Annotated in this window: 60 protein-coding genes and 1 tRNA gene (1 of these 61 cut by a window edge); 41 read left to right on the top strand and 20 right to left on the bottom strand. The window is 68.6% G+C overall.

From position 1 onward, the window contains the following. Positions 1-17, top strand: partial view of a phosphopentomutase gene (locus tag JL108_RS00305; RefSeq protein ID WP_205196394.1) — the final stretch only. It extends 1,237 nt beyond the left edge of the window; the window shows 17 of its 1,254 coding nt (coding positions 1,238-1,254); its start codon lies off the left edge, out of view; its stop codon occupies positions 15-17. Then, positions 14-1,039 (top strand): SIS domain-containing protein, encoded by a 1,026-nt coding sequence (locus tag JL108_RS00300; RefSeq protein WP_205196393.1) that lies wholly within the window; start codon positions 14-16, stop codon positions 1,037-1,039. The genes JL108_RS00305 and JL108_RS00300 overlap by 4 nt, the downstream gene beginning before the upstream one ends. A 3-nt stretch (positions 1,040-1,042) precedes the next feature. Here JL108_RS00300 and JL108_RS00295 read toward each other — a convergent pair whose 3' ends face one another. Further along, on the bottom strand, positions 1,043-2,449 hold the full coding sequence (locus JL108_RS00295) for an NAD-dependent malic enzyme (protein ID WP_205196475.1): 1,407 nt from the start codon (positions 2,447-2,449) through the stop codon (positions 1,043-1,045). Between the two features lie 141 nt (positions 2,450-2,590). Between JL108_RS00295 and JL108_RS00290 the strand changes: the two genes are divergently transcribed. Then, a complete protein-coding gene (locus tag JL108_RS00290; RefSeq protein ID WP_205196392.1) occupies positions 2,591-3,118 on the top strand; it encodes a GNAT family N-acetyltransferase in 528 nt (175 codons plus the stop codon). Here JL108_RS00290 and JL108_RS00285 read toward each other — a convergent pair. Continuing rightward, positions 3,091-3,393 carry an antibiotic biosynthesis monooxygenase gene (locus JL108_RS00285; RefSeq protein WP_205196391.1) on the bottom strand — a complete coding sequence of 101 codons (303 nt, stop codon included), beginning with the start codon at positions 3,391-3,393 and terminating at the stop codon, positions 3,091-3,093. The genes JL108_RS00290 and JL108_RS00285 overlap by 28 nt on opposite strands. A gap of 150 nt (positions 3,394-3,543) precedes the next feature. On the opposite strand from JL108_RS00285, the gene sigJ reads away from it, so the two are divergent. Further along, positions 3,544-4,467 (top strand): RNA polymerase sigma factor SigJ, encoded by a 924-nt coding sequence (gene sigJ / locus JL108_RS00280; RefSeq protein ID WP_205196390.1) that lies wholly within the window; start codon positions 3,544-3,546, stop codon positions 4,465-4,467. Between the two features lie 43 nt (positions 4,468-4,510). On the opposite strand, the gene ppdK is transcribed toward sigJ, so the two are convergent. The 3 genes from ppdK to JL108_RS00265 are packed head-to-tail and all read right to left on the bottom strand — an operon-like array spanning position 4,511 to position 9,171. Continuing rightward, positions 4,511-7,159 (bottom strand): pyruvate, phosphate dikinase, encoded by a 2,649-nt coding sequence (ppdK, locus tag JL108_RS00275; RefSeq protein ID WP_205196389.1) that lies wholly within the window; start codon positions 7,157-7,159, stop codon positions 4,511-4,513. Positions 7,160-7,168: 9 nt separating this feature from the next. After that, positions 7,169-8,197 carry an Ldh family oxidoreductase gene (locus JL108_RS00270; protein WP_205196388.1) on the bottom strand — a complete coding sequence of 343 codons (1,029 nt, stop codon included), beginning with the start codon at positions 8,195-8,197 and terminating at the stop codon, positions 7,169-7,171. Continuing rightward, entirely contained in the window at positions 8,194-9,171 is a 978-nt protein-coding gene (locus JL108_RS00265; RefSeq protein ID WP_205196387.1) for an NAD(P)-dependent oxidoreductase, read from the bottom strand. Before JL108_RS00265 ends, JL108_RS00270 begins: the two co-directional genes overlap by 4 nt. Before the next feature lie 226 nt (positions 9,172-9,397). On the opposite strand from JL108_RS00265, the gene JL108_RS00260 reads away from it, so the two are divergent. Then, positions 9,398-10,132: a FadR/GntR family transcriptional regulator gene (locus JL108_RS00260; protein ID WP_205196386.1), complete on the top strand. Its 735-nt coding sequence runs from the start codon at positions 9,398-9,400 to the stop codon at positions 10,130-10,132. Positions 10,133-10,214: 82 nt separating this feature from the next. Here the strand turns inward: JL108_RS00260 and JL108_RS00255 are convergent, their stop codons facing one another. Together JL108_RS00255 and JL108_RS00250 are read right to left on the bottom strand one after the other, a co-directional pair. Continuing rightward, positions 10,215-11,375 carry a UxaA family hydrolase gene (locus JL108_RS00255; protein WP_205196385.1) on the bottom strand — a complete coding sequence of 387 codons (1,161 nt, stop codon included), beginning with the start codon at positions 11,373-11,375 and terminating at the stop codon, positions 10,215-10,217. Then, the gene (locus tag JL108_RS00250) at positions 11,354-11,656 is read right to left on the bottom strand and encodes a UxaA family hydrolase (RefSeq protein WP_205196384.1); all 303 of its coding nucleotides are present in this window, start codon (positions 11,654-11,656) and stop codon (positions 11,354-11,356) included. Before JL108_RS00250 ends, JL108_RS00255 begins: the two co-directional genes overlap by 22 nt. A gap of 108 nt (positions 11,657-11,764) precedes the next feature. Between JL108_RS00250 and JL108_RS00245 the strand changes: the two genes are divergently transcribed. The 11 genes from JL108_RS00245 to JL108_RS00195 all read left to right on the top strand — a co-directional run bounded on the left by JL108_RS00245 (position 11,765) and on the right by JL108_RS00195 (position 22,087). Next, complete coding sequence (locus tag JL108_RS00245; RefSeq protein WP_205196383.1) at positions 11,765-12,514, top strand: sulfite exporter TauE/SafE family protein; 750 nt, start codon at positions 11,765-11,767, stop codon at positions 12,512-12,514. Between the two features lie 184 nt (positions 12,515-12,698). Next, a complete protein-coding gene (locus JL108_RS00240) occupies positions 12,699-13,448 on the top strand; it encodes an ABC transporter ATP-binding protein (RefSeq protein WP_205196382.1) in 750 nt (249 codons plus the stop codon). A gap of 7 nt (positions 13,449-13,455) precedes the next feature. Further along, on the top strand, positions 13,456-14,307 hold the full coding sequence (locus tag JL108_RS00235) for an ABC transporter permease (RefSeq protein ID WP_205196381.1): 852 nt from the start codon (positions 13,456-13,458) through the stop codon (positions 14,305-14,307). Between the two features lie 23 nt (positions 14,308-14,330). Further along, positions 14,331-15,344 carry an ABC transporter substrate-binding protein gene (locus JL108_RS00230; RefSeq protein WP_205196380.1) on the top strand — a complete coding sequence of 338 codons (1,014 nt, stop codon included), beginning with the start codon at positions 14,331-14,333 and terminating at the stop codon, positions 15,342-15,344. Beyond that, complete coding sequence (gene argH, locus JL108_RS00225; protein ID WP_205196379.1) at positions 15,344-16,852, top strand: argininosuccinate lyase; 1,509 nt, start codon at positions 15,344-15,346, stop codon at positions 16,850-16,852. Before JL108_RS00230 ends, argH begins: the two co-directional genes overlap by 1 nt. A gap of 23 nt (positions 16,853-16,875) precedes the next feature. Beyond that, positions 16,876-17,592 (top strand): succinate dehydrogenase/fumarate reductase iron-sulfur subunit, encoded by a 717-nt coding sequence (locus JL108_RS00220; protein ID WP_205196378.1) that lies wholly within the window; start codon positions 16,876-16,878, stop codon positions 17,590-17,592. Beyond that, positions 17,589-19,313: an FAD-binding protein gene (locus JL108_RS00215; protein WP_205196377.1), complete on the top strand. Its 1,725-nt coding sequence runs from the start codon at positions 17,589-17,591 to the stop codon at positions 19,311-19,313. The genes JL108_RS00220 and JL108_RS00215 overlap by 4 nt, the downstream gene beginning before the upstream one ends. Continuing rightward, the gene (sdhC, locus tag JL108_RS00210; RefSeq protein WP_205196376.1) at positions 19,310-19,810 is read left to right on the top strand and encodes a succinate dehydrogenase, cytochrome b556 subunit; all 501 of its coding nucleotides are present in this window, start codon (positions 19,310-19,312) and stop codon (positions 19,808-19,810) included. The genes JL108_RS00215 and sdhC overlap by 4 nt, the downstream gene beginning before the upstream one ends. Beyond that, entirely contained in the window at positions 19,807-20,175 is a 369-nt protein-coding gene (locus JL108_RS00205) for a hypothetical protein (RefSeq protein ID WP_205196375.1), read from the top strand. The genes sdhC and JL108_RS00205 overlap by 4 nt, the downstream gene beginning before the upstream one ends. A gap of 191 nt (positions 20,176-20,366) precedes the next feature. Further along, positions 20,367-20,843: an Rrf2 family transcriptional regulator gene (locus JL108_RS00200; RefSeq protein ID WP_205196374.1), complete on the top strand. Its 477-nt coding sequence runs from the start codon at positions 20,367-20,369 to the stop codon at positions 20,841-20,843. Positions 20,844-20,902: 59 nt separating this feature from the next. Further along, complete coding sequence (locus JL108_RS00195) at positions 20,903-22,087, top strand: MFS transporter (RefSeq protein ID WP_205196373.1); 1,185 nt, start codon at positions 20,903-20,905, stop codon at positions 22,085-22,087. 191 nt (positions 22,088-22,278) lie between these two features. Here JL108_RS00195 and JL108_RS00190 read toward each other — a convergent pair whose 3' ends face one another. Further along, entirely contained in the window at positions 22,279-23,067 is a 789-nt protein-coding gene (locus tag JL108_RS00190; RefSeq protein WP_205196372.1) for a DeoR/GlpR family DNA-binding transcription regulator, read from the bottom strand. Positions 23,068-23,097: 30 nt separating this feature from the next. On the opposite strand from JL108_RS00190, the gene JL108_RS00185 reads away from it, so the two are divergent. Further along, positions 23,098-24,261, top strand: coding sequence for an MFS transporter (locus tag JL108_RS00185; protein WP_205196371.1), 1,164 nt, complete (start codon positions 23,098-23,100; stop codon positions 24,259-24,261). Here the strand turns inward: JL108_RS00185 and JL108_RS00180 are convergent. Beyond that, positions 24,254-24,847, bottom strand: coding sequence for a TetR/AcrR family transcriptional regulator (locus JL108_RS00180; RefSeq protein WP_205196370.1), 594 nt, complete (start codon positions 24,845-24,847; stop codon positions 24,254-24,256). The two genes, JL108_RS00185 and JL108_RS00180, sit on opposite strands and share 8 nt — an antisense overlap. Positions 24,848-24,930: 83 nt before the next feature. On the opposite strand from JL108_RS00180, the gene JL108_RS00175 reads away from it, so the two are divergent. The 5 genes from JL108_RS00175 to JL108_RS00155 all read left to right on the top strand — a co-directional run bounded on the left by JL108_RS00175 (position 24,931) and on the right by JL108_RS00155 (position 28,840). Further along, positions 24,931-26,103, top strand: coding sequence for an MFS transporter (locus tag JL108_RS00175; RefSeq protein ID WP_205196369.1), 1,173 nt, complete (start codon positions 24,931-24,933; stop codon positions 26,101-26,103). Between the two features lie 39 nt (positions 26,104-26,142). Further along, positions 26,143-26,218 (top strand) — tRNA-Glu (locus tag JL108_RS00170). A gap of 117 nt (positions 26,219-26,335) precedes the next feature. Next, on the top strand, positions 26,336-27,769 hold the full coding sequence (locus JL108_RS00165) for a DNA-3-methyladenine glycosylase 2 family protein (RefSeq protein ID WP_205196368.1): 1,434 nt from the start codon (positions 26,336-26,338) through the stop codon (positions 27,767-27,769). Beyond that, positions 27,766-28,227, top strand: coding sequence for a methylated-DNA--[protein]-cysteine S-methyltransferase (locus tag JL108_RS00160; protein ID WP_143914338.1), 462 nt, complete (start codon positions 27,766-27,768; stop codon positions 28,225-28,227). The genes JL108_RS00165 and JL108_RS00160 overlap by 4 nt, the downstream gene beginning before the upstream one ends. A 211-nt stretch (positions 28,228-28,438) precedes the next feature. Next, positions 28,439-28,840 carry a hypothetical protein gene (locus JL108_RS00155; RefSeq protein WP_143914339.1) on the top strand — a complete coding sequence of 134 codons (402 nt, stop codon included), beginning with the start codon at positions 28,439-28,441 and terminating at the stop codon, positions 28,838-28,840. Between the two features lie 10 nt (positions 28,841-28,850). Here the strand turns inward: JL108_RS00155 and JL108_RS00150 are convergent, their stop codons facing one another. After that, complete coding sequence (locus JL108_RS00150) at positions 28,851-29,561, bottom strand: IclR family transcriptional regulator (protein ID WP_087624348.1); 711 nt, start codon at positions 29,559-29,561, stop codon at positions 28,851-28,853. Between the two features lie 58 nt (positions 29,562-29,619). Here JL108_RS00150 and leuC point away from each other — a divergent pair, with 58 nt between their 5' ends. The 6 genes from leuC (at position 29,620) to JL108_RS00120 (ending at position 34,093) form a co-directional block, all read left to right on the top strand. Next, the gene (leuC, locus tag JL108_RS00145; RefSeq protein WP_143914340.1) at positions 29,620-31,032 is read left to right on the top strand and encodes a 3-isopropylmalate dehydratase large subunit; all 1,413 of its coding nucleotides are present in this window, start codon (positions 29,620-29,622) and stop codon (positions 31,030-31,032) included. Between the two features lie 2 nt (positions 31,033-31,034). Next, entirely contained in the window at positions 31,035-31,634 is a 600-nt protein-coding gene (gene leuD, locus JL108_RS00140) for a 3-isopropylmalate dehydratase small subunit (protein WP_205196367.1), read from the top strand. Between the two features lie 203 nt (positions 31,635-31,837). Beyond that, positions 31,838-32,158, top strand: a complete 321-nt coding sequence (locus JL108_RS00135) for a hypothetical protein (protein ID WP_143914342.1) — start codon at positions 31,838-31,840, stop codon at positions 32,156-32,158. Between the two features lie 35 nt (positions 32,159-32,193). Next, entirely contained in the window at positions 32,194-32,931 is a 738-nt protein-coding gene (locus tag JL108_RS00130; RefSeq protein WP_205196366.1) for a 1-acyl-sn-glycerol-3-phosphate acyltransferase, read from the top strand. After that, positions 32,931-33,932 (top strand): NAD(P)H-dependent glycerol-3-phosphate dehydrogenase, encoded by a 1,002-nt coding sequence (locus tag JL108_RS00125; protein ID WP_205196365.1) that lies wholly within the window; start codon positions 32,931-32,933, stop codon positions 33,930-33,932. The genes JL108_RS00130 and JL108_RS00125 overlap by 1 nt, the downstream gene beginning before the upstream one ends. Next, positions 33,929-34,093: a hypothetical protein gene (locus JL108_RS00120; RefSeq protein WP_205196364.1), complete on the top strand. Its 165-nt coding sequence runs from the start codon at positions 33,929-33,931 to the stop codon at positions 34,091-34,093. The genes JL108_RS00125 and JL108_RS00120 overlap by 4 nt, the downstream gene beginning before the upstream one ends. Before the next feature lie 6 nt (positions 34,094-34,099). Here JL108_RS00120 and JL108_RS00115 read toward each other — a convergent pair whose 3' ends face one another. After that, positions 34,100-35,143 carry a PLP-dependent aspartate aminotransferase family protein gene (locus tag JL108_RS00115; protein WP_205196363.1) on the bottom strand — a complete coding sequence of 348 codons (1,044 nt, stop codon included), beginning with the start codon at positions 35,141-35,143 and terminating at the stop codon, positions 34,100-34,102. Between the two features lie 36 nt (positions 35,144-35,179). On the opposite strand from JL108_RS00115, the gene JL108_RS00110 reads away from it, so the two are divergent. Then, complete coding sequence (locus JL108_RS00110) at positions 35,180-36,247, top strand: D-alanine--D-alanine ligase family protein (RefSeq protein WP_143914346.1); 1,068 nt, start codon at positions 35,180-35,182, stop codon at positions 36,245-36,247. A 7-nt stretch (positions 36,248-36,254) separates the two neighbouring features. On the opposite strand, the gene JL108_RS00105 is transcribed toward JL108_RS00110, so the two are convergent. Next, a complete protein-coding gene (locus JL108_RS00105; protein ID WP_143914347.1) occupies positions 36,255-36,491 on the bottom strand; it encodes an Lrp/AsnC ligand binding domain-containing protein in 237 nt (78 codons plus the stop codon). Between the two features lie 82 nt (positions 36,492-36,573). Between JL108_RS00105 and JL108_RS00100 the strand changes: the two genes are divergently transcribed. Beyond that, entirely contained in the window at positions 36,574-37,524 is a 951-nt protein-coding gene (locus JL108_RS00100; RefSeq protein WP_205196362.1) for a thiamine-phosphate kinase, read from the top strand. 93 nt (positions 37,525-37,617) lie between these two features. Here the strand turns inward: JL108_RS00100 and JL108_RS00095 are convergent, their stop codons facing one another. The 7 genes from JL108_RS00095 to JL108_RS00065 all read right to left on the bottom strand — a co-directional run bounded on the left by JL108_RS00095 (position 37,618) and on the right by JL108_RS00065 (position 43,987). Continuing rightward, positions 37,618-38,103 carry a DUF2505 domain-containing protein gene (locus tag JL108_RS00095; RefSeq protein ID WP_143914349.1) on the bottom strand — a complete coding sequence of 162 codons (486 nt, stop codon included), beginning with the start codon at positions 38,101-38,103 and terminating at the stop codon, positions 37,618-37,620. Further along, entirely contained in the window at positions 38,100-38,879 is a 780-nt protein-coding gene (locus tag JL108_RS00090; RefSeq protein ID WP_205196361.1) for a PspA/IM30 family protein, read from the bottom strand. The genes JL108_RS00095 and JL108_RS00090 overlap by 4 nt, the downstream gene beginning before the upstream one ends. Positions 38,880-38,980: 101 nt before the next feature. Next, entirely contained in the window at positions 38,981-40,351 is a 1,371-nt protein-coding gene (locus JL108_RS00085; protein WP_205196360.1) for a TRAP transporter large permease, read from the bottom strand. A gap of 28 nt (positions 40,352-40,379) precedes the next feature. After that, positions 40,380-40,955: a TRAP transporter small permease gene (locus tag JL108_RS00080; protein ID WP_205196359.1), complete on the bottom strand. Its 576-nt coding sequence runs from the start codon at positions 40,953-40,955 to the stop codon at positions 40,380-40,382. Next, positions 40,952-41,986, bottom strand: a complete 1,035-nt coding sequence (dctP, locus tag JL108_RS00075) for a TRAP transporter substrate-binding protein DctP (protein WP_205196358.1) — start codon at positions 41,984-41,986, stop codon at positions 40,952-40,954. The genes JL108_RS00080 and dctP overlap by 4 nt, the downstream gene beginning before the upstream one ends. Positions 41,987-42,014: 28 nt before the next feature. Beyond that, positions 42,015-42,764 (bottom strand): enoyl-CoA hydratase/isomerase family protein, encoded by a 750-nt coding sequence (locus JL108_RS00070; RefSeq protein WP_205196357.1) that lies wholly within the window; start codon positions 42,762-42,764, stop codon positions 42,015-42,017. Then, positions 42,761-43,987: a CaiB/BaiF CoA-transferase family protein gene (locus tag JL108_RS00065; RefSeq protein ID WP_205196356.1), complete on the bottom strand. Its 1,227-nt coding sequence runs from the start codon at positions 43,985-43,987 to the stop codon at positions 42,761-42,763. Before JL108_RS00065 ends, JL108_RS00070 begins: the two co-directional genes overlap by 4 nt. A gap of 69 nt (positions 43,988-44,056) precedes the next feature. On the opposite strand from JL108_RS00065, the gene JL108_RS00060 reads away from it, so the two are divergent. Further along, positions 44,057-45,985, top strand: a complete 1,929-nt coding sequence (locus JL108_RS00060; RefSeq protein WP_205196355.1) for a helix-turn-helix domain-containing protein — start codon at positions 44,057-44,059, stop codon at positions 45,983-45,985. 208 nt (positions 45,986-46,193) lie between these two features. Here JL108_RS00060 and JL108_RS00055 read toward each other — a convergent pair whose 3' ends face one another. After that, positions 46,194-47,549 carry an SLC13 family permease gene (locus tag JL108_RS00055; protein WP_205196354.1) on the bottom strand — a complete coding sequence of 452 codons (1,356 nt, stop codon included), beginning with the start codon at positions 47,547-47,549 and terminating at the stop codon, positions 46,194-46,196. A 129-nt stretch (positions 47,550-47,678) separates the two neighbouring features. Between JL108_RS00055 and JL108_RS00050 the strand changes: the two genes are divergently transcribed. From JL108_RS00050 to prfB, 10 genes are all read left to right on the top strand, one after another. Next, complete coding sequence (locus JL108_RS00050; RefSeq protein ID WP_205196353.1) at positions 47,679-48,296, top strand: FadR/GntR family transcriptional regulator; 618 nt, start codon at positions 47,679-47,681, stop codon at positions 48,294-48,296. Between the two features lie 106 nt (positions 48,297-48,402). Further along, the gene (locus tag JL108_RS00045) at positions 48,403-49,170 is read left to right on the top strand and encodes a sulfite exporter TauE/SafE family protein (protein WP_205196352.1); all 768 of its coding nucleotides are present in this window, start codon (positions 48,403-48,405) and stop codon (positions 49,168-49,170) included. Positions 49,171-49,310: 140 nt separating this feature from the next. Continuing rightward, positions 49,311-50,474 (top strand): ATPase, T2SS/T4P/T4SS family, encoded by a 1,164-nt coding sequence (locus JL108_RS00040; RefSeq protein ID WP_307837140.1) that lies wholly within the window; start codon positions 49,311-49,313, stop codon positions 50,472-50,474. After that, complete coding sequence (locus tag JL108_RS00035) at positions 50,462-51,274, top strand: type II secretion system F family protein (protein WP_205196351.1); 813 nt, start codon at positions 50,462-50,464, stop codon at positions 51,272-51,274. Before JL108_RS00040 ends, JL108_RS00035 begins: the two co-directional genes overlap by 13 nt. Further along, positions 51,271-52,170, top strand: a complete 900-nt coding sequence (locus JL108_RS00030; RefSeq protein ID WP_205196350.1) for a type II secretion system F family protein — start codon at positions 51,271-51,273, stop codon at positions 52,168-52,170. The genes JL108_RS00035 and JL108_RS00030 overlap by 4 nt, the downstream gene beginning before the upstream one ends. A gap of 17 nt (positions 52,171-52,187) precedes the next feature. After that, positions 52,188-52,355, top strand: coding sequence for a hypothetical protein (locus tag JL108_RS00025; RefSeq protein WP_205196349.1), 168 nt, complete (start codon positions 52,188-52,190; stop codon positions 52,353-52,355). After that, a complete protein-coding gene (locus tag JL108_RS00020; protein ID WP_205196348.1) occupies positions 52,352-52,729 on the top strand; it encodes a TadE/TadG family type IV pilus assembly protein in 378 nt (125 codons plus the stop codon). The genes JL108_RS00025 and JL108_RS00020 overlap by 4 nt, the downstream gene beginning before the upstream one ends. Then, entirely contained in the window at positions 52,726-53,142 is a 417-nt protein-coding gene (locus JL108_RS00015) for a hypothetical protein (protein ID WP_143914358.1), read from the top strand. Before JL108_RS00020 ends, JL108_RS00015 begins: the two co-directional genes overlap by 4 nt. Beyond that, entirely contained in the window at positions 53,139-53,546 is a 408-nt protein-coding gene (locus JL108_RS00010; protein ID WP_205196347.1) for a pilus assembly protein TadG-related protein, read from the top strand. The genes JL108_RS00015 and JL108_RS00010 overlap by 4 nt, the downstream gene beginning before the upstream one ends. A gap of 103 nt (positions 53,547-53,649) precedes the next feature. Beyond that, a partial coding sequence (prfB, locus tag JL108_RS00005) for a peptide chain release factor 2 (protein ID WP_240190445.1) occupies positions 53,650-54,679 on the top strand: 1,030 nt, incomplete at its 3' end.

The raw sequence follows: 54,679 nt of genomic DNA, 5'->3' as shown, positions 1-54,679 counted from the left end.
AGGAGACCCCCAGATGACCGAGCTTGGCCGTCAGATGAGCCAGGAGATGGACGAACAGCCGGCTGCGCTCGCGCGGATCGCGGACCGCTTCGAGGCGATCGTGGAGGAGCTGCTGCGCCATGGCGCCGAGTCCCGGCGGGGGCTGGCCGTGCTCGCGCGAGGCTCGAGCGACAACGCCGCGCGGGTGGCCTCCTACGCGGCCCAGGCGCGCAGCGGCACGCCGGTCAGCCTGCTGACGCCGAGTGTGTACACGGCTTACGGGCAGTCGCCGGCCGCCTACGCGTCGTGGCTCGTCCTGGCGCTGTCGCAGTCCGGGCGCACACCCGAGATCGTCGACCTGGCCGCCTCCTGCCGTGAGGCGGGGGCGCTGGTCGTCGGCGTGACCAATGACGGCGACTCGCCCTTGGCGGCGGTCAGCGACGTGCCGGTCGTGCTCGGCGTAGGGGAGGAGAAGGCGGTGCCGGCCACCAAGACGGTGACCGCGCAGATGCTCGCCGGACTCGCTGTCGCCACTGCGCTCGGCGGCCCACGGATCAGCGGCGGCGAGCTCGCCGCCTTGGGGGATCAGGCTCGCGAGGTGCTCGACGACGGGGAGTCGATGCAGGCTCTCGGCGGCGAGCTCGCCGCCTTCGGGGCGATGGCACTGGTGGGCCGCGGCTTCTGTGATGCCGCCGCGTTCGAGTCCGCGCTCAAGCTCCAGGAGACCGCGGGTGTCGCCGCGCACGGATTCTCGACCGCGGACTTCCGGCACGGCCCGGTCCACCTCGCCCATGCGGGCGTCCCCGTCATCGGATTCGCCGGTGACGGTCCGGCCGATGACGACACACGCGATCTGATCGGCGCTCTGCGAGCTGATGGCCGGTTGGCCCGGCTCATCGGGTCCGGAGACGCCGACGCCGGCCTTCCGGCCACCAACCCCGAGCTCACGACGATCCTCGCGACCATCCGCGGACAGCAGCTGGCACTCGCGATATCGCGAGCCCGGGGTATCGATCCCGACCAGCCGGAGGGTCTCTCGAAGGTCACACCGACGGTGTGAGCCTCAGCTCGACGATTCGCGCAGCTGCTCGCGGGCGACCCGCTCCACCGATTCGGCGACCCGATGGTGGACCTCGGGATGGAACACGCTGGGCACGATGTAGTCGGCGTTGAGTTCCTCGTCCTCGACGCAGGCCGCGATGGCCTCGGCAGCCGCGATGAGGACCGGCACGTCGATGTCGTGCGCGTGAGCGTCCAGGAGACCGCGGAAGATGCCCGGGAATGCGAGGACGTTGTTGATCTGGTTCGGGTAGTCCGAACGGCCGGTGGCCACGACCGTGGCGTGCTCGCGGGCGAGCGAGGGGTCGATCTCCGGGTCGGGATTGGCCAGCGCGAAGACCACCGCGCCGTCGGCCATCTTGGCGACATCGGCGGCACCGATCAGGCCGGGAGCGGAGACCCCGATGAACACATCGGCTCCCGGGAGCGCGTCGCGCAGGGTGCCGGACAGGCCCTCGGGATTGGTGTTCTCGCCGATCCACTTCAGCGTCGGGTCGGTATCGCCGCGGTCGGTCGAGACGACACCGTCGATGTCGCAGACGACCACATTGCGCAGACCGGCGCCGAGCAGCAGCCGCAGGATCGCGGTTCCGGCGGCGCCCGCGCCGACGAGTACGACGCGCACCTCGTCGAGGGACTTCTCCACGACGCGCAGCGCATTGCGCAGCGCCGCGAGCACGACGATCGCGGTGCCGTGCTGGTCGTCGTGGAAGACGGGGATGTCGAGCCGCTCGCGGAGACGCTTCTCTATCTCGAAGCAGCGAGGCGCGGAGATGTCCTCCAGATTGATGCCGGCGAATCCGGGGGCGACGGCCGCGACGGTCTCCACGATCGCGTCGACATCCTGCGTGTCGAGGCACAGCGGCCACGCGTCGATGGCACCGAAGGTCTTGAACAGCGCCGCCTTGCCCTCCATCACCGGCAGTGCCGCATGAGGACCGATGTTGCCGAGACCCAGGACCGCCGAGCCGTCGCTGACGACCGCGACGCTGTTGCGCTTCACGGTCAGGCGGCGCGCGTCCTCGCGGTCGGCGGCGATCGCCTGGCAGATGCGCGCGACGCCGGGCGTGTAGACCATCGAGAGGTCGTCGCGGTTGCGCAGCGGGTGCTTCGAGGCGGTCTCGATGACGCCACCGAGGTGCATGAGGAAGGTACGGTCCGAGACCTTCTTGACGTCGACATCCGGGATGTCGCGCAACGCGTCGACGATGCGGTCGGCGTGCGCGGTGTCGCCCGCGGCGATCGTGAGGTCGATGCGCAGGGCGTCGGAGCGCGACGCGGCGACGTCGAGCGCGGTGACGATGCCGCCTGCCGACTCCACCGTCGTGGTGAGGTGACCGACGGCTGTTCCGCCGGGCGGCACCTCGAGGCGCACCGTGATCGAGTGGGAGATATTGGGGGACGGGTTCATGCCGATCGCGCTGTCCGTCGTCGAGTGACTCACCCGCCTTTTTTACGCGATGGAGACGGTTACCCGCGAGTCGGACACGCGGGTCCGTCGTCGTCCCATGGCGTTGGGCAGTAGGTGCGGCGACTCGCTGTTATCGTCGCGATGGTGGAGGTGCGCGAGTTCCGGCAGAGTGATTGGCCGATAGTCTGGGCCATCATTCATGATGTCGTGTCCGCCGCCGACACGTTCCCCTACGATCCGGCGATGAGCGAGCGGCAGGCACGCGAGACGTGGCTCTTCTCACCTCCTGGTCTCACCGTCGTCGCGGTCGACGCGGACCGGGTCGTCGGTACAGCGGCGCTCGGTCCCAACCGGCCGGGACCCGGTTCCCACATCTCCACGGGGAGCTTCATGGTCGCCGCGGAGAGCAGGAACCGTGGTGTCGGCCGGGCGTTGGGGGAGTACGCGTTGGCGTGGGCTCGGCGTGAGGGCTACGCCGCGATGCAGTTCAACGCGGTGGTCGAGACCAATACGGCGGCGATCCGTCTGTACGAGCGACTCGGTTTCGTCACCCTGTGCACGGTGCCGGGAGCCTTCGAACACCCGTCGCGCGGTCGGGTCGGATTGAACCTGATGCTCTGCGATCTGTCCTCGGCGCCGGTTCAGTCGATCTCGGCGACGACGGAGTAGACGCCGGGGCTCGGTGTTCCGAGGGTCGCCGTGCGCTCGGCGTATCTCGCTGCCGCCGGATCGGCCTGTGTCGCCCGGGCGGACTCGGCGTTCTCCCAGCGGGCGATGTTGACTACGCGGCTCCGGTCGGCGCTCGCCAGGATCGTGAGGGAGAGGAAACCCGGCCGGTGGGAGACGACCTTCTCGGCGCCCTCGGTCAGCAGGTCGACCACCTCCTGCTGTTTCGACGGATCGACGTCGATGATGTTGATGAACGTGATGGGGTCGTCGGACATGAGGTGCCTTCCTCTCGGTGCGGTGGACGGACGATCGTCCGCCTACGACCTGGACGACGCAGCCCGACGGATCGTGAGGCGGGACGCCGGACCTCACGATCCATCGGGCTGCGTCGTCTTGAATAGGAGAGGACGTCACGAGGAGGGGCCATGACGCACCAGAGCCGGACCGGCCGGGGCGGGCAGTCTGAGCCGGTCGAACGCGAGGTGCTGTTGGGCCTCGCCTACCGGCTGCTCGGCTCGGTCGCCGATGCGGAGGACGCGGTGCAGGAGGCCTACGTCCGCTGGTACCGCCTCGACCACCGGGATCGTCGGCAGGTCGCGTCACCGCGCGCATGGCTCCTCACGACGGTCGGCCGCATCGGACTCGACATGCTCCGCAGCGCCCGCGTCCGTCGGGAACGGTATGTGGGGGAGTGGCTCCCCGAGCCCGTGCCGACACCGGGACGGTGGACCAGTCACGCCGAGGGCGATCCCCTCGATCCCGCCGACCGGATGACGATGGACGAGTCGGTGTCGATGGCGCTCCTGATCGTGCTGGAGTCGATGACCCCGGCCGAACGGGTGGCCTTCGTCCTCCACGACGTGTTCAGGTGCACCTTCCCCGAGGTCGCGGCAGTCGTCGGTCGCAGCCCGGAGGCGTGCCGGCAGCTCGCCTCGTCCGCCCGTCGTCGGCTGCGGCAGGCGCGTGCCCGACCGGTGAGCCGCTCCGAGCACACCGCCGCCGTCCGCTCCTTCGCTCGTGCCTGGCGGGCGGGCGATCTCGCCGGCCTCGTCAGTGCGCTCGATCCGTCGGCGACGGCGGTCACCGACGGAGGCGGCATCGTCTCCGCCTCCGTTGCTCCGCTTCGGGGTGCCGAGGAGGTCGCGCGGTTCTTCCTCGGCGTCGCCGGGAGACAGCCGGACCTCACGATCGTCGAGGACCTGGTCAACGGCGAGGCGGGGCTCGTGGCGACCGGAGTGGGCCGCGTCCTCGCCGTGATCACCTTCACTGTGGGCGATGGGAGGATCCAACGGGTCCACGCGGTCCGCAATCCCGACAAGCTCACGGCCTGGAACGAGATCGTGACCTAGGTGAACGATGCATTGTGGTCGCCATGGCCGCCGTAACGCATCATCATGGGTCCATCAACACGGCACGGGCGGCCTCGAGGCGCGCGACCGGGATCCGATAGGGCGAGCAGGAGACGTAGTCGAGCCCGATCTCGTCGAAGAACCGCACCGACGCCGGGTCTCCACCGTGCTCGCCGCAGACGCCGAGGTGGAGGGCGGCATTGGCGGATCGCCCTCGCTCGAGCCCGGCGCGCACCAGCGCTCCGACCCCTTCGACGTCGATGGTCTCGAACGGCGATATCGGGAGGATTCCCCGGTCGAGATAGGTGGGGAGGAACGAGGCCTCGACATCGTCGCGGGAGAATCCCCAGGTCAGCTGGGTGAGATCGTTCGTGCCGAAAGAGAAGAAGTCGGCGAATCGAGCGATGTCCTCGGCGGTCAGGGCGGCGCGCGGTACCTCGATCATGGTGCCGATCCGGTAGCCGACGGCGATCCCGTGTTCGCTCGCGACGTCCTCGGCGACGGTTTCGATCTCCTCACGTATGACTCGGAGCTCGGCGGCCGTCGACACCAGCGGCACCATGATCTCCGGCCGGGGGTCCCCGCCGGCGCGCAGCCGCTCCACACCGGCCTCGAACACGGCACGTGCCTGCATGCGGACGAGGCCGGGGATGGTGAAACCGAGCCGGACGCCGCGCAGGCCCAGCATCGGGTTCTGCTCACGCAACCGGTCGAGAGCGGCCGACAGACGCTGCTTCCGTCGCGGGTCGGGCTCCTCGGCAAGATCATCGGCTTCGGGAAGGAACTCGTGCAGCGGCGGGTCGATGAGCCGGATCGTCACCGGCAGGCCGTCCATCGCTGCCAGGATGGCCGTGAAATCCTCCCGCTGGAGGGAGAGCAGCGCGTCGAGCGCCGCCCGTTGACCGTCTGCGTCCTCGGCGACGATCAGGTCCTCGATGAGCCGTCGCCGGGGCCCGAGGAACATGTGCTCCGTTCGGCAGAGACCGATCCCCTCGGCGCCGAGACGGCGTGCGTTCGTCGCGTCCTCGGCGGTGTCGGCGTTCGCGCGGACCGACAGCCGTCGGACGGCATCGGCGTGGGCCGTCAGGCGTCGAACCGCCCCGACGAGCTCATCCCCGCTCTCGGCCCGCCCGCCACCGAGGGCGCGCATGACCACCGAATCGGTCACCGGCACGTGGCCGCTGAACACCTCGCCGGTGGTGCCGTCGATGGAGAGAGGCTCGTGTTCGCGCACGATCGTGCCGTCGGGCAAGGTCATTCGCCGGCCGGTGATGTCGATGTCGAGCTCGTCGGCACCGCACACGCAGACCCGCCCCATGCCCCGCGCCACCACGGCGGCGTGGGAGGTCTTGCCGCCACGACTGGTCAACACACCTCGTGCGACGCTCATGCCGGGCAGATCGTCGGGAGTGGTCTCGCGGCGGACCAGGATCACCGCGCGTCCCTCCGCCGCCAGCTTCGTCGCCGTCGCCGAGTCGAACACGACCTCGCCCGACGCGGCCCCCGGTGAGGCTCCGACGCCGCGGGCGATCCTCTGGCGTGGGGAGGAGGCGTCGAACTGCGGGAACATCAGTTGCGCGAGCTGACTTCCGGTGACCCGCCGCAGGGCTTCGTCGAGGTCGATGACACCCTCATCGACCATCTGGTCGGCGATCCGGAACGCGGCCTCGGCGGTGCGCTTCCCGACACGGGTCTGGAGCATCCACAGCTTGCCGTCGTCGATCGTGAACTCGATATCGCACAGGTCGCGGTAGTGCTTCTCCAGCCGCTCCATGATGCCCATGAGCTCGTCGTGGGAGGCCGGGTCGATGTGCGCGAGATCCGCCAGCGAGACCGTGTTGCGGATGCCCGCGACGACATCCTCACCCTGGGCGTTCTGCAAGTAGTCGCCGTAGGCGCCGCGACGGCCGGTCGCGGGGTCCCGCGTGAAGGCGACGCCCGAGCCGGAGGAGGGACCGCGATTGCCGAAGACCATCGCCTGGACGGTCACCGCGGTGCCGAGATCGTCGGGGATCCCCTCCTGTCGCCGGTACAGGATCGCGCGCTCGGTGTTCCAGGAGTCGAAGACCGCCCGCAGGGAGAGGGCGAGCTGCTCGCGCGGGTCCTGCGGGAAATCCCTTCCGGACTTCGCGCTGATGATCCGCTGATAGGTGTCGATCAGCTGCCGCAGGTCGGCGGCGTCGAGCTGGATGTCCTCGGTGACACCGCGCTCGTGCTTGAGCCCGTCGAGCGCTTCGACGAAGGCGGAGTCGACGAGGCCGAGAACGGTAGTGCCGAACATATGGAGCAGGCGGCGATAGGAGTCTGCTGCGAACCGCTCGTCGCCGCTCGCCCGCGCTAGCCCGGCCACCGATCGGTCGTTCAGCCCCACATTGAGCACTGTCTCCATCATGCCCGGCATCGACTGCGATGCTCCTGAACGGACGGAGACCAGGAGCGGATCACGAGGGTCGCCGAGGCGGCGTCCCATGGCCGCTTCGAGTGAACTGAGGTGGTCGCCGACCTCCTCAGCGAGTCCGTCCGGTTCGTGTCCTCGGTCGAGATAGGCCACGCAGGCATCGGTCGTGATCGTGAACCCCGGCGGAACGGGCAGACCGAGCTTCGTCATCTCGGCGAGATTGGCCCCCTTGCCGCCCAGTCGGTCACGCTGGGTCATATCGCCGTCGGCGAAGTCGTGGACGTACCGGGTCATCGTGCTCCTCTAGGCCTGGCTGTGGTCGGGTCGGCCGCGCCGGGCGAGGAGCTCGTCCCAGAGCGCGTCGTCGAGCGGCACCTCATCGGTGTCGGCGATGGCGGCGAGTTGAGTCCGCCGGGAGCCGGGCACTCGCCCGCCCGCGTTCGCGGTGCGTTCGGCGAGGTCCGCGAGCCGGGACATGGCCCCCGCAGGATCGCCGTTGCCGTCGGTTCTGGCGGGGTCGAGGGCGATGACCAGATGCGCGATGCGCTGGGGATCCCCTCGGCGATCGGCGGCGAAGAAGTCCGGCACGTCCGCCGACAGCAGCGGTCCGACGAGGCCGGCCGTCAGCGCCTCGACCATGAAGGCGAGGGCGAAGCCCTTCGCGCCTCCCAACGGCGACAGCATGCCCGACAGCGCGACCTGCGGGTCATTGGTCGGTTCCCCCTCGGCGTCGAGAGCCCAGCCGTCCGGCAACGGGGTATCGGTCTGCGCGTGGGCGGCGATCTTGCCGCGCGCCACGGTGCTCAGCGCGAGATCGACGACCGTCGTCCCCTCGGGGAGGGGAAAGCCGGCAGCGATCGGCGAGGTCGACAGCAGTCGCTCGGCTCCTCCCCAAGGGGGCAGGACCGCCGGCCCGCACGAGAACACCAGCCCGGCGAGACCCTGACGGGCGATCTCCGCCGCGTAGACGCCGAGAGCGCCGCAGTGGCCGGAGTTGGCGACCGCCACTCCGGCGATGCCGTAGCGTCGCGTGCGGTCGATCGCCGCGGACGTCGCCTCGGCGAGCTGCCAGTGGCCCAGGCCGCCCTGACCGTCCAGGGTGAGCAACGGCCCGGTGTCGGTGACGGTCCGCAGATCGACGTCGACGGGGTGGCCGCCGGCGGCGATCCGGTCGAGATAGACCGGCAGCCGCAACAGGCCGTGCGAGCCCAGCCCCCAGGCCTCGGCGACGGTGAGGACGTGAGCGGTGGCCTCGGCTCGTGCGGGGGATAGCCCGGCCCGGCCGAGAAGCTCGGTGGTGAGGCTGCGAGCCTCGGCGACGGTGACGTTCATCGGATGGCCTCCTGCGGCGTGTCGGCCCGGCCCACGTGACAGCGTGCCGGCCGCCCGGACAAGGTGGCGGCGATGTCCGAGCAGAGCAGGTTCATGATCCGGTCCTGGGACTGGCCGGTGATCCCTGCGATGTGCGGGGTCAGGACGAGGTTGCCGAGGTCGTGGAGCGGATCGGGTGTCGGTGGTGGCTCCTGTGCGCGAACATCGAGGCCGGCGCCGAGGATGTCGCCGTTCGAGAGTGCCGCGGCCAATGCGGCCTCGTCGACGACCTCGCCACGACCGACGTTCACGAGGATCGCTTCCGATTTCATCGCGGCGAGGAGCGTGGCGTCGACAAGGCCGATGGTGTCGGCGGTGGCGGGGAGATGGACGCTGAGCACGTCGGCGGCCGCCACGACCTCGTTCAGCGGTGCCAGCCGGACACCGATCTCGGTCAGCTCGGGATCATCGGGGGTGACGTAGGGGTCGAAGGCCACGATGTCCATGCCGAGACCGCGGGCGAGGCGGGCCGTGGCGCGGGCGGTGGCGCCCGCCGACAGCAGCCCCCAGGTCCCGCCGGCCAACTCACGACCCGAGAGGCGGTTCCACCGGCCTTCGCGGACCTCGCGGTCCAGGGGCACGGTGTGGCGCGCCACCGTCAGCGCCAGTCCCAGAGCATGCTCGGCGACGCTCGTCGCATTCGCGCCCAAGGCGGCGACGACGACGATACCGAGTTCGTCGGCAGCAACGAGGTCGATGTTGTCGAGACCGACGCCGGCGCGAGCGATGAGCTTGAGCTCTGGCGACTGCCTCATCAACTCCGCCGTCAGCTGAGTCCTGTTGCGGATGACCACAACGGAGCTGGCGCGCATCAGTTCCGCGAGACGATCTGGCTCGGACCAGGCATCCGGTTCGCGCACCACGGTGTGACGCGCGCTGAGGTCGTCGAAGGCAGGACCCCAGACGTCCTCGACGACGGTGACGGTGTCGTTCATCGGCTGCTCTCCTCTGGGTGGGTGGGGCTGGGGGACGAGATACGAACGATATTTGGTAAGACCTCTGTCCAAGCTAGGGTAGCGGTTGTCACCTGTCAACGAGGGGGCGAGTCCCAGGGAAAGCTGGATCGCCTCGTCGTGGAGGGGAGGAAAGCGAGGGAGATTCGGCGCCTGCCCTGTGCCAGATCATCAGTGGTCTTACCAGCTGAGATGGCATACTGGCGGTATGGCCACCGCTTCAGAGACGAACACTCCGTGGAATCGCCTGGGTGAGTCGTCCCTCACCGCGCGCATCAAGGATGAGATCGTTCGCTGGATCGAGGCCGAAGGGCTGGCGCCGGGGGACCGGCTGCCCGCGGAACGACAGATGGCCCAGAACCTGGGGGTGAGCCGCCCCTCGCTCCGAGAGGCGGTCCGTACCCTCCAGAGCGAAGGGCGTCTGGTGGTGCGTCACGGTCAGGGCGTCTTCGTCGCGGAGCCGCGGTCCGCCGCGGAGCTGCGTCGGTCCCTGCTCGAAGCCACGCACAGCAGCGAGGAGCTCTTCGCCATGCGCGAGGTCCTTGAAGTCCCCGCCGCGCGCTGGGCGGCGGAGGGGCAGAATCTGGCCGCGCTGCAGAGGGTCGAACGCGCCCATGACCTCCTGCTCGAAGCGTCGCAGGGCTCGCCCCCTGATTTCGAGGAGCTCCAGCGTCTGGATATGGACTTCCATCTGAAGATCGTCCAGGCATCCGGCAACCGGTTCCTGGAGCAGACCCAGGGCGTCCTGAACAGCATGCTGGCTGAGGGGATGCAGACCACCTTGACGGTGCCCGGTCGACTGGAGAGGTCTCGGGAGGACCATCGACGGATCCTCGATGCGATCTTGTCCGGTGACGGTGCCGCGGCTGCCCGCGCCGCGAGGCGTCACGTGCGCGGTGCGGCGACCGCCGCTCGTACGCTCGGTGCTCCCGGCACGGGCTGAGGGGCGGCGTCCGACCGTGACGAGGCCGGCGCCGGAGACCATGGTCTCCGGCCCCGGCCCCGTCAGATCGCGGTACGTGTCGTCAGGCGCTGCGGTACAGCTTCGTGAGCGTGAACTCGCGATGCCCGAGGGACTCCGCCGCGGTGACCCGGCCGTTGATGGTGCGTTCGACCAGCTCGATGAGCTGTTCGCCGGCTTCATCGAGAGACTGCCCGGTGGTGAGCAGTGGTGAGCAGTCGACATCGATGTGATCGTGCATGCTCTCGGCCGTCTTCGGGTTGGCGGTGATCTTGACCACCGGCTGGACGGGGTTGCCGATGACATTGCCCTGGCCTGTCGGGAACAGGTTCACCACGCCGCCACCGGCGGCCATCAGGGTCACGCACTCCGCTGCGGCGGACGACGTGTCCATGAAGTGCAGGCCCTGTCGAGTGGGTGCCTCGGCGGGCGCCAGGGCGCCGACCACCGGTTTCGATCCCGTCTTGACGATATTGCCGAGGGCCTTCTCCTCGATCGTCGACAGGCCGCCGGCGATGTTCCCCTGCGTGGGCTGTGATCCCAGCAGGTTGGCACCGGTCGACTCGATCATGTCGATGTAGCCGTCGTAGAACTCTTGGAAGCGAGCCCGCACGGTGTCGTCGATGCACCGCTCGGCGATCAGATGCTCGCCACCGGTGAGCTCGCTGGTCTCGCCGAAGATGACCGTGCCGCCGGCATCGACCCAGCGGTCGATGAGATAGGCGGTGGCGCGACAGGAGCCCAGGCCGGTCGTGGTGTCGGACTCGCCGTCCTTGGTGGTGATGAGGATCTCCGAACGGTCGACCGGCTCGCGTTGGAGCTCCGTGGCCGTCTGCAGGTACTTCTGCGCGACGCGAGAGGCCTGCTCGACGACCTTGAGATCGCCGAATCCCTCGATCGAGAATCCCTCGACCTGCTTGCCGCTCTTGGCAATGCCCTCGACGACGCGATTGGTCCAGTTCGGCTCGATGCCGATGACGACGACCGCCGCGACATTCGGGTTCGTGCCGATGCCGATCAGGGTCCGGAAGGTCAGCTCCAGGTCCTCGCCGAACTGCAGTCGTCCGAAGGCGTGGGGGAGGGCCAGGGTGCCCGGGACGTGTGCGGCGACACATTCGGCCGCGGCATTCGACAAGTCGTCGACGGGAAGGATCGCGACGTGATTGCGCACGCCGACGGCGCCGTTCTCTCGCCGGAAGCCGGTCAGGCCACGCTGTTCTGCCATCGTGCGCTCCTCACATTGTGGGTGTGGACGTAGTCGCCCTGGGTGATGTCGGTGCTGGCCGTTCCGATCGGCAGCGTGTACTCGATGACCTGGTCGCCGGATGAGATGTCCTGCAGTGCCACTTTGTGACCGAGCGGGATGTTCGACGCCACGGTCACCGCACTGGTCGGAGTGCCGTCCAGGTATCCGACCACGGCATCACCCGGCTCGACATCGCAGACAGCGACGGCGACCGCGTCACCGTCGCAGTGCGCCAGGAAGTGTGGATTCTCGCGTGCCACGTTGAATGTCCTCCTAACAGGTCAGTGGTCTGACCTTGCGCGGCTCACGTTACCACAGGCATCGCCCATGTGGTCAGAGGTAAGACCGCTGGACGTTACAGTGGGCGGATGGTCATCGGTGGCGCGGCAGTCGTCCTCTGTGCGGCGTTTCTCGGCGGTGTCGTCGGCTTCGCCTACGCTCTGGTCGCCTTGCCCCTGCTCCTGCTGGTGGGTCTGCCGCTCGAACAGGTGGTTGTGGTGAACCTGGTGATCGCGCTGCTCACCCGGATCTTCGTTCTCGCCGTGCGATGGCGAGACGTCAGTTGGCCCAGGTCGGCACGGATGGTGCTCGGGGCGCTCCCCGGCACGGCGGCAGGGCTCTGGCTGGTCGACGACGTCCCTGAAAGGGACCTGCAGCTGGCGTCCGGAACGCTCGTGCTCCTCGTCGTGGTGGGATTGATCGCGCGTGACCGGCATTCCGCGGCCGCTGAGTCGATGTCCGGACGAAGGGCTCGGCCGCTGGAATGGATCGCCGGCGTCCTCGGGGGCTTCCTCGGCTCCACGACGAGCCTCAACGGAGTCCCGCCCGCGCTTCTGCTCACCGGCCGCCGAGCGAACGCCCGGCAGATCGTCGCGGACCTGGCCGTGTTCTTCGTGGCCGGCAATCTCGTCACCCTGACCTTGCTCGGCGTGGGCGGGCGGCTGCCGCTGGGGGAGGTGGCGCCGCTCCTCCTGTGGTGGGTCCCGGTCGGTGTCGGCGGCACTCTGTTGGGGGTCCGGCTCGGTCCGTCCCTGCCGGTATCGACCTTCCGACGTCTGACCATGTGTGTCATCACTGCCTCCGCGCTGGCCTGTCTGTGGCAGGGCCTCTCGGGCTGAGCGGGACAGCGTCTCTCCTGCGGGCTCCTTGCGACTCCATGTGACCTGGGTTACTGTCAGTGGCCAGACCTCTATCCACTCAGGAGGTGGCTTGATGTCATCAACGTCGTTGAGATCGAACGGCCGTACACGACGCCGAAACGGTCCAACACCCCAGATCGACCCGGCGAAACCGCTATTGAATGTGGCAAAAGTCCAACTGGGCTACCCCATGGACGGCAAGCTCACCATCGCCGTCGACGACGTCAGTTTCGACGTCTGGTCGGGGGAGAAGATCATGCTGCTCGGTCCTTCGGGCTGCGGTAAGTCCACCCTGCTCAAGTGCATCGCGGGATTTCTGAGCCCCGTGAAAGGCGAGATCGCGATGCAGGGACGGAACCGGATGGAGCCGGGGCCGGATCGTGCGGTGGTCTTCCAGGAGTTCGATCAGCTCTTTCCCTGGTTCACCGTCCGCGCCAATATCAGTCATCCGCAGATCGAGAACGGACGCGACAAGAAGGAAGCCGCTCGTCGAACCGACGAGTACCTGGAGCTGATGAACCTCGGGCACGCCGCCGACCGTTATCCCTATCAGCTGTCCGGCGGCATGAAGCAGCGAGTCGCGATCGCCCGCGCTCTGGCCCTGGACCCGGCGATCCTGCTCATGGACGAGCCCTTCGGCGCACTGGATGCCCAGACTCGCGCACGCCTGCAGGCGGAGATGCACACCGTCACCAGGCGGACCGGAGTGACGGTCCTCTTCGTGACCCACAGCATCCAGGAGGCCGTCTATCTCGGCGACCGGGTGGTCGTCCTCGGCCAGCCGCCCTCGCAGGTCGTCGAGGTCGTCGACGTAAGGGGGCTCGAGGATCCGGACGAGCCAGCGTTCAACGAGGCGCTGCATCATCTGCGCTCACTGCTCGGCCATGACGACACGAAGATCGCATTCGAGTGAGGTAACGATGTCACAAGAGACCATGACCCAGGCCGTGACCATCGAGATCCCGAAGCACATGCGCGGGGGCAAGGGAGTCTGGGGCCGGCTGCCCGTGGTTCCCCGGCGGATCGCCCTGCTGGTGATCTTCGTCGTGATCTGGCAGCTCTACATCACCGCATTCACTCCCGATTCCCTGCTCGTCTCCAGCCCCTTCGAGGTGCTACGGACCATGGTCACGGGATTCGGTGATGGGACATTGCTCAGCGCGACCTTCACCACCTTGCGCATCCTGTTGACGGCGATGCTGATCGGCATGGTGGTCGCCGCGGTGTTGACCACCCTGGCGACCTGGACTCGGATCGGCGACGACCTGCTCGTCCTGCTGACCTCGATGCTCAACCCGCTGCCGGCCATCGCACTGCTGCCGCTGGCGATCCTGTGGTTCGGGCTCAACACGACATCGTTGATCATCGTGATCGCCAACTCGGTGATCTGGCCGATCGCGATGAACGTGAGCATGGGCTTCAAGACCGTCAACCCCACACTGATATCGGTCGGGCGCAACATGGGGATGCGCGGGTGGCGGATGGTGCGCAATGTGCTCATCCCGGCGGCGCTGCCCTACGCACTCACCGGTCTGAAGACCGGTTGGGCCTTCGGCTGGAGGACGATCATCGCCGCCGAGCTCGTCTTCGGCGTCGCCGGCGGCGGTGGCGGTCTCGGGTTCTACATCAACGACGCACGGTACTTCCTGCGGACTCCGGAGATCTTCGCCGGCCTGATCACCATCGCGATCATCGGCATCTTGCTGGAGTCCTTCTTCACCTGGGTCGAGCGGCGGACCGTCGTTCGCTGGGGAATGAAGAACGCGACCTGACCGCCGGATCACTGGGAGCTCTCATGACTAGAACCTTTCGGCCCCGGCCCTCTCGCCGGGTCCTGTCCGCACTCACCGCCGCGGCACTCACAGCCTCGCTGGCCTCCTGTGCTCTGGCGCCGTCCTCGGGCGATACCGGGAGCTGTGAGGAGGAGACGTCGATCACCATCGCCTATCAGCCCGGTCTGGGCTACGCCAATCTCCTGCTGGTGCAGGTCGACGGCACCCTGGAGGAGGAGCTCCCGGGTGTCGATATCACCTGGCGCGAACTCAACTCCGGCGCCGCGATCCGCGACGGCACGCTCGCCGGGGAGATCCAGATGGCCGCCGGCGGTGTGGGCCCGTTCATCATCGGCCGCGGCGCGGGCATGAAGTGGAAGATGATCTCCTCGCTGAACTCCATGAACCTGCAGCTGATGACGATGGATCGAGATGTCCGTTCCCTCGAACAGCTCGAGGGAGACGGCAGCATCGCGATGCCGGGGCCGGACTCGATCCAATCCATCGTGCTGCGCAAGGGCGCACAGGAAGAGCTGGGCGATCCGCGGGCGCTGGACAGCCAGATCATCGCGATGGGGCACCCCGATGGCATGCAGGCGTTGGTCGCTGGACAGCTCCAAGCACACCTGACGGCCCCGCCGTTCCAACAACAGGAGGCTGACCAAGGGGCCCATGTGCTCCTCGACAGCTACGAGGTCTTCGACGGACCGCACACCTTCAACGGGATCTACGCGATGGAGGACTTCGTCGCGTGCAATCCCGATGTGGCGTCGGCGATGGTCGATGCCCTCGAAGCGGCCAACGAGGAGATCGCCGACGACCCCGACGCGGTGGCCGACCGGCTCACCGATGTCATCGGAGGAATGGACGCGGCCGAGATCTCTGAAGAGCTGACGGCCGAGGGCACCGAGTTCACGACCACGCCGGTCAGCCTGGGGCTCTTCGCCTCGTTCATGGAGGAGACCGGCCTGATCCGCGAGGAGCTGACCACCCGCGACCTGTTCTTCGAGAACGACGCAACAGAAGGAGGAAGCTGATGCCAGAGCACGACACCGGATCGATCAGTCGCCATCGCCTGTCCGAGGCGCCGGGGGAGACCTACACCCGGACCATCCTGGAGCCGAGCTACCAGTTCATGCGCGAGCACTATTTCGAAGGACTGCTCGATGCCAACGAGGCGTGGATCGTCATGCTCGCCGAATGCGGGATCGTCGACCGCGCGGCAGCCGCGCAGGTCGCGGAGGGCCTGGCCGTCATGCGGCGGGAGGGCGACGAGCGGTTCGCCGCCTTCGATCCGCGCTATGAGTACTTCTACTCACATCTGGAACATCGGTTGACCGAGCTGGTCGGAGCGGAGATCGCCGGAGACATCAACATCGCCCGGACCCGTCCGGAGCCGCTCACCCGGCTCGCCATCCGCGCACGGACGGCGGTCGTCGCCGAGCGGCTGCTGGATCTGGTCGACACGCTCTTACGCATCGCGGAGTCCGAGAGGGAGACCGTGATGCCGCAGTGGACCCACCTCCAGCCGGCTCAGCCCAGCACCGTCGGCCACTACCTCGTGGGCATGGTCGATGCACTGCTGCGTGACGCCGGCCGGCTGCAGGCGGCCTATGGGACGACGAATCACTCGACCCTCGGCTGCGGTGCGCTGGCCGGGACCTCCTATCCGATCGACCGGGCCCGCGTTGCCGGGCTGCTCGGCTTCGACGGAGTCCGCGAGAACTCCATCGACGCGGTCGGATCGGGTGACTACGCGACGGAGACCGCGGCGGCGCTGAGCGGCGTGGGCATCGACCTCAGCCGGCTGAGCATGGACCTCTATCTGTGGTGCACGGTCGAGTTCGGCTTCGCGGAGATCGGCGACTCCTATGCGGGCTCGAGCTCGATGATGCCGCAGAAGAAGAACGCCTACCCCTTCGAGTACGTCCGGGCGCGTGCTGCCCGCGCGGTCAGCGACATGTCGGGCGTCTTCATGGTGCTGCACAACACCACCTTCGGCGACACCAAGGACGTCGAGGAGGAGATGGTGCCGCCGGTGCTGCGGCTGCTGGACGAGACCGCGGTCTCGCTGGAGCTGCTCGCCGGCAGCATCGACTCGATGCGTTTCCATCGCGAGCGGATGGCGGAGGCGGCCGCCGCGGGATTCTCGACGGCCACGGAGCTGGCAGCGGTCATCCACCGCACGACGGACCTGGACTTCCGCTCGGCGCACCAGGTGGTGGGAACGCTGGTGAGGCTCGCCGTCGAGCGCGACATCGGTCCGGAGCAGGTCGATGCGGCGCTGGTGGACGAGGCCGCCGAGCTCGCGCTGGGGCACCGGTTGGGGATGAGCGATGAGAACGTCCACCGCAGCCTCGACGCCCGGTCCTTCGTCGCCGCGCACCGAAGCGACGGTGGCGCCGCACCCGACATGGTCTCGGCCAATGTGTCGCACGCGCGCGAACGGGCGACGGCGGTACGCGCCTGGCTCGACGCGGCTCGCGCGCAGGTGCGCAAGAGCGACGAGGAACGCCGAGAGGCGATACGGCAGCTGGCCGAATGAGCCGGCCCGAGAGAAGGAGGGTCATGAGCGCTGCGAAGGCCGAAGGCCGAGCAGAACGGGTGGAGGTCAGAGTCCACCGATCGTCCGAGGACTCCGCGAGCAGCTTCACGGTCGACCGGATCACGCCGATGACGGTGCTGGACGTGCTTCTGGCGATCCAGCGCGAGCACGACGACTCCCTCGGGTTCCGGTTCTCCTGTCGCGTCGCGATGTGCGGCACGTGCACGGTGCGCGTCAACGGACGGTCGGTCCTGGCTTGTCAGCGCATCGTCGAGCGGGGGGAGCAGCGGATCGACATCGCGCCAGCGGCCGGTATGCCGGTCATCCGGGATCTGATCGTCGACACCTCCCCGTTCTGGGAGCAGTGGCAGCGGGTCGTCCCCTATGTCAGCCCCGAAGACGGGCGGCTGCCGGAGCCGGCCGTCGTGGCACCGGACTCGGCAGAGCGCCAGGCCATCGATCCCGCCCTCGACTGCATCCAGTGCGGGGCCTGCTATTCCAGCTGCGGGTTCGCGGGCGACGATGGACAGTTCATCGGGCCCGCCGCGCTCAATCGGGCCTTCGTGCTCATCAGCGACTCCCGTGACACCGCCGGACAGGAGCGGCTCGACATCATCGAGGGTCACGACGGCGTCGGGCGCTGTCACTTCATGTACGGCTGCACGGGCGTCTGCCCGAAGGGCCTCGATCCGGCGCGGGCCATCCGCGCCGCCCGGACCGGGAGGATGAAGGACCGATGAATGACACCACTCTGGCGCAGATCGAGACCGATATCGCCATCGTCGGCAGCGGGGGCGCCGGGCTGATGTGCGCCCTGCACGCCCACACGGCGAACCCAGACCTGTCCATCGCCGTCGTCAGCAAGGGTGCCGTCGGTCGGTCGGGCTGCACCCGGATGGTCCAGGGCGGATACAACGCGGTGCTCAACGACGCCGACTCGTTGGACGCCCACTTCAGCGACACCCTCGCCGGCGGCAAATACCTCAACGACCAGGAGCTGGCCTGGACCCTGGTCAACGATGCTCCGCGGGTCATCCACGAGCTGGAGACCCGGGTCGGCTGCTTCTTCGACCGCAACCCCGACGGCACCATCAAGCAGAAGGCCTTCGCCGGGCAGACCTTCGACCGCACGGTGCACCGAGGCGATCTCACCGGAATCGAGATCATGTCGCGACTGCGCGATCAGATGTTCCGGATCGGCGTCCGCGAACTCGAGGACACCCGCGCCCTGGAGATCCTCCGTGGCCGGGACGGCAGCTGCGCGGGTCTGAGCTGTCTGGACATCCAGACCGGAGAGTTCCTGATCGTGCGGGCCTCGGTGGTCGTGGTGGCGACGGGAGGCGCGGCGACCATGTTCAAGATCGCCGCGCCCGCCCGAGAGAAGACCGGCGATGGCGTCGCGATGCTGATGCGCGCGGGACTGCCCGTGCGTGACATGGAGATGATGCAGTTCCATCCGACCGGCCTGCTGGCCGGCGAGTCCCGGATGACCGGGGCCGTCCTGGAGGAAGGACTACGCGGGGCGGGTGCTCACCTGTACAACGCCGATGGCGAGCGGTACATGGGCGACTACGATCCCGAGCGGCTGGAGCGCTCCACCCGCGATGTCGTGTCCAGGTCCAGCTACCTGGAGATCATGGCCGGTCGCGGGACTCCCGAGGGCGGCGTGCTCATCGACATCTCCCATCTGGGTAAGGATGAGGTGGAGCGTCGTTTCCCCGGCATGGTCGAGCGGACCCGGCTGATCGGCTCCGACCTCGCCACCGGGCCGGTCAACGTCTCGCCGACGGCCCACTTCCACATGGGCGGCGCGATCATCGATCGGGACTGCTTCACCGAGATCGAGGGCCTCCTGGTCGCCGGCGAGGACGCCGGGGGAGTGCACGGGGCCAATCGTCTCGGCGGCAACGGCGTCGCCGAGTCGACGGTCTACGGTGCTCGCGCCGGTGATACCGCGGCCCGGCTGGCGGCGGAACGCGGCACACCCCCAGAGCCCGATCGGGAGCTGGTCCGGCGAGCGGTCGAGACCGCGCTGGCACCGACCGCTCGAGCGGACGGTCCCGATCCCTTCGGCATCACGCGGCGACTCAAGGACACCATGTGGGTGGGTTGCGGCGTGGTCCGCAGCCCCGACGGTCTGGCCGACACCACCGGGGTGCTCGACGAACTGGAGGCCGAGCTGGAGCAGGTGAGCGTGCCGGACGTCCGCGCCTTCAATCCTGCCTGGCAGGAGGCGCTCGATCTGCGTAACCAATTGCTGGTCGCCCGGGCCGTCGCCACCGGCGCCATGCTTCGGACCGAGACCCGCGGAGCGCACGCGCGCTCGGACTACCCGGAGTCGCGCGACGACGAGTGGCTCAAGTATCTGGTGCTGCGGCTCGACGGCGAGGGCTTCGATATCGCGGAGGCGCCCGTCGAGTTCAGCCACAGCGCCCCGGCGGGCGAGGCGGTTGAGTCGTGACCTTCTCTCAGACCATGTTTATGGCCGGTTTCATGCTGGTCGCGGTAGCGATCGTCACCGTCACGCTGGTGATGTATCGCCGCGCTCGCGTACTCGACGGTGGCGGCAGTCCCACACTGGCGACGGTCTCCGGTCTCGGGCGCACGCCTCCTTCTCTCACGGAGGCCAACCGATGGGCCACGTACCTGCACCGCATCACCGGCGTGGCGATCTTGTTGTTCCTGTTGCTCCACCTGATCGACGTGTCCCTATACGTCTGGTCCGTTCCGGTCTATGACTCCGTGCACGAGCTGTACGGCACGGCCTTCATGCGGGTCTTCGAATGCGGGTTGCTCTTCGCGCTGTGCTTTCACGCCTTCAACGGCTTGAGACTGATCGCGATCGACGTCTGGGATATCGGCATGACCGGAGCGCTTCGGCTCCTCTGGCTCACGATGGCAGTCAGCATCGCGCTGACCATCGCAGGAAGTGTGGTGATCTTATGGCCAGTCCTGTGACCCGAGAGACTCGGCGCAGCGGCGGCATCCTTCGCCCGGCGAGGGCCAACTACGTGCTGATCCGCGGCACCGGGATTCTGCTGGTGTTCTTGGCCCTGGGGCATTTCGCGCTGACGCACATCATCACGGACGTCGCGGACACCGGTTCGGACTTCATCGCGCGCCGCTGGGCCGATATCGGCTGGGTCGTCTGGGACGGGGCGCTCCTCTTCGCTGCGCTGGCGCACAGCGCCGCCGGACTGGCCGCCCTGGTGCGCGACTACCGTCCCGGCCGAGCGCGTGTGGCCTATGTGTTCATCCTCGGTGTGCTCATGGTGTTCCTGTGCCTCGGCCTCGCGACCCTCGTGCTGCACCAGTTGCGATAACGGTGCTCCGCTCGACTCCCGTGGAGCGGTGGGTGTGCGTCCGTCTGCCGGTGCGGGTGGACGCTGTCTCACCGCCTCGGGGACGGGCTACGAAGGATGTGCCTCGGTGGTTGCCATAGCAACCGCAGAAGCACATCCTTCGTAGCCACCTCGGGCTCGCCACTTTAATCGGGAGGTGTAATATCCCGATCATGCGGATGAGCGAGGGGGTCGAGTGGGGACTGCACTGCTGTCTGGTCCTGTCCTGGCTCGATGACCTCGCGCCGCTGCCGGTGGGCCGGCTCGCCGAGGTCTTCGAGCTGCCGCCGCAGTATCTGAAGAAGCAGCTCCAGCCGCTCGCCAAGGCGGGCATCCTCGCCTCGGAGCCGGGCGCGCGGGGCGGCTATCGCCTCGCCCGCGAGCCCGAGGCGATCACGCTGATGGACGTCGTCGCGGCGATCGAGGGCGGGGTCGACCCGTTCCGCTGCACCGAGGTGCGTCGTCGCGGGGCCGGGACGCTCGCCGAGGCCGGCGAGTTCGCTCATCCTTGCGGCATCTCCGTCGCGATGCGCAAGGCGGAGCTGGCCTGGCGGCGCGAGCTCGCCGGTCAGACCGTGGCCGATCTGCTGGCCGCTGCTCCACCGGCCGCGGCGCAGCGGGCCCGGCGATTCGTCCAGCGCGTCGCGTGAGCCTCTGAACACCTGATACCCACATCCCCGGTGGGCTCCGCGAAGGGAGAATCGGGATATTGAACATCCCATTAAAGCTCGGCCGTGGCTCCTCCGCGTCGAGTGGCGGACCGGTGCCGCTGTTGGCGCTCGGCACCTTCGCGGTCGGCACCGATGCGTTCGTCGTCGCGGGCTTCCTGCCGGAGCTGGCAGACGACCTCGATGTCTCCACGTCGACGGCCGGCTTGTCGGTCACGGTGTTCGCGATCGGCTACGCACTGCTCTCGCCGGTGCTCGCCGCCGTCACGGCCACGGTTCCCCGGCGCCGGCTGCTGGTGACCGCGCTTCTCGTGCTCGGGATCGCCAATCTCGGTTCCGCGCTCGCGCCGGGCTTCGTGGCGTTGTTGGCATCGCGGGTGCTCGCCGCTGCGGGAGCGGCGGCCTACACCCCGAACGCGGGAGTGGCCGCGTCGTCCCTCGTGCCGGCGGAGCGGCGCGGGCGGGCACTCGCCCTCGTCGTCAGCGGGCTGACGGTCGCGACCGCCGTCGGCGTGCCGTTGGGTGGTCTCGCCTCGCGGGTCATGGGCTGGCGTCCGGCCCTCGGCCTGGTCGCCGGTCTGTGTCTGCTGGTCGCGGCCGGACTGATGGTGCTCCTGCCGCGGTTGCCCGGTGGTCCGCGCGTGCCGCTCGGCACGCGGCTGGCGGTGCTGCGCGTCCCATCGGTGCGCCTGATCCTGCCGGTCACCGTCCTGGGCATGGCCGCGGCGTACACGGCCTACGCCTATGCGGTGCCGGTCTTCGCGGCGCTGGACGTCACGGGCGGGGCGGTCCAGCAGATGCTCTTCCTCTACGGCGTGGGCGCGATCGTCGGCGCGCAGTCCTCGGGGCGGCTCACCGATCGCTTCGGCGGCACCGCCGTGCTGCTGACGGGATACACAGCGATGGCCGGCACCTTGCTCGCGCTCGGTGCGCTGGTGCTGACCGGGGCGAGCCCGGTGATCCTCGTCGCCCTGCTGACCTGGGTGTGGGGTGCGAGTACCTGGTGCCAGACCCCGCCACAGCAGCACCGCCTGATGGCCGCGGCACCCGAGGACGCCTCGTTGGTGGTCGCCTTGAACTCCTCGGGGATCTATGTCGGTATCGGCCTCGGCACTCTCATCGGCGGCCTCGGAGGCGGTGCGTCCTGGATGTTCCTCTCCGGCGCCGCTCTCGCCATCCTCACCGCGGTCTTCCTGACCACGATCCGCCCGGTCTCTCGGCGATGACCAGCGTCCGACCGACCCGGTCCAGGACGGACGATGTGCTTCGGTGGTTGCCATAGCCGCCCTGAAAGCACATCGTCCGTCTGGGCTCCGACGAAAGATGTGCTTCCGCGGTTGTCGTGGCAACCGCCGAGTCACATCCCTCGTCGCCCCCGCACCTCAACGCGAGCGAACGGATGTGCTCGATACCGGGCTCATTCCTCACCGGGTCGTGACGGAGCCGGTGACTCGACCTCCAGGATCTCCACGCCGGCCACGGTGATCCAGGCGCGCATCTCCTGGGGGAGCGGGGTGGTCACGGGGGTGTCGACCTGGCCGGTCGGGCACACGGTGAAGGTCGCCGAGGTGCCGATCGCCTCTGGCGTGGTCACCGCGATCGTCCGGCGAGCCGACCCTAGGAGTGCCTTCTTCACCTCGGCATCGTGCAGGGACGATGCGGTCAGACCGCCGGCCTCGTCCCATGCGCAGACCCCGAGTACGGCGACATCGGCGCGGAAGTCGATCACCTCGCGAACAGCGCGGTGCCCCGACCACGCCAGCTCATCGCTGTCGAGCTGGCCACCGGGCGTGACGATGCGAGCGCCTGGCCGTTCGCCCAGGGCGGCGGCGACGGGTACCGACAGCGCCAGGGCGGTGATGTCGCGTCCGGCCAGCGCGTGGGCCACGGCGGAGCAGGTGGTGCCGGCGTCGACGATCACGCTGGAGCCATCGGGGATCAGCTCCACGGTGGCGGTGGCGATCGACTGCTTCTGCTCCAGATGTCCGCCGAGGCGGACCGCGAACGGCAGGCGGCTGCCGCGCGTGGGCAGGCTCACCGCTCCGCCGTGGGTACGGCGCAGCACGCCCTGGCGTTCCAGCTCGGCGAGGTCGCGCCGGATGGTCATCGGCGACGTGCCGGTGGCCCGCGCCAGGTCGCCGACGCGGGCACCGCCGGGGACGCGGACCGCGTTGGCGATCGTTTTGAGCCGATTCGCACGTTGCACATGTTCGATTCCACGGCAAGAGTGCTCGATGTGCAACATTCCGCCACTCCTCGTCGTGCCCGTGCCGCGGCGATGGTCGCCTTCGCCACGAACGGAGCCCTCCCGGCGACCCTGCTGGCGCGATACGCCGAGGTGAAGGACGACCTCGGACTCAGCGCCGCGGTCTTCGGGATCGTGGTCGTGGGGTTCACGATCGGTGCGGCAGGGGCATTTCACCTCCCCGGCGTGGTGCTGCGTCGCCTGGGGATGAGGTGGACGACCGCGATCGGCACCGCGTGGATCGCGCTGGCGCTCGTGGTGGCCGGCTCCGGCGTGGCGGTCGGGAGCGCAGGGGTCTTCGTGGCCGGGCTGATCCTCGCCGGGTTCGGTGATGCCGTGGTCGATGTCGCACAGAACGCACAGGGCCTGCGCGTGCAGGAGGTCTACGGACGTTCGGTGTTGACGTCCATGCACGCAGGGTGGAGCATCGGCGCGGCCATCGGTGGAGTCGTGGGCACCGCCGCGGCATCGGCCGGCGTGCCGTTGACGCTCCACCTCACGGCGTGGGGTGCGCTTTGCGTGATCGCGATGGCAGCGGCTGCACGCCTCTTCCTTCCCGAGGCGCGCCGAACGTCCACGGAGGAGGCGGAGCCCGGTCCGCTGGGGCGGCACGCCATGGTGCTGCTGGCACCGCTGGCCTTGGTGGCGCTGGCAGGGATATCGGTCGAGGACGTCGGCAACAACTGGTCGGCGGTTCTGTTGTCCACCGAGCGCGATGTGCCGGCATCGTCCGCGGGCATCGGCCTGAGCGTGCTGCTCACCGCTCAGTTCATCGGGCGGCTGCTGGGTGATCGTTTCATCGATCGCGTCGGCCACCGCGCCGCCCTGATCACCAGCCTCGCCGCGGTGGCCGGGGGGCTGACGTCGGCCGCATGGTCACCGGGAGCCTGGTTGACGCTGGTCGGCCTGGCCCTAGCGGGCCTCGGGTGTGCGATCACCGTTCCTCTGGCCTTCGCTCGCGCCGACGCTCTGCCGGGTCTGCGGCCACACGCGGGTGTCACCTGGATCGGTTGGACGATGCGGACCGCGACGATCGCTCTGAGCCCGGCCATCGGCGGCGTTGCCACGGTCGCGTCGTTGCCGATCGCCATCTCGGCGGTCGCGCTCGTGGCGGTGCTGGCCCTCGGGCTCCAGCTCCGTCCCGGAGTCAGGTGAGGAGATCTGCGGCGATCGCACGGGCTCGAAGGACGGGGGAGGTGTCGCCGGTGAGCCCACGCTGGACGATGGCGCCCTCGAGGAGGAGGAAGAGATGGTCGGCCGTGGTGTCGACGGACTCGCGATCGGCGTCGCTCGATGCCTCGGCGCGCAGCAGCTCGGCCAGCAGATGACGGACGGCGTGCTTGTGGGCCCTGATGACGCGATGAGCGGGGTGGTCGACAGACAGCTCGCCGGCGGCGTTGAGGAAGGCGCAGCCGCGGTGAGAGGAGAGCTCGTCGGCTACGTAGGCATCGAAGACGGTGAGCGCCCGGGGGCGGTCGGCGTGGTCAACGCGTTGCACGAGCAGTTCCCACCAGCGTGCGTGTCGGGCTTGCAGATAGGCGACGACCAGGCCGTCCTTGGAGCCGAACCGGTCATACAGAGTGCGCTTGGTGATGCCGGACTCCTCGGCGATCGTGTCGACGCCGATGGCGTGGATGCCGCGTTCGTAGAACAGGCCCGAGGCGACATCGAGGAGGCGAGTGGCGCCGGGCGTCAGGGCAGGCGGGCGTAGGGGATCGGGTGCACTCTGCGTTGCGGACATGATCGCCCCTCTCGGTTGACTTCACCGATCAGTGTACCTACAGTGACACCCATGGTTCACAGATCTGTAAAGTTCACGTCGAGGTGACGACGCTCGACGAAGGGGCGCCTTCCGCCAAGGTCCAGACCCTGCGCCTGGCCGGGGCGGGGGTGTCGCTGATCGCCGTCTGCTACGGACTGGCGCGCTTCGCCTACGGCCTCTTCGTGCCCGCGTTCCGGGACGAATTCGCTCTCACCGCCACGGTCATCGGCGTGATCGCCGCGGGCTCCTATGTCTCCTACTGCGTGGCGATCGCCGTCACCACCGTGCTGATCCCACGCTGGGGGTCGCGGCCGCTCGTGGCGGTCGCCGGCGGCCTGGCCACGGTGGGAACCGCATTGGTCGCGGTGGCGCCTCATGGCGTGATGCTCGCCGTCGGCGTGATCGTTGCGGGGGCGAGCACCGGCGTCGCCTCACCTCCTTTGGCGCATGCCGTCGCCCACGCCGTGCCGGCGAAGGATCGTGACCGGATCCAAGCCGTCGTCAACGCCGGCACAGGAGCCGGAGTCGCTGTCGCGGGCCCCGTCGCCTTGCTGGTCCGGGACCAATGGCGGATCGGATGGCTCGCCTTCGCGGTGATGTGCGCTGTCGCCACCATCTGGGCCGCCGTCGTCGTCCGCACTCCGGCCCCGCGCGAACCGATGCCGCGGGAGATGCTTCCGCGGCCCCTGCTGCCGTCTGGTGGCGCGCACCTGCTCGTGGCGGCCGCGACCATGGGGCTGTCCAGCTCGGCGATCTGGACCTTCGGGCGGGAGATGCTCGTGACCGAAGGCGGGCAGAGCGAACGTTTCTCGCTCGTCGCGTGGATTCTCCTCGGAGCCTGTGGCCTTGCGGGAGCTGCAGCGGGCGATGCCATCGGACGGCTGGGTCTGCGCCGGGCGTGGCAGTTCGTCGCCGTGCTTCTGGCCGCGACGACCGGTCTGCTCGCCGCCTGGCCCGAGATCGCTGGCGCGTGGGCGATGTTGGCGGTGTTCGGCGCGGCCTACATCGCTCTCACGGGGATCGTGCTGATCTGGGGCAGTCGGATCTACGGGCGGACGCCCGCCGCCGGGGTCGGGCTGTCCTTTCTCGTTTTCGCTCTCGGGCAGGCCCTCGGTGCGCCGCTGATCGGTCTCGTCGCCCAGCTCGCCGGCCTGCCGACGGCATTCGGGGTAGCGGCGGCGGTCGCCGTCATCGGAGCGGTGCTGGCGCCGCGCAGGTCGCTCGAGGGTGGGTGACAAGGGTGCGGCAGCGGGCTGGTAGAGTCTTCTCCTGCTGGCCCCGTTGTGTAGCGGCCTAGCACGCCGCCCTCTCAAGGCGGTAGCGCGGGTTCGAATCCCGTCGGGGCTACCAGCGATCGACCCCCGGTCCTCATCGGCCGGGGGTCGAGTCGTTCGTGGACCGCAGCACGCTGACGGTGATGTCTGATTCCCGCCAGAAATCCTCTGTGCGGGGGCGCATGATGGGATCATGACCGATGACGACCGCTACCGCGCCGTGCAGGCCCGCGATGCGCGATTCGACGGCGTCTTCTTCACCGCGGTGCGCACCACGGGCATCTTCTGTCGTCCTTCATGTCCCGCCGTCACTCCCAAGCGGGAGAATGTCACCTTCTACCGCGATCCGGCCTCGGCTCAGGCCGCCGGCTATCGCGCGTGCCGCAGGTGCCGGCCGGATGTGACGCCCGGTTCCCCGGAATGGAATCTGCGCGGCGATCTGGCTGCCAGGACGATGCGCCTGATCGCCGACGGAGTCGTCGAGCGTGAGGGCGTGACGGGGTTGGCGCGACGACTCGGCTACAGCGAGCGGCAGGTGCATCGCACCCTCGTCGACGAGCTCGGTGTCGGACCGCTCTCGGTCGCTCGTAGCAACCGCGCTCATCTCGCTCGCACCCTCATCGAGTCCACCGACCTGCCCCTGGCCGACATCGCGTTCGCCGCCGGTTTCGGGTCGGTTCGGCAGTTCAACGACACGATGCGAACGGCGTATGCGCTCGCTCCCCGGGATCTGAGGCGAGGTGCTTCTCGCGGGGGTGGACGCCTCGAGATCCGGCTCGCGGTGCGGCGGCCCTTCGCGGCCGGGGCTCTCACCGCTTTCCTCGGCGCCCGGGCGATCGCCGGCGTCGAGCGAGTGGAGGAACGTCGCTATGCGCGGATCGTGAGTCTTCCGCACGGGCCGGCTGTCGTCGACCTGACTCTCCACGACGATGCCGTGCAGGCTCGGTTGGAGCTGACCGACCTCGCCGACACCCAGACGGCCGTGCACCGCTGCCGCCGTCTGCTCGACCTCGATGCCGATCCCACGACCATCGACGACGCGCTCACCTCCGACCCGGTGCTGGCGCTGCTGGTCGATCGCCACCCCGGGCTGCGGCTGCCCGGCCAGGTCGACGGTTTCGAGGTCGCGGTCCGGGCGATCGTCGGCCAGCAGGTCTCCGTCGCGGGCGCGCGGACGGTGCTGGGCGAGATGGCCCGGAAACACGGATCCGCCGTCGATCTGCCGATGGCGGCCGAGCTCGGCCTGAGTCACGCGTTCCCGTCGCCGCAGAGTGTCGTGGACGCGCCGGAGACCGGCTTCTCGATGCCGCGGTCGCGCGCCCGTGCGCTGGTGGCGGTCGCGCGGTCCTTCGTGGCAGGCGAGCTCGTGCTGGACACCGGCGTCGATCGTGCCGATGCGAGGCGCAGGCTGCTGGAGGTGCCGGGTGTCGGCCCGTGGACCGCGGATTACATCGTCATGCGCGCCCTCAGCGATCCCGACATCCTGCCCATCACCGACCTGGTGTTGCGCCGCGCCCTGGCGGCGCACGGGCTGACCGAGGAGAGAACCGACTACTGGCGGCCCTGGCGTTCCTATGCCGCCCTGCACCTGTGGCAGAGCATCACCGACGAGAGGATGGACTCATGAGCACCCGATGGATGGACTCACCGATCGGCGGGCTGCGGTTGCACACATCGGCCGGGTTGTTGACGCGCATCGAGTTCGACGCGACCCCGCGCGGCCGGCGCATCGACGACGATCTCCTCGATCGCGCCGAGGAGCAGCTGAACGAGTACTTCGCGGGTGATCGACGCGACTTCGATCTGCCGCTCGCGAATGATGGCACGGAGTTCCAGCAGAAGGTCTGGAACGAGCTGCGCAAGATCCCTTATGGCGAGACCGCGAGCTACGGCGAGGTCGCCGCCCGTCTCGGCTATCTGCCGGTGGTGTCGCGGGCCGTCGGCGCTGCCAACGGCTCGAACCCGATCCCGATCGTCGTGCCGTGCCATCGCGTCATCGGCGCGAGCGGGAAGCTGACCGGGTACGCGGGTGGCATCGAGCGTAAGCGGACACTGCTGGAGCTGGAGCGTCCGGCGCTGTTCTGAGGCCCTGATCGATCAGGGAAGCGGTGACACCGGTCGGCGCCGACCACGCGATGTGTCCGGGCGGTGAGTGAGCGTCCATTCCCGGCCGTTCTCCGGTGGGATGGCGTCCGTTCGTGCGTGTGAGACGGCCGCTGTCTCACCGCCGCCTCGGCCACCGGGGCCTGTGGACGGCGGTCTCGACGGATCCGCGCCTCCGGGCGAGGGTGTGGCCATGAGACTGTTGCAGACCGAGGCCGATATCACTCGTTACTGGCGCGCCGTGCGTAAGACCCTCGAGGTTCCCTCCGCCCAGCTGAGCTTCCTCGCGATCGACGAGCGGGGAGTGGCGCAGCCTCAGCTGACCACGATCGACGGACTAGCCCCGATGCCGCAGCAGCACGTCATCGATGAGATCGTCGACGTGCTGGCCGCGGTGAACCACCGGCTCGTGCCGCGGGGCAGCATCGCGGTGCTGTGGACCCGGCCGGGACGAGGACCGATGCGGCCCGAGGAGAGCGCATGGCTGCGTCTCCTCGACGACGAGCTGCGTCGGCGGGGCGTCGCCGCCTGGCCCCCGCACTACGCGAACGATGCCTACCTCAGGGTGGTGCTGGCCGACGACCTCGCGGCCTGAGGCTCACTGCTCAGCGCCGGAGGTTCTGCGACAGTCGCTCGGCGGCGGCGACCACGGCCGGGGCGTGCATGCGGCCGGGTTGGCGGGTCAGGCGTTCGAGGGGGCCGGAGACCGACACCGCCGCGACGACCTTGCCGGAGGGGGAGCGGACCGGCGCAGAGACCGAGCCGACGCCCGGCTCGCGCTCACCGACGCTCTGGGCCCAGCCGCGCCGGCGGACGGCTGACAGCTCCGAGGCCGCGAAGGTGGCCTTGAGGAGGCCCTTGTTCATGCGCTCGGGATCCTCCCAGGCGAGGAGGATCTGCGCCGCCGAGCCGGCAGCCATCGTCAGCTGCCCACCCACCGGTATCGAGTCGCGCAGGCCGGTGGGGCGATCGGCAGCGGCGACACAGACGCGGAAGTCGCCCTGCCGGCGGAACAGCTGGGCGGACTCGCCGGTGATGTCACGGAGACGGGCGAGGACGGGCCCGGCAGCGGCGAGCAGGCGATCCTCGCCGGCGGCCGCCGCCAGCTCGCCGAGTCGGGGTCCGAGGATGAACCGTCCCTGCATGTCGCGGGCGACGAGGCGATGGTGCTCGAGCGCTACCGCGAGGCGATGGGCGGTCGGGCGAGCCAGTCCCGTGGCGGCGACGAGGCCGGCGAGGGTGGCGGGCCCGGGTTCCAGGGCGGCCAGCACGAGTGCCGCTTTATCCAGAACGCCGACTCCGCTAGAGTTGTCCATGACTTGATACTGCCGTATCGCATGTTGAGACGCAAGTCAGTAATCCGGAAGGCACCACATGTCGAAGACACTCGCTGAGAAGATCTGGGACGACCACGTCGTCCGCCAGGCGACGGGAGAGCCCGACCTGCTCTTCATCGACCTCCACCTCCTGCACGAGGTGACCAGCCCTCAGGCGTTCGACGGGCTCCGCCTCTCCGGGCGCGTGGTTCGTCACCCCGAGCTCACCCTCGCCACCGAGGACCACAATATCCCCACGACCGACCTCGACAAGCCGATCGCGGACCCGGTCTCGCGGACTCAGGTCGAGACCCTGCGGCGCAACGCGTCGGAGTTCGGCGTGCGGCTGCACCCGATGGGCGACATCGAGCAGGGCATCGTCCACGTGGTCGGCCCGCAGCTCGGGTTGACGCAGCCGGGCATGACGATCGTCTGCGGCGACTCGCACACCTCCACGCACGGTGCCTTCGGATCGATCGCCTTCGGCATCGGCACGAGCGAAGTCGAGCATGTGCTGGCGACGCAGACCCTCCCGCAGGCCAAGCCGAAGATGATGGCCGTCGAGGTGACCGGACAGCTGCCCGAGGGATCCACCGCCAAGGATCTGATCCTCGCGCTCATCGCGCAGGAGACCACCGGCGGCGGGCAGGGCTATATCGTCGAGTACCGCGGAGAGGCCATCCGCGCGCTGACGATGGAAGAGCGCATGACGGTCTGCAATATGTCGATCGAGTGGGGCGCCAAGGCCGGTCTCATCGCCCCCGATGAGACGACCTTCGAGTACATCAAGGGCCGCCCGCACGCTCCCGAGGGCGAGCAGTGGGACGCGGCGGTCGAGTACTGGCGCAGTCTCGTCACCGATGACGATGCCCACTTCGACAAGGTCGTGACGCTCGACGCCGCGCAGGTGACCCCGTTCGTGACATGGGGAACCAATCCGGGCCAGGGCGTGCCGCTGTCGGATGCGGTGCCCAGCCCGGCCGACTTCGACGATCCGACCCAGCGCGAGGCTGCCGAGAGCGCGCTGCGCTACATGGGGCTCGAGGCGGGAACGCCGATGCGCGACATCAAGGTCGACACCGTCTTCATCGGCTCGTGCACCAATGGCCGGATCTCGGATCTGCGTCGCGCCGCCGAGCTCATCAAGGGCCATAAGGTCGCCGACGACACTCGCGTGCTCGTGGTGCCCGGCTCGGTGCGGGTGCGTCTGCAGGCCGAGGAGGAGGGCCTGGACGTCGTCTTCAAGGATGCCGGAGCCGAATGGCGTGGTGCCGGCTGCTCGATGTGCCTGGGCATGAATCCCGATCAGCTGACACCGGGTGAGCGCAGTGCATCGACGTCCAACCGCAACTTCGAGGGCCGTCAGGGCAAGGGCGGGCGTACTCACCTGGTCTCGCCGGATGTCGCCGTCGCCACCGGGGTCCTCGGCCACCTGGCCAGCCCCGCCGATCTGGAGAAGGCAGGAGCCTGAGCATGGAGAAGTTCACCCAGCACACCGGTGTCGGCGCCCCGCTGCGGCGCTCGAATGTCGACACCGACCAGATCATCCCCGCGGTCTATCTCAAGCGCGTCACCCGCACGGGCTTCGAGGACGGGCTCTTCGCCGCCTGGCGCAGCGACCCGGAGTTCGTGCTCAACCAGGATGTCTACCGCGACGCGACGGTGCTGGTGGCCGGCCCCGACTTCGGCACGGGCTCCTCGCGGGAGCACGCCGTCTGGGCGCTGCAGAACTACGGCTTCAAGGTGGTCATCAGTCCGCGCTTCGGTGACATCTTCCGTGGCAACTCCGGCAAGGCCGGTCTGCTCGCCGCGCAGGTCGACGACAAGGTCGTCGCGGCGCTGTGGGACTACCTCGAGGCCAACCCGGGCGCTTCGGTGAGCGTCGATCTCGAGGCGCGCACGGTGAGCGCGGGGGAGGGGCCGGACCGGATCGAGGACTCCTTCACGATCGACGACTACACGCGGTGGCGTCTGCTCGAGGGCCTCGACGATATCGCGATCACGTTGTCCCATGAAGACGACATCGTCACCTACGAGGGCCGTCGGCTCAGCTTCAAACCCGCGACGCTCTAGGCGTTTTCGCAGATGAGGGGCCGTCCAGCAGTGCGCTGGGCGGCCCCTCCTGCGTCTGCGTCATCGCGAGGTTGTACCTTGTATAGAAGACAATGTTTAAGAGGTACCTGCTCGGGTGTGGACAACCACGCGATGATGACGCGATCTGTCTGTCCACCGTCCTATGGTCAACCACACCCAGCCCGCAGACGGAGGAAGCAGCCATGTCGTCCCTACCCCCATCCCAGCATTTCCCGCTCTGGTGCGAGAAGGCGCACGCACCCGATGACCCGCCGGAAGCCCGGTACCACGAGCAGATCCTCGCCGATTTCCCGGCGATCATCGGCACGCAGGCCGATATGGAGCAACCGCCGGTGCCCGATGCCGACGGTCTGATCGTGCGCCGGATCCGCCACTTCGACTCCCCATCCACCTGGGTCGCCATCGAGCCGGCAGAGACCGGCGAGAACGGCCTCTTGGTTCACGAGGATGCCGCGATCCTGCTGCACGACGCTCTATCGGCGGTGACGCGCGAGCTGGGGTGATCCCGGCTCCGGTCCGCGACCGGTAGTCTCGGGGCATGGCCGCTCGTTCCATGCCGCGTACGCTGCGCGTCGTCGTGTGGATCCTGAGGCCCTTGTTGATGGTCCTCACCAAACGAGACTGGCGTGGAGCCGAGCGCCTTCCAGAACCCGGCTATGTGATCGCGGCCAACCACCTCTCGTGGACCGACCCGGTGCTGTTCGGGCACTGGATGGTCGATCACGGGATCGTACCGCGCTATCTGGCCAAAGATCCGCTCTTCCGTGTCCCGGTGCTCCGGAGGATTCTGCTCAATACCCAGCAGATCCCGGTGTACCGGGGCACCGAAGGGGCCGCGGAGTCGATGCGGGCCGCCGTTGACGCAGTGGCGGCCGGCGGCATCGTCACGATCTATCCCGAGGGCACGATGACCCGTGATCCCGAGGTGTGGCCGATGAGCGGGCGAACGGGCGCGGTCCGCGTGGCGCTCGCCACGGGACGACCCCTCGTACCCATCGTGCAATGGGGGCCTCAGGACATCCTGTTTCCCTACGACAAGCGCCTACGACTCTTCCCGCGACGGACCTATCGTGTGCTGGTCGGAGAGCCGGTCGACCTCGACGATCTGGGCGCTGACCCGAACGAGGCACAGATCGTCGCGGCAACCGGGCGTCTGATGGACGCGCTCACCGACCTGTTGGCCGAGGTTCGCGGCGAACGCCCCACCGGCCCACGCATCGACATTCACACACTCGGTGCGCCGCGCACCGGATACCGCCCCGAGGAGGAGCGCTGATGGTGACGACCGCTGTGATGGGTGCTGGTTCCTGGGGCACCGCCTTCTCGATCGTCGTCGCCGACGCCGGAAACGAGGTGCGCCTCTGGGGCCGTCGCGAGGAGCTCTGCGAGGCGATCAACCGCACGCACGAGAACCCGGACTACCTCCCGGGCATCCAGTTGCCGGAGACCGTCGTCGCCTCACACGACGAGGCTGAGATCCTCCGCGACGCACAGGTGGTGGTTCTCGCCGTGCCCTCGCAGCAGTTGCGCGAGAACCTGACGCGATGGGCGCCGATGCTGCGCGACGACGCCGTGCTGGTGAGTCTCATGAAAGGCGTCGAGCTCGGCACGCACAAACGCATGACCGAGGTGATCGCCGAGATCACCGGCGCCGGTCCTGAACGGATCGCCGTCGTCACCGGGCCGAACCTGGCCAAGGAGATCGCTCGCCGCGAGCCCGCGGCCAGTGTCGTCGCCTGCGAGGACGCCGGGGTGGCCGGGTTCCTGCAGAAGTGGTGCCACACCGAGTCCTTCCGTCCCTATACCAATACCGATGTGATCGGCTCCGAGCTCTCCGGCGCCACCAAGAACGTCATCGCGCTCGCGGTCGGCGTCTGCGATGGTCTCGGTTACGGAGACAACTCCAAGGCATCGGTCATCACGCGCGGTCTCGCCGAGACCACCCGGCTCGGCGTGCGGATGGGCGCGGATCCGATGACCTTCGCGGGCCTGGCCGGTCTCGGCGACCTCGTCGCCACCTGCTCGTCGCCGTTGTCCCGCAATCGCACCTTCGGGCAGAAGCTCGGCGAGGGCATGAGTGCCGCTCAGGTCGCCGAGCAGACCCGGCAGGTCGCCGAGGGCGCCAAGTCGTGCACCTCGATCGCGGAGCTGGCGAGCCTGCACGGCGTCGACATGCCGATCGTCGAGCACGTGCGAACACTGGTCAACGACGAGATGACCCCCGACGAGCTCGTCGCCGCGCTCATCAGCCGTGAGGCGAAACCCGAGATCCGGTGACGCCGCTGCGGCTCGGGCGCGCGGTGCTGGGGCTCGCCGTCATCGTGATGGGCGGCCTGCTGCTCATCACCGGATCCGTCCACCGGTTGCTCGCGGCTCTGCTGACGGTCGCGGGCCTGCTCCTCGTCGTCGCGGCGATCACGCTGTCACGACGTTCCTGACCACGATCAGGCCAGGGCGGCCTCGATATCGGACCAGAGATCCTCGACATCCTCGATGCCGACCGACAGACGGATGAGACCGGCCGGGATCGAGGGAGCCTCGTTCGCATGACGCCGTCTGCGTTCCCACGTGGATTCGACACCGCCGAGGCTCGTGGCATAGCGCACCAGCCGGCTCGACTCGGTCGCTCGCTGAGCGCGCTGATCGTCGTCGAGCACCAGGCCGATGATCGTGCCGAACCCGGGATAGCGGACCTCGTCGACGAGGGGGCTCGCCGTCAGCCGTTCGGCCAACTCGCGGGCGTTGCTCTCGGCACGATCCAGGCGCACCGCCAGCGTGCGCAGGCCCCGCGTCGTCAACCAGGCCTCGAGGGCTCCCGGGATGGCCCCATGATCGTGACGATGCGCGCGCAGCGCGGCGTACAACTCGGGGTCACGGCTGATGGTGAGGCCCAAGATCACGTCGCTGTGCCCCGCGAGCAGTTTCGATGCCGAGTGGGTCACGATATCGGCGCCGAGCTCCAAGGGGCGTTCGCGTAGCGGGGTCCGGAAGGTGTTGTCGACCGCGACGAGGGCCCCGGCATCGTGGGCCGCGGCGATCAATGTCGGCAGATCGGCGACCTCCATCGCCGGGTTGGTCGGCGATTCCAGCCACACGTGAGTGGCGCCGCGCATCGCATCGACGGTGGAGGGTGTGTCCGACACGTCGACGAGCCTGACCTCCACGTCACCGCGCTGGCGGAGCTGGTGCGTCGTTCCGTAGTAGCCATGTGTCGGGGCGACGACCACACCGCCGGCGGGAACGAGGGAGAAGACCGCGGCAGAGGCCGCGATGCCGGAGGCGAAGGCCAGCGCGTCCCCGCCCTCGAGCTCGCCGACGATGGTCTCGAGCGGCGCCCAGACCGGGTTCCCGGCGCGCGCGTACTCCGCGTCGCCGCCGGGCACCAGCGCGCTCGCGAGCGTGATGGGGGCGCTGAGCGGGTCCCCTGGGGCGTGGGGCCGTCCGGCGGACACGGCGATGGAGGCGGGGGAGAGGTCGCGTGGCGTCATGGGTCCATTCTCCTCGCACCGGTAGTGTGCTGTTCGATGACCGGTACAGAGCGTGTGCGCGTGGCAGTGGTGTTCGGTGGGCGTTCCAGTGAGCACGGGGTTTCGTGCTCGACCGCCCGTGAGGTGATGGCGGTGATCGACTCGTCCCGCTACGAGGTGCTTCCCGTGGGGATCACGCCTACGGGGCACTGGGTCGAGGAGACCGGGGTCTGGGATGACCTCCCCTCCGGCACGCTGCCCTATGTCCGCGATGATCGGCCCGATTTCTCGTGGGATCGGTTGCAGCACGAGGTGGACGTCGTCTTCCCGCTGCTGCACGGACCCTGGGGCGAGGACGGCACCATCCAGGGCATGCTGGAGATGGCGGGCGTGCCCTACGTCGGCGCTGGCGTTCTCGCGAGCGCCGTGGCGATGGACAAGCCCTTCACCAAGACGGTGTTCTCCGCGGCCGGACTCCCGCAGTTGCCCTATGTCACGATCCAGCCGTGGGAGTGGGATGCCAAGCGTGAGCGCACCGTCGCTCGGGTCCACGCCCTCGGGCTGCCCGTGTTCGTGAAGCCGGCGCGGGCAGGGTCGAGCTCGGGCGTGACCATGGTGAGCGATTGGGGCCACCTGGAGGATGCCGTCGAGGGGGCGCGCAAGCTCGATCCCAAGGTGATCGTGGAGGCCGCCGCCCGCCACAAGCGCGAGGTCGAGTGCGCGGTGATCCAGGATCTCGGCGGCATGCCGATCGCGAGCGAGGTCGGCGAGATCGTCGTCGACGACAGCATCGGCCACACCTACTACGACTTCGAGGCCAAGTACCTCGACGGCACCAGCCAGAACGTCATCCCCGCGGAGATCAGCACCACGCAACGCGATCGGATCCGGGCGTACGCCCTGCAGGCCTTCGACGCGATCGGCGGGGAAGGGCTGGCGCGGGTGGACTTCTTCCTGACCGACTCCGTCGACGGAGGCCTGGTCATCAACGAGATCAATACGATGCCCGGGTTCACGCCCTACTCGATGTTCCCGAAGGCCTGGGAAGCCAGCGGGATCGCGTACCCGGAGCTGGTGGAGCGACTCCTCGCGCTCGCGCTCGGCCGGAGCACGGGCCTGCGCTGAGGTCGACCTAGATCCGCACGACCGGGCAGGTGAGTGTCCGGGTGATGCCGGGGACCTTCTGGATGTGCGAGATCACCAGCGCGCCGAGCTCGTCCACGCTGGGTCCTTCGATCCGAGCGATGACGTCGTAGGGACCGGTGACATCGTCTGCCACGACGACGCCGTCGACATCGGCGATCGCGCGGGCGACCTCCGCCGCCCTGCCGACCTCAGTCTGAACGAGGATGTACGCCTGAACAGCCATCGGTATTCCCTCCTATGAGACCGCCACGACACGCTATCGCAAACGGCTCAGTCGCGCCCCTCTCGGCTGGGACAATCAAGGCGTGAGCAACGACGATCAGACCATCGCCGCCATCGGGGAGTTCGGACTCATCGACCGAGTGACGAGGTCGATCGGGTCGAGTGAGTACGTCTTGCTCGGCCCCGGTGACGACGCCGCGCACGTGGCGACCGCCGACGGGACCTTCGTCGTGAGCACCGACATCCTCATCGAGGGCCGTCATTTCCGTCGTGACTGGTCGTCGGCCCTGGACATCGGCCACAAGGCGGCGGCCGCCAATCTCTCGGACATCAACGCCATGGGTGGCGTGGCCACGGCGCTGACCATGGCCTTCGCGGCTCCGGCGGATCTTCCCGCCCAGTGGGCCGACGACATGGTGGTGGGTTTCGAGACCGAGTGCGCCACGGTCGGCGCCCATCTGGTCGGTGGAGATGTGTCGGCCGCCGATCAGGTGGTCATCTCGGTCACGGCATTCGGTGATGCTGAGCGTCCGGTCACGCGAGGGGGAGCGCGCGCCGGGGACGTGGTGGCGTACGCGGGCACCCTCGGACTGTCGGCGGCCGGTTATGCCGCGCTCAGCCGCGGTTTCCGGTCGCCCAAGGTGGCCGTCGACGGGCATCGGCGGCCCTCCCCGCCGTATGCCGCCGGTCCGGCGGCGGCTGCTGCCGGAGCCACGTCGATGATCGACGTGAGTGACGGTCTCTTGGCCGATCTCGAGCACATCTCCCGGTCCAGCGGCGTGGCGATCGATATCCAGGCCGAGCGTCTCGACATCCCGGAGGCCGTGGCGACGCTGGCGAGCGCGCTGGGTGGTCTCGATCCGCTCGGCTTCGTCCTGGGCGGGGGCGAGGACTTCGCGCTGGTCGCCACCTTCCCCGGCGATGCGAAGGTTCCGGCCGGCTGGACCGTCATCGGCGCCGCTTTCGCGGGCGAGGGTGTCACCGTCGACGGGGAGCCCTACACCGGCTCGACGGGGCATCGCCACTTCGCCTGAGCGCAGGCGCCGGACATGATGGTGGCGTGCCACGCGGAGGGGGTCGCGTGACACGCCACGAAGATCGTCCGGCCTGGCTGCGGCCCGGACGGGTCAGAGCCGAGCGGTGCCGAGCTCCACGTCGGTCTCCAAGGCCTTGACGATCGCCTTGCCGACGACCGGTTCGATCTTCTTGCCGACGAGCGGGATGGACACCTTGACATCGCCATCGACGACGAACTCGGTGGCGTCCCCGCTGCCGTTGAGGGTCGCGGTGCCCTTCATCTGGGCGGGTTGGCCGAGGATCTCGACCTTCACATCGGCCGAGCGCCCACCGGCGGAATCCGCCGGGCCCCAGGCCTCGGTCTGGACGACCTTGACGGAGTTGCCGGTCAGCTTCTTGACGAACTCGGGCATGTCATCGGCCGGCATGGTGCGCTTGATCGTGACGGTGTGCCCGCCGCCGTCGGCTACGACGTTGACGTCGTAGTCCGTCGATCCCTGGGCCTCACAGCCGGATTCGCGGAACGAGGGGTCGACGATCAGCGCATAGACCTCCTCGATGGCAGCGGGATAGGTGTAGCTCTCGCTGAGCTTCATGCGGGGTTCTCCGTTTCGTCCGGTTGACTGGTGAGGGAGCTCTGCGGGGTGCTCGATCCGGCGCCGAGCTGCTTGAGTTCGGCCAGTCGTGCCTCGACCTCGAGCTGGGTGGTGTCCAGCTCGAGTTCCTCGAACTGTGCGTCGATGCTCGAGGACGCGAGCTCGGCCTGTCCGGCGACCTGGGCCTCCACCCGGCGCACCTTGTCCTCGAATCGCGACAGTTCGCTCGTGGGATCCAAGATATCGATCGACTGAACTGCCGACTGCACCTGCGCCTGAGCTTGCGCGGTCTTCTGGCGAGCGACGAGCTGATCGCGCTTGACCTGCAATTCGCCGAGCTTGCCGCGCATCTGCACCAGACCGGTCTTGAGCTTCTCGACGACCTCGTTCTGCGACTCGATCATCGGGGCCGCCTGCTTGGCCTCGGTCTCGTGCTGGATCTGCTTGCCGAGTGCGACCTTGGCGAGGTTGTCGAAGCGGGAGGCCTCGCCGTCCTGCCCGCTGGAACGCAGCGCGTCGGCCTTCTGCGAGGCGGCGAGGGCCTTGGCACCCCAGTCTTTGGCGTCCCGCACGTCCTCGGCGTGGTCGGACTCGGCGAGACGCAGGTTGCCGATGGTCTCCGCGACGGCCTTCTCGGCCTCCGCGATCGAGTTCGTGTAGTCGCGGATCATCTGATCCAGCATCTTCTCGGGGTCTTCGGCCCGGTCGATCAGCGCGTTGATGTTGGCGCGGGTCAGTTGGGCGACGCGGCCGAGGATGGACTGCTTCTGAGCCATCGGTCACTCCTTCGTCTGGACGATGATTCGAACCTACCGGGTGATCGTCACTCATGTGAGAACCACACGGTGATGATCACCCGGTAGGGGCGCGCGCGGCGTCAATACAGCAGCTGCGGCAGCCAGGTCACGATCCCGGGAAACACGGTGAACAACAGGATCGAGAGGGCCAGGACACCGACATAGGGGAGCGCGCCGATGAGGATCTCCTTGAGGGGGATCTGCGGGGCGACGCCTTTCAGGACGAAGAGGTTGAGCCCGACCGGTGGCGTGATGAGCCCGATCTCCATGTTGATCGTCATGATGATGCCGAACCAGATCGGATCGAACTCGAGCCCGACGATGAGCGGGAAGATGATGGGCGTCACCATGACGATGATCGACACCGGGGGGAGGAACAGGCCGAGGACGAGGAGGAAGAGGTTGATCGCCAGGAGCACCAGCCATTTGTTCATGTCCAGGCCGGTCACCCACTGGGCCAGGGCCTGAGGCACCGCCATGAAGCTGAGGACCGTGGCGATGACCGCCGAGAACGCGGTGATGAGCAGGATCATCGTGGACTGGTTGGTGGTCTCCAGCAGCACCGAGCGGAACTGCCGCGGGGTCAGGCCCCGATAGCCCACGACGACGAGCAGCAGGACCAGCACGACGCCGACCGCGGCGGCCTCGCTGGGGGTCGCGATGCCCGCGTACAGGACGACGAGGACCGCGAGGATCAAGGCGAGCACCGGCATGATGCGGCCGAGGCTGACGAATCGTTCCTTCCACGAGTAGCTGACCTCGGGGAGCTGGGTGTCCGCTGGGGGCGGGCCGGCGTCCGTGCCGCCCCCGACGGTCGCCAGCGCGAACTTCCGCTGCCGTGCGTCGTCGAGGGACTTCGCGATGTACAGCCACACGCAGAACAGCATCGTGATCACGATGCCCGGGATGATGCCGGCGGCGAAGAGTTGGCCGATCGACTGTCCTGAGGCGACGCCGTAGAGGATCAGGGTCACACTCGGCGGGATGAGGATGCCGAGCGTTCCGCCCGCGGCGATCGCGCCGGCCGCGATCCGGCCCGAGTAGCCGCGCTTGAGCATCTCGGGCACGGCGACGCGGCCGATGGCCGCTGCGGTGGCGGGGCTCGACCCGGTCAGCGCAGCGAATACCGAGGAGGCGAGGACGCTGCTCATTCCGATCCCCCCGCGGATTCTCGACAGCCACACCTCGCCGGCCTCGAAGAGGCGCCGGCTCGCTTTCGATCCGCCGAAGAGATTGCCCATCAGCACGAAGAGCGGGATCGCCAGCAGACCGAAGTCGTTCAGCGATTCGAAGACGAACGAGCCGAAGAGGTCCAGCTGTGAGGCGTCGAGGTAGAGGACGATGGCGATCAGGGCGGTCAGCCCGAGCGCGAAGGCGATCGGCATGCCCGTCATGAACAGGACGATGGCGATGATGCCGACGACGGCCCCGTGCAGGAGAGACTGATCCATCTGGAAATCCTTAGTGGTTGGGTGGGATCTAGTGGCCGGCGGAGCGCCGCACGAGTTCGGCGGCCTCGGGCTCGCCCCGGCGCAGGCAGTCGATGGCGTCGACGATCTGACGGACGTATTCGAGCGCGAGGAGGAGCATGCCGAGCGGGAGGATCGCGTAGACGACGCCCAACGGAGGTCCCCAGCTCGTGGTGGCGTGGTGTCCGTTCGCGGCGGCGTGCCACCACATCGATGTCGCGGTGACGGCGACGATGGCGATGACGGCGACCGAGAGCACCGCTGTCGTGACACGTGCGATCAGACGCTTGCGCGGTTCCAGCAGTTCGACGAAGAGATCCACGCCCACGTGGGCACGGTGCTTGAGACCGTAGGCGCTGCCGATGAAGGCGACGAGGATCAGCAGATAGGTGGCCGCCTCCGTCTGCCACAGCGTGGGCGCCTTGAAGAAGTAGCGCATGATGACGCCGTGGAGCACCGCGCCGGTCGCGACGATGAGCGCGATAGCGCTGAGATACCCGGTGCCGTCGGTGAGCACGGAGATCCAGCGCAGGGGCGAGCGCTTCGTCGCCGCGGGCGAGGGGCTCTCCTCCGGGCGCGGGTTCACTGGTCTTCTCCGGCCTGTAGGGCGAGGTCGAGCAGTTCCTGGCCTGCGGGGACCTTCTGCGCGAAGTCGGCCCAGGCGCTCTGCTCGCTCAGATCACGCCACTGTTCGAAGGCGGCCGCGTCCATCTCCACCACTTCAACGCCGGCCTCTTCGAGCGTCTCGCTGGCCTGCCGGTCGTCCTCCTCGGAGGCGTCGAAGGCGAACTCCTGCAGTGAATTGCCGACCGATTCGAGCGCCGACTGCTGCTCGGGGGTGAGCTTGTCCCAGGCGCCGTTGCTGATGATCAGCGGCTCCATGATGAACCAGATGCTGTGATCGGTCGGCGCCGTGTAGGAGTCGATCTGCTCTTGCAGGTTGAACGAGACCGTCGACGACGCCGAGGTGGTCACGCCGTCCAGGACGCCGGTCTGCATCGCGCTGTAGATCTCATTGGAGGGGAGGCTGGAGACACCCGCGCCGGCCGCCCGCAGCACCGTCTCGGTCGAGGTGCCGGCGCCGCGCATCACCATGCCCCGACGGATATCGTCCGGCGTGACGATCGGATCGCCCTTGGTGGCGAAGGCCCCGGAGTTCCAGACCCAGGTGAGGATCTGGACGCCGCGCTCGTCCGCGAGGCTCTCGACCCGTTCGCCGATGGGCGAGTCGGGCCACGTGCGTGCCTGCGCGTGGTCGCGGACCAGGCCGGGCATCATCGTGATGTCGAACTCCGGCGCCTGTCCGGAAGCGTAGGAAAGCGGGAACACCGACATGTCGATCGCTCCGGTGGACAGCGCCTCGAACTGCTCGTTGGCGCCGATCAGGCTGGCATTCGGGTAGACCGTGATCTCGACGGCACCGCCGGTCTCCTCCGCGGCCTCCTCGGCGAAGCGGTTGGCCAGTTCGGCTCGGAAGTCGTCCTCGGGCCACTGATGCGACAGCCGGAGCTTGACGGTGTCCGACCCGCCCGCGCCACCGCTTCCGCAGGCGCCCAGAGTGAGCCCGAGGCTCACGACGGCCGCCGTCACGATCGCCGATGGTGTGTATCTACGCATGATGTCTCCTGGTTGGGCTCGGGTGGCGCTAGTTGAGGAATGCTTGGGCGCCGCGGGCGACATCGCCGGCCATGAACGACTCGATCATGGGCGCCGAGAGCCGCGGCAGGTCGTCGCGAAGCTCGTGGCCGAGGGCCATCTGCTTGATGCCGGTGAGCGCGAACGCCGAATGGTGACGTAACCGTGCCGTGAGGCGATCGATGCGGCGGTCGAGCTCCTCGGGGGCCGTGACCTCGTGGGCGATGCCGGTGCGAAGGCAATCCGCCGCGTCGAGGGTCTCGGCGGTGAGAAGAAGGTAGCGGGCCGTCGAGCTGCCGACGAGTTTCGCCAAGCGCTCGTAGGTGAAGTGGTCGGGTACGACCCCCAGACCGGCGAGAGGTAGCTGGAACCGCGCGGTGTCGTCGGCGATGCGCAGGTCTGCCGCGAGAGCGATCTCGGCGCCGCCGCCCGAGGCGATCCCGCTCAGCCGGGCGATGGTGGGAACCGGGCAGCTCGCGATCGCCGTGAGCGCTCCGACGACGGCCTGACAGAAGGCTTCGGCCTCGTGACGGCTCTGGGTGGCACGGTAGACCTCGCGCAGGTCGGCCCCGGCGGAGAAGGAGCCGTTCGCCCCCGTGATCACGATGCACGCTGCCCCGTGGTCGACCAGCTCGGTGAGCAGAGTCGGCAGCTGATTCCACATGTCCGTGGTGAGGGCGTTGTGCTTCCCCGCGCGGTCCAGGACGACGACGCCGATACCGTCCTGGACGGTGCCGCGCACGGGCTTCGTGGCCGTCATCGGGCGGCCCGCCCGCTCACCTGTTCGCCGGCTCGCACCCTGTCGGAGGCGAGCAGAGCGTCGATGCGCTCGGGGGACAGCCCGAACTCGGTGAGCACCTCGACGGTGTGCTCGCCGAATCCAGGGGCGGGGCGCCGGATCCACATGGGGACGTCGTCGATCCGCCAGGGACCGCGCAACGTGCGGGACGGCCCGAGATGCGGATGGTCGAAGTCGGCCACCATCTCGAGGGCCTGGATCTGGATGTCGTCGAAGACCCCCGCCAGATCGTGGATCGGACCGGCCGGCAGTTCGGCTGTACGGAAGCGTTCGAGCCAGTGGGCGCTGGGATGCCCGGTCAGCCGCTGCTCGATCACCTCTTTCAGAGCGTGGCGATTCGCGCTGCGCGAGCGGCCGTCGGCGAATCGCGGGTCGGTGAGCAGGGAGGGCTCTTGGAGGATCTCGCAGAGCCGCTTCCACTGCCCGTCGGTGGCCACCGCGAGGTTGACCGGGGCGTCTTCGGTGCGGAACGCGCCGTAGGGCGCGATGACCGGATGTTCGTTCCCGACCCGTGGCGGGATCTCGCCGAGATTGAGGTAGCGCTGCGCCTGGAAGGTCATGACGCCGAGGACGCTCTCCAGCAGCGAGGTCTCGACGCGTGAGCCACCGCCACCGCGTTCGCGTCCGAAGAGCGCGCCGGCGACCCCGATCGCGGTGAACATCCCGGAGAGGAGGTCGGCGATCGGGAGGCCGGAGCGCATCGGCTCGCCGTCCGGGGTGCCGGTGACCGACATCAGGCCGGCCATGCCCTGGGCGATCTGGTCGAAGCAGGGATCGTCGCGCAGTGGTCCTCGGGGGCCGAAGCCGCTCACACTCGCGACGACGAGGTCCGGGTAGTCGCGAGCGACACTCGACGGTCCGAAGCCCAAATCGTCGAGGACACCCGGTCGGAAGTTCTCGACCAGCACGTCGGCATCGCGCACCAGGTCGTGCAACAGCTCCCGTCCGTCCTCGGAGTGCAGGTCGACGGCGATCGAGCGCTTGTTCCTGTTGACCGACAGGTGGTAGAGGCTGATATCGCCGTCATAGGGTCCCCAGCTCCGGATCATGTCGCCGCCGAGGGACTCGACCTTGATGACATCCGCTCCGAGATCGGCCAGCAGGGTCGTGCAGAAAGGGCCCGCCAGGGCACGTGTCAGGTCGATGATGCGGATGTCCGAGAGTGGCTGGGGCGCTGAGGGCATGGCACAGAAGTTAAGCCGAAGCGTCGAGACCGTGTACATGTCTTCAAGGCCATGATCTAATCCCTCGATATGTGCTCTGGGTCACTCGCCGGTGCTATCGGTCGGCTGCTGAACGCGGTAGAGGGTCTCGACGATCCCGGGCCCGCCCTCGACGAGGCGGAGCGGGAGCTGCGGCGCATCGGCGAGCCCATCGGGGACCTGCGTCAGGAGGTGACGGAGCTGACCTGGAAAGCGGCGGCCCGCCGTGATCGGGAGGACGGGCTGCGGGCCCTCGTGAGGACATCCGAGCAGTTGCTGAACGTGTCGGCCGTCGACGAGCTCCTCGACGTCATCGCGCGGGCGGCACGCGAGCAGCTGCGTTGCGATGTCGCCCATCTGAACATCCTGGGGGAGGACGGCATGGCCACCACCCGCACGTGCGTGGGTGCCTTCACCGAGGCGTTCCGGCGTCAGCGGACCGCGTCCGGGTCGGGCATCACGGGCTTGGTCGCGACGACCAGGAGCGCGTATGTCTCCGAGGACTACATGGTCGATCCTCGCATCACGCACGACCCCACCGGTGACGATTCGGTGGGAGCCGAGCGACTCCGCACGCTCGTGGGCGCGCCGCTGTTCCGAGGTGAGACGGTGATCGGCGTGCTCGTCGCGAGCTACCGGTCCCCGACGACGATCTCGACCGAGCACTTGGGCACGCTGAACGCACTGGCGTCCTTCGCGGCTCTCGCGCTCAGCGGCGCGCAGGTGCGTGACGAACGAGAGACAGCGCTGGCCGAGCTCCAGCACGCCAATGTCGTCGTGCGAGACAACAACGACCTCCTCGAATGGTCGAGTGCGGCACACGACCGGATGATGCGGTTGCTCCTCGAGGGAGCGGACGTGGAATCGGTGGCCGAGGCGGTGTGCTCGCTCATCGGCGGAAGCGTGCTCATCCGCGATGCCGAGGGAGCGATATTGGCCGGCGGGCCGGAGGAACTGGCCGCCAGCCTTCCGCGTGTCGAGCGAGAGGCGTCCGAGCCCGGAGGCCGCCTGAGGCGCTGGGGGGAGGGTGACACGCGATGCTGGCTGGCCCCGGTGGTCGCGAGTGGTGAGGTGCTCGGGTCTCTCGTCCTGGTGAGACCGGCCCGAGAGCCCGGCGCGGACCTGAACCCGCTGGAGGAACGCACGCTCGAACGCGCCGCGATGGTGTGCGCGCTGAGGATCCTGCTGGATCGGTCGATCTTCGAGGGCGAGCTGAGGGTCGCCGGAGAGGTCGTCGACGATCTCGTGGCCGGGGGTGAGCGTGGGGCGCGCGCGGTCGCACGAGCTGGCCGGTTCGGGCTGGACGTGCGAACACCGTGTGTCGTACTGCGGGCCGAGTCCACCGCGAATGCCGCCGGGTTCCTGCGTGCGGCTCAGCGGTTCGCCCGGAGGCTGGGTGGGCTCGCCGGAGCCGGCCGGCCGGTCCATCAGCTCACCGTCGTCGTCCCGTGTCCGGAGTCGACCTCGCCGGAGGCGGTCGCCGAGTCCTTGTGGACCGCGCTGGCCGAGGCTGGGCCCGAGGCCCCGCGCGTCGGCGGGAGTACCGTCGCGTCCTCTCCGGACGGGCTCGTCGCGGCCTATGCGGAGGCGAGCGACTGCCTGACAGCGGTACAGCGTCTCGCCGCCCGCCGCCGCTGGGGAACACCAGGATCGCTGGGCTTCATCGGATCCTTGCTGAGCACGAACGGTGGCTCCTCGCTGAGCGCTTACGCGGGCTCGGTGCTGGAGCCGGTCCTCGACTATGACGCGCGGCGGGGCACCGTCTTGGTGGCGACGCTGGAGGCCTATCTCGACTCCGGGCGGAGTCTGCAGCAGGCCGCCGTGATGTTGAACGTCCACCGCAACACGGTGCAGCAGCGGCTGGAACGCGTCGGTTGGCTCCTCGGCACCGACTGGCAGGACGTGGACCGGGTCCTGGAGATCCACCTCGCACTCCGGCTGCATCGCGTACGTGCGGGCACGGGGCCTGCGCCAGGTTAGTACGGGAGCGCGGTGGATTGACGGGGAGCGGCGCCGCGGAAGTCTGGGCCCTGTGCCCAGCGGCCGGGTCAGGTTCTCTTTCGTCGTCTACGGCGCGGATGCGCCGCCGGGTGCCGTCCGGCCAGGTGAGTGCGTTGATGCGCTCACGATCTCCCCCGGACGTGGCACCCGGCCATGCGTTGGTTGTGAGTCGGCTGTGAAGCTCCTCCTAGGCTGTGGGCAGCACGAGAACGGCCCAGGCGACCGCAGGTGCGACGACGACGATCGACATGCCCCACTGCATGAGGCGCTTGAACACCATGTCGCGATCGCGCGGCTCGGCATTGGCGACCACGAGTGCGCCATTGGTGGAGAAAGGGCTGCAGTCGACGACCGAGCTCGCGATGCCGAGCGCGGCGATCAGAGCGATCGCGTTGACCTGATCGGTGAGCAGGAAGGGCACGGCCAAGGGGATGAGAGCACCGATGATGCCGGTGGTCGAGGCGAAGGCCGAGACGACGGCACCGATGAGGCAGATGAGCAGTGCGGCGACCAGCGGGCTGCCGACATCGGCCACACGGTCGCCGAGCCAGTCGACCACGCCCTGGTTCTGCAGCAGCGTGACATAGGTGACGATGCCGCCGATCAGCAGCACGGTGCCCCAGCTGATCTTCTCGACGGCGCCCTTGGCGGACTTCGGATAGACCAGGGTCAGGACGACCGCGATGGTCAGCGCGGTGAAGCCGACATCGAGGTCGAAGCCGAGGGCGCCCACCATGAGTGCGACGAGGCCGAGGAGCGTGACGATCCGCTGCGGGTTGAGCCGGAAGTCGACCTCGACCGACTCGTCGGAGGAGACGCTGCGGCCGGCTTCGACCGCCGAGTGCGGTGTGCCCGACGGGCCGGGACGCGTCGCCTCGTGACTCGCGGCCTCCGCCTCGGCGCCCATCGCGTTGACCGTGGCCTGTTCACGGCCCCGGGAGATGAGTTCGCGCCCGCCGAAGGCCAGATAGGTGATCACGGCGATCAGCGTCGCGGCGAGGAAGGTCGCGACGAACAGGAAGGCGGGGCTGCCGGGGAGGCCGTTGGAGTCGACCACGCCGTTGGTGATGGAGCCGAAGATGCCGATGGGGGAGAAGCTGCCGGCGGTAGCGCCCTGGACGACCATCATGCCCATCATGACCGGATGGATCTCGTAGCGGAGCGCGAAGCCCATCGCCACGGGGGCCACGATGGCGACTGCTGCGGGGCTCACGGCGCCGATCGCGGTGACGAGTGCGCAGACGGTGAACATGGCCCAGGGGACGAGCGCCACCCTCCCTCCGACCGCGCGTACGGCACCGTGCACGAGCCAGTCCACGGTGCCGTTGTTCTTGGCCAGCGCGAACAGATAGGTGACGCCGACGAGGATCACGAAGAGGTCAGCGGGGAAACCGGCCAATACGTCATCGGTCGTGGAGCCGTAGACGCTGAGGCCGACGACGAAAGAGGCAACGAGCGCCAAGGCGCCCATGTTGACGCCGCGGATGGTCGCGACCAGGAAGACGATGGCGAGAACCGTCAACGCGATGAGTGCGTGAGACATGGGACTTCTCTCAGAGGGTTGGGATCAGATCGGGTTCGTGTGACCGGTGTCATACGGCGAACGGCGTCTACTATGACAAGTGGCTAGGCCACTTGGCAACTCGGCCACTGAAGTATCTATGATGGAGCCGTGGCAAAGAACCCCGTCAACCGTCTCTCGCCGGTCCGTCGCGAACGCCTGTACGAGAGCCTGGCGGCCCATATCTCGGACTTCATCGAGGCTCAGGGGCTGGTCGGCGGCGACCGTCTTCCTCCGGAGCGTCAGTTGGCTCAGGAGCTCGGCGTCAGCCGTGCGACGGTCTCGCAGGCGCTCGCGGCGCTGGAGACCCGAGGTCGCGTCGAGGTCCGCCACGGGGTGGGTGCGATGGTGCGTGACCCTGCCCCGGCCAGCCCCGACGCGGGGAGCGGGGTGCGGCTCGAGGGCCGTCCGGTCCGTGAAGTCGTGGTCGCGCGGGAGGCGATTCTAGCTGGAATGGCAAGATCAGCTGCCGTGAACCCGCAGTCCTCTCTACGGTTGGCGATGCTGGCCGATGACGGGCGGCCGCGGTCCTTCGAGCACACCATGCGGAGTATCCGCAAGCTCGCCGATGCGCCGCTGTTGGCCGATCTGGACGACATGATGAGCGAGCAGGCGCCCGCGCCGCAGGCGTCTCCGGACTTGCTGCGCGCCCTCGATGCCGTCGCCGAGGCGATCATCGCCGGCGACCCCACTGCCGCAGCCGTGGCATGCCAGGGCATGCTCGACTGAGCTCTCGATGCCGAGCGTCCGACTCGTCGTGCCGGTGCGGGGGTTGTCGAGAACAGCCTGAGGGTGGTTCAGTGGCCTAGCCAATAGGATGTGTGAGGAGGGTGCGATGGGTGCCGCCGAGATCGCGCTCGTTCTCGCGGCCGGGTTCGGTGCCGGAATCCTCAGCTCATCGGTCGGGGTCGCGTCGCTGCTGAGCTTCCCGATCCTGCTCGCGGTCGGACTTCCCCCGGTGGTCGCCAATACGACCAACACGGTGGGCCTGATCCCGGCTGGCGCCGGCGGGGTCATCGGATACCGCGAGGAACTGCGCCAGGTGCGTGGCCTGGCGGTGCGGGTGGTCGTCCTGACCGGGCTCGCGGGGAGTATCGGTGCCGCGCTGCTGCTCGGTCTGCCGTCCAGCGTCTTCGAGTGGGTGGCGCCATGGCTGATCCTCGGCACCTGTCTATTGGTGGGAGTGCAGCCGCGGATCTCGCGCTGGCTCGCGGCACGCCATCCCGAGGGAGAGAACCGGCCCGCTCGAGTCCGGCTCTCTCCGCTGACCACCGTGTTCGTCGTGCTCACGGGTGTCTACGGCGGCTACTTCGGCGCCGGGGCCGGCGTCATGATGATCGCCGTCCTCGCGATCGGGCTGGACATCGACTTGCGGATCATCGGTGCTCTGCGGACGACATCGGTCATGGCCTCGAATGTGGTCGCGGGAGCGGTCTTCGTGGTGGTGGCCGATATCGACTGGGCGGTGGTGGCATTGCTGGCCGTCGGCTCGATCTTCGGCGGGTACGCGGGTGCGCGGATCGCGCGCCGAATGCCAGCACCGCTGCTGCGAGCCGGGGTGGTGGCGGCGGGCATCGTCGCCGCCATCACGCTCTGGACCTGAGCTCCTCCGGTCTCCCCCCGCCGGCGCGAAGCGGTGAGCGTCGAGGTTGTCCACATTCTGGCGGTGGGGTCTTCCCGAAGCGGACCATCTCGTGCAAGATCGGCCACGAGGGTCCGTTTCTCATCGGGGGTGAAGGGGCCGTGGATCAGGCTTTGGCGCAACAGGTGCGTCGTCTCGTGCGCGAGCGGCGTATCGATCCGGCCGATGACATCGAGGCGGTGCGTGCGGCGGCTGCCGATGTGGTGGCGGAGCACGAGGCCCGGAGTCTCACCGGTGCCGTTCGTTCGCTGGACGACCCCGACGTGGTGGTCGGGCAGCTGGTGGCCGATGCGGCCGGTTTCGGCCCGCTGCAGCGGTTCTTCGATGACGACGACGTCGAGGAGATCTGGATCAACGAACCGGATCGCGTCTTCATCGCTCGCGACGGCCGACACGAGTTGACATCGGTCCGGCTCACCGCCGAGCGTGTGCGGGAGCTGGTCGAGCGGATGCTCTCGAGCACCGGGCGCCGGCTCGATCTGAGTCAGCCTTTCGTCGACGCGATGTTGCCCGGCGGGCATCGTCTGCACGTCGCCTTGAGCGGCATTGCGCGCGACTTCACCGCCGTCAACATCCGCAAGTTCGTCACCAAGGCATCCTCACTCGAAGACCTCATCTCGCTCGGCACGATCGACACCGAGCTCGCCGCGCTGCTGCGCGAGGCGGTCCTGGACGGCAACAACATCGTCGTCTCCGGCGGCACCCAAGCCGGCAAGACCACCCTGGTGAACTGTCTGGCCGGCACGATCCCGGGAAGCCAGCGACTGATCTCGGTGGAAGAGGTCTTCGAACTGCGCTGCGCTCACCCGGACTGGGTGGCGCTGCAGACGCGCCAGGCCGGCCTCGAGGGCACCGGGGAGATCACGCTGCGCACCCTGGTCAAAGAGGCTCTGCGGATGCGGCCGAGCCGGATCATCGTGGGCGAGGTGCGCGCCGCGGAGGCCCTCGACCTGCTGCTGGCGCTCAACGCCGGCCTGCCGGGCATGGCCACCGTCCACGCCAGCTCCGCGCTGCAGGCGCTGACCAAGCTGTGCACGCTGCCGTTGCTCGCCGGTGAGAACATCTCCGCGCGGTTCGTGGTGCCCACCGTCGCCTCGTGCGTGGATCTCGTGGTCCACACCGCCATCGCCGCGGACGGTCGCCGAGCCGTGCGCGAGGTCATCCGTGTCACCGGCCGGATCGAGGGAGACGTGATCGAGACCGAGACGGTGTACGACGCGATGGCGGGCCGACGAACACGCGAGGAGCCGGCATGGGTGCACTGATCGGCTTCACCGCCGGGATCGGGCTGTTGCTCATCCTCACGGCGAGCGACCCCGGGGCGGCCACCCGGCGGCGATCGCGTTCCCGACGAGTGCCCTGGACCTGGCTCGGCGTGGGGACGTTGCTCGGGCTGATCAGCGGGCTGCTGGTCACGGCGATCACCGGTGTCCTGGTGATCGGTGCGATAGCCGGTCTCGCCGCCGCGGTGTTGCCGGTGACGATCGTCCACGGCGTGGAGCGGCGCCGGCGCCGCGAGCAGGCTCAGGCCTGGCCGGACGCGGTGGACCAGCTGGCATCAGCGGTGCGCGCGGGCATGTCGCTTCCTGAGTCGGTCATCAGCCTGGCCGAGCACGGTCCCGAACCGCTGCGCGAACCGTTCGCGGCCTTCGCCCGCGACTATCAGTCCTCCGGCCGCTTCGTGGAGAGCCTCGAGTTGCTCAAGGGCCGTTTGGCGGACCCGACGGGTGATCGTGTCGTCGAGGCGCTCCGACTCGCCCGCGAGGTCGGTGGGGGAGACCTCGGACGAATGCTCCGCTCACTCGCGGGATATATCCGCGATGATCAGCGCACTCGGGGAGAGCTGGAGGCGCGTCAATCGTGGACCGTCTCCGGTGCCAGGTTGGCCGTCGCCGCTCCATGGCTGGTCCTCGTGTTCATGAGCGGCCAGCGCGAGGTGATCGGGCGGTTCGGGGAGCCGATGGGCGTCGCCGTGCTCGTCGGTGGCGCGTTCAGCTGTCTGGTGGCCTACCGATTGATGCTGCGCGCCGGCCGGCTCCCCTTGGAAGACCGGGTGCTCGCATGATCGGCGCGGTCATCGGCCTGCTGCTCAGCATGGGGCTCGTCCTGGTGGTCGTGGCGTGGCGCGAGAACCGTCGTCCGGCGCTGATGGCACGTGTCGGGCCCTATGTGCGCGATCTACGGGTGCACGATCCTGCGGTGGAGTCCCTCGGTCCTCGACTGACGTCGATCTGGCGCGCGAGCACGACCGCGGTGGGCGAGATCGTCGGCAGCGGGGCGAGCGTCTCCAGGAGGCTCGTGCGTGCGGGGGATCGGGGTGATCTCGAGGACTTCCGTATGCGGCAGGCCCAGTGGGGGTTGGCCGGCTTCGGCGTGGCCTTCGCCGTCGCGCTGGCGGCGTCCGCGCGCGGGGCGACCCTGGCGCCGCTGCTCGTGCTCTGCCTCGCCGGCGGCCTGGCTGGAGTCTTCGGCTGCGATCAACGACTGACCGCCCAGGTCCGGGACCGAGAGCAACGGCTCGTGCGGGAGTTCCCCGTCGCGGCTGATCTGCTCGCCCTGGCCGTCGCGGCGGGGGAGAGCCCACGGGCCGCGGTCGAACGGGTCGGCGCGCGGCTGCGCGGTCCACTCGGAGACGAGTTCGCGCGACTCCTCGCCGACATACGTTCGGGCACGCCGGTACCGGAGGCCTTCACCGCGCTCGGGCGCCGGACGGGGGTTCCGAGCATCGCGCGATTCGCCGAGGCGATGGCCGTCGCGGTAGAACGCGGCACACCGCTGGTGGACGTGCTGCATGCGCAGTCCGCCGATGTCCGCGATGCCGGGCGACGCGCGCTCGTGGAGTCCGCGGGCCGGCGGGAGATCACGATGATGATCCCGGTCGTCTTCCTCGTCCTGCCCGTCACCGTGATCTTCGCCTTCTACCCCGGGTGGGTCAGCCTCACCCTGACATCCGGTTTCTGACCCCGAAGAGAGGAAGAATGATGCTGCGACGATGGATCGACCGGCCCCGCGATGAGCAGGGGGACGTGCCCGGCTGGGTCATGGTCACGATCATGACCGCGGGCTTGGTGGCGGCGCTGACGGCGATCGCCGGGCCGCGGCTCAGTGCGATGCTCGACAGCGCTCTGAGCGCCGTCGGGGGATGACGCGTGAGCGCGGTGCCGCGGTGCCGGAGTTCGTCCTGGCGCTCGCATTGGTACTGCCGATCGCGATCGGCATCGTCCAGCTCGCCTTGGTCGCGCATGTGCGCTCGACGTTGACCGCGGCAGCCACCGAAGGAGCTCGTGCCGGGGCGCCGCTCGGAGCCAGTGTCGCCGATGCCGAGCAGAGTGCGCGACGTCTCGCCGACACGACGCTGGCGGCGCGCTTCGCCGAGGACATCGCTGCGACTCGCACCACGCTCGACGGGCTCCCCGTCGTCGAGGTCACGATGCACGCGGAAGTCCCGCCGCTCGGCGTGGCCGGCCCGGGTGTCCCGGTCACGGTGACCGGTCACGCCGTCATCCAGGGAGAGCCGTGACGGAGCGGGGGAGCGCGACCATCGAGCTGACCTGGCTCGTGGTGCTGTTGTTGGTCCCCTTCGTCTATGCCGTCGTGGCGGTCTTCGACACCCAGCGGACGGCGTATGCCGCCTCCACTGCGAGTGCTGCGGCGACGCGAGCGTTCGTCCAGGCGCCTGACGAGTCGACCGCCCACCAGCTGGCTCATCGCGCGGCGGATCTGACCTGGCGAGACTTCGGGGTCGACGTGCGGCCGGAGATCGAACTGCGCTGTGTTCCGGCGTGCTTCGAGCCGGGTGGGCGCGTCGAGGTGGTCGTGACGACGCGGCAGCCGCTGCCCTTGGTTCCCGATGCCTGGGGGAGCTCGCTCGCCGGTATCGACATCAGCTCGACCCACACCGAACCGTTCGGCACCTATCGCGGGGCACCATGAGGCGCGATGAGGGCAACACCACGGTCCTGGCCATCGGCCTGCTGCTGGTGCTCGGTCTGCTGACCGTCGTGGTCGTCAACGCCTCGGCCGCGTTCCTGGAACGGCGCGATCTGATGAACCTCGCTGACAGGGCGGCGCTCACCGCGGCCGATGGGCTGGCGCGTGATCAGCTGTATCTCGGTGGGGATGCCGGATCCACGATCGTTCTCGATCTGCGTGAGGCATCGGCATTGACGCGATCGGTGGTCCCCTTCGACACCGGAGTGGACGTGGTGGTGCAGGGCGACATGGTGACCGTCCGTCTCGATCGCCGCTATGTGCTCCCTCTCCGCCCACCGGGATGGAACGGAGAGGTGGACATCGCCGCCGAATCGACGGCGCAGTTACGCTTCGCCGGTCCGTGACCTTCCGAAGCCACGTGAGTGGCTGCGGGTTCACGCCAGGCGATAACCTGCCAGGGTGGCTCTTCCTGATCTGTCCGAACGTCTGAAGCATCTCGACGCGACCATGGCGTCGATCGAGAAGGTGCTCGATCTCGATGCGATCCGCGCCGAGATCGCCGAACTGCAGGAGCAGGTCGGCGCGCCGGACCTGTGGGACGACCAGGCCAATGCACAACGAGTCACCGGGCGGTTGTCCGTCCTCCAGGCCGAACTCGAGCGCACCACCTCCCTGCGGCAGCGGCTCGAGGACGTGGAGGTGCTCCTCGAACTCGCGGCCGAGGAGGGGGATGCCGATTCGCGTGCGGAGGCGGAGGCGGAGATCAACCGACTTGCCAGCGCGATCGAGAGCCTTGAGGTGCGCACCCTGCTCTCCGGTGAGTTCGACGAGCGCGAGGCTCTCGTGACGATCCGGTCCGGTGCCGGTGGTGTCGACGCCGCCGACTTCGCGGAGATGTTGCAGCGCATGTACGTGCGCTGGGCCGAGCGCCACGACTATCCGGTCGAGATCTATGACACCTCCTATGCCGAAGAGGCGGGGCTCAAGTCCACGACCTTCGCCATCAAGGCGCCTTATGCCTACGGCACGCTGTCGGTCGAGGCCGGCACGCATCGCCTCGTGCGCATCTCCCCGTTCGACAATCAGGGCCGCCGGCAGACCTCGTTCGCGGCGGTCGAGGTCGTGCCGGTGCTGGAGGCCACCGACGACATCGACATCCCCGATGAGGAGATCCGCGTCGACGTCTACCGTTCCAGCGGTCCGGGCGGGCAGAGCGTCAACACGACCGACTCCGCGGTCCGCCTCACCCATATCCCCACCGGCGTGGTGGTGAGCTGCCAGAACGAGAAGTCGCAGCTGCAGAACAAGGCCAGCGCGATGGTCATCTTGAAGGCCAAGCTGCTCGCGCTCAAGAAGGCCGAGGAGCGTGCCCAGCTCGATGAGCTGCGCGGCGACGTCGCCGCTTCGTGGGGCGACCAGATGCGCAACTATGTGCTCAACCCGTATCAGATGGTCAAGGATCTGCGTACCGAGCACGAGACCGGTAACACCCAGGCCGTGCTCGACGGCGAGATCGACGACTTCGTCGAGTCCGGCA

This window comes from Aeromicrobium sp. YIM 150415 (assembly GCF_016918125.1).
Taxonomy (GTDB): domain Bacteria; phylum Actinomycetota; class Actinomycetes; order Propionibacteriales; family Nocardioidaceae; genus Aeromicrobium; species Aeromicrobium piscarium.
The sequence above is the reverse complement of the archived record's forward strand: the minus strand, read 5'-3'. Positions and strand labels throughout refer to the sequence as shown.

Coding starts and splice junctions, on each gene's coding strand:
- JL108_RS00300 (WP_205196393.1), top strand. CDS start 14: ATGACCGAGCTTGGCCGTCAGATGAGCCAGGAGATGGACGAACAGCCG.
- JL108_RS00295 (WP_205196475.1), bottom strand. CDS start 2,449: ATGAACCCGTCCCCCAATATCTCCCACTCGATCACGGTGCGCCTCGAG.
- JL108_RS00290 (WP_205196392.1), top strand. CDS start 2,591: ATGGTGGAGGTGCGCGAGTTCCGGCAGAGTGATTGGCCGATAGTCTGG.
- JL108_RS00285 (WP_205196391.1), bottom strand. CDS start 3,393: ATGTCCGACGACCCCATCACGTTCATCAACATCATCGACGTCGATCCG.
- sigJ (WP_205196390.1), top strand. CDS start 3,544: ATGACGCACCAGAGCCGGACCGGCCGGGGCGGGCAGTCTGAGCCGGTC.
- ppdK (WP_205196389.1), bottom strand. CDS start 7,159: ATGACCCGGTACGTCCACGACTTCGCCGACGGCGATATGACCCAGCGT.
- JL108_RS00270 (WP_205196388.1), bottom strand. CDS start 8,197: ATGAACGTCACCGTCGCCGAGGCTCGCAGCCTCACCACCGAGCTTCTC.
- JL108_RS00265 (WP_205196387.1), bottom strand. CDS start 9,171: ATGAACGACACCGTCACCGTCGTCGAGGACGTCTGGGGTCCTGCCTTC.
- JL108_RS00260 (WP_205196386.1), top strand. CDS start 9,398: ATGGCCACCGCTTCAGAGACGAACACTCCGTGGAATCGCCTGGGTGAG.
- JL108_RS00255 (WP_205196385.1), bottom strand. CDS start 11,375: ATGGCAGAACAGCGTGGCCTGACCGGCTTCCGGCGAGAGAACGGCGCC.
- JL108_RS00245 (WP_205196383.1), top strand. CDS start 11,765: ATGGTCATCGGTGGCGCGGCAGTCGTCCTCTGTGCGGCGTTTCTCGGC.
- JL108_RS00235 (WP_205196381.1), top strand. CDS start 13,456: ATGTCACAAGAGACCATGACCCAGGCCGTGACCATCGAGATCCCGAAG.
- JL108_RS00230 (WP_205196380.1), top strand. CDS start 14,331: ATGACTAGAACCTTTCGGCCCCGGCCCTCTCGCCGGGTCCTGTCCGCA.
- argH (WP_205196379.1), top strand. CDS start 15,344: ATGCCAGAGCACGACACCGGATCGATCAGTCGCCATCGCCTGTCCGAG.
- JL108_RS00220 (WP_205196378.1), top strand. CDS start 16,876: ATGAGCGCTGCGAAGGCCGAAGGCCGAGCAGAACGGGTGGAGGTCAGA.
- JL108_RS00215 (WP_205196377.1), top strand. CDS start 17,589: ATGAATGACACCACTCTGGCGCAGATCGAGACCGATATCGCCATCGTC.
- JL108_RS00200 (WP_205196374.1), top strand. CDS start 20,367: ATGCGGATGAGCGAGGGGGTCGAGTGGGGACTGCACTGCTGTCTGGTC.
- JL108_RS00180 (WP_205196370.1), bottom strand. CDS start 24,847: ATGTCCGCAACGCAGAGTGCACCCGATCCCCTACGCCCGCCTGCCCTG.
- JL108_RS00165 (WP_205196368.1), top strand. CDS start 26,336: ATGACCGATGACGACCGCTACCGCGCCGTGCAGGCCCGCGATGCGCGA.
- JL108_RS00160 (WP_143914338.1), top strand. CDS start 27,766: ATGAGCACCCGATGGATGGACTCACCGATCGGCGGGCTGCGGTTGCAC.
- JL108_RS00155 (WP_143914339.1), top strand. CDS start 28,439: ATGAGACTGTTGCAGACCGAGGCCGATATCACTCGTTACTGGCGCGCC.
- JL108_RS00150 (WP_087624348.1), bottom strand. CDS start 29,561: ATGGACAACTCTAGCGGAGTCGGCGTTCTGGATAAAGCGGCACTCGTG.
- leuC (WP_143914340.1), top strand. CDS start 29,620: ATGTCGAAGACACTCGCTGAGAAGATCTGGGACGACCACGTCGTCCGC.
- leuD (WP_205196367.1), top strand. CDS start 31,035: ATGGAGAAGTTCACCCAGCACACCGGTGTCGGCGCCCCGCTGCGGCGC.
- JL108_RS00135 (WP_143914342.1), top strand. CDS start 31,838: ATGTCGTCCCTACCCCCATCCCAGCATTTCCCGCTCTGGTGCGAGAAG.
- JL108_RS00130 (WP_205196366.1), top strand. CDS start 32,194: ATGGCCGCTCGTTCCATGCCGCGTACGCTGCGCGTCGTCGTGTGGATC.
- JL108_RS00125 (WP_205196365.1), top strand. CDS start 32,931: ATGGTGACGACCGCTGTGATGGGTGCTGGTTCCTGGGGCACCGCCTTC.
- JL108_RS00115 (WP_205196363.1), bottom strand. CDS start 35,143: ATGACGCCACGCGACCTCTCCCCCGCCTCCATCGCCGTGTCCGCCGGA.
- JL108_RS00110 (WP_143914346.1), top strand. CDS start 35,180: ATGACCGGTACAGAGCGTGTGCGCGTGGCAGTGGTGTTCGGTGGGCGT.
- JL108_RS00105 (WP_143914347.1), bottom strand. CDS start 36,491: ATGGCTGTTCAGGCGTACATCCTCGTTCAGACTGAGGTCGGCAGGGCG.
- JL108_RS00095 (WP_143914349.1), bottom strand. CDS start 38,103: ATGAAGCTCAGCGAGAGCTACACCTATCCCGCTGCCATCGAGGAGGTC.
- JL108_RS00090 (WP_205196361.1), bottom strand. CDS start 38,879: ATGGCTCAGAAGCAGTCCATCCTCGGCCGCGTCGCCCAACTGACCCGC.
- JL108_RS00085 (WP_205196360.1), bottom strand. CDS start 40,351: ATGGATCAGTCTCTCCTGCACGGGGCCGTCGTCGGCATCATCGCCATC.
- dctP (WP_205196358.1), bottom strand. CDS start 41,986: ATGCGTAGATACACACCATCGGCGATCGTGACGGCGGCCGTCGTGAGC.
- JL108_RS00070 (WP_205196357.1), bottom strand. CDS start 42,764: ATGACGGCCACGAAGCCCGTGCGCGGCACCGTCCAGGACGGTATCGGC.
- JL108_RS00065 (WP_205196356.1), bottom strand. CDS start 43,987: ATGCCCTCAGCGCCCCAGCCACTCTCGGACATCCGCATCATCGACCTG.
- JL108_RS00060 (WP_205196355.1), top strand. CDS start 44,057: ATGTGCTCTGGGTCACTCGCCGGTGCTATCGGTCGGCTGCTGAACGCG.
- JL108_RS00055 (WP_205196354.1), bottom strand. CDS start 47,549: ATGTCTCACGCACTCATCGCGTTGACGGTTCTCGCCATCGTCTTCCTG.
- JL108_RS00045 (WP_205196352.1), top strand. CDS start 48,403: ATGGGTGCCGCCGAGATCGCGCTCGTTCTCGCGGCCGGGTTCGGTGCC.
- JL108_RS00035 (WP_205196351.1), top strand. CDS start 50,462: ATGGGTGCACTGATCGGCTTCACCGCCGGGATCGGGCTGTTGCTCATC.
- JL108_RS00030 (WP_205196350.1), top strand. CDS start 51,271: ATGATCGGCGCGGTCATCGGCCTGCTGCTCAGCATGGGGCTCGTCCTG.
- JL108_RS00025 (WP_205196349.1), top strand. CDS start 52,188: ATGATGCTGCGACGATGGATCGACCGGCCCCGCGATGAGCAGGGGGAC.
- JL108_RS00020 (WP_205196348.1), top strand. CDS start 52,352: ATGACGCGTGAGCGCGGTGCCGCGGTGCCGGAGTTCGTCCTGGCGCTC.
- JL108_RS00010 (WP_205196347.1), top strand. CDS start 53,139: ATGAGGCGCGATGAGGGCAACACCACGGTCCTGGCCATCGGCCTGCTG.